The sequence below is a fragment of the Paractinoplanes bogorensis genome (assembly GCF_018829635.1).
Lineage (GTDB): Bacteria > Actinomycetota > Actinomycetes > Mycobacteriales > Micromonosporaceae > Actinoplanes > Actinoplanes bogorensis.
In genome coordinates this window covers 340,807-397,388 of the sequence record NZ_JAHKKG010000006.1, presented here as the reverse complement: position 1 = coordinate 397,388, position 56,582 = coordinate 340,807, and the positions used below count along the sequence as shown (strand labels likewise).

Below are 56,582 nucleotides of genomic sequence, written 5' to 3'. Positions count from 1 at the left end.
CGGTCAGCAGCGAGTCGGGGTGGAACCGCATGAAGAAGCAGGCCCGGCGGCTCCCCTGCCCGAACGCCACGACGAGCGCGGACCGGCCGCCGTCGTGCTGGTCGAGCAGCCGGTCGGTGGAGAGCAGCTTCAACGGCGAGCGGGCCTTCGCCACCCACGGTGGATCGGCGCCGTCCATGCGGCCCGCCGCCCGGACCGCGAGCGCCTCGAGCTCACCGTCGGTGGCCACCGCGAGCGCCAGCAGCCCGGCCCGGACGGCCGGGTCACCCGTCGCGACGATCGCGTCGAACGCCTGATCACGCGGCCGGCCCTGCAGATCGCCGATGGAGACGAACGGGGCGCTGAGCGAGGCCCCGACCGACGCCGCGGCGAGCGGATCGGCCAGGCCGGTGAGGCGGAACCCGTGATCGCGGAACAGCGAGCACAACTCGTCGCGCCGCTTGCGCACTGCTTCCTCGGCGCCGCCCGGGTAGGCCCGCAGAGACGGTGGCCCCGGTTTCGGTTCGCGGAGTGTCGAAAAGGGACCGGAGGTTTCGCGCCGCCCGAACACCATTCCACCGATGATGGCACTGAGCGACCACCGTCACTACCCCGGGTCACAAAACGGACGCGCCCTACTCCTTGCACTCCCACGTGACGCTCCCCGACACCGCGTCACCGCCGCCGCCGTGGGTGCCGTCCGCGTTCTGCACCGACAGGTCGGTGAACGTCCAGGTGCCGCCGCCCTTGCCGTCTGCGGTGATCTGGCTCGTGGTGTTGCTCTGCGTGAAGTAGAGCGTGCCCGCGAAGCTGATCCCGGGCGGGCTGCCGGTGTCGGTCAGAGTGGCTTTCTCGTACGTCCCGGCCCCGTGATAATTCTTGATCATCGCGCCGATGAACACCTGCCGGCCGCCGATGTTGTCGATCGGCATCTGCGGCAGGACGAGGTACTTGACGCCGTCCGTGTTCGACTCGCCGGCCCCGTACTCGTCGCACGACTCGTAGTCGACGCCGTTGTTGGTCGCCATCGGCGCGTTGCTCGTGCCCTTGGCCGTGACCGCACCGGAGACGTCGAGCGACACCGACAGATGCAGATCCTGCACCGTCATCCCCGTGTCACCGGACAGGTCCTGGGAAGAATCCGTGCTGCTGCATCCGGCCGTCAGGGCCATCAGACCGGCCAGAGCCGTACCCGCAATCATCCGCATTCGCATGCCGGCCAGTGTGGATTCGGCCGCTAAGCGAACGCTTAAGGCCGGTCGGTGGGCCTCAGTGCCGGAAGCCGTCGGCCCATGCGTCCAGCTCGAACCGGTGCAGCAGCCCCGGCGCGAAGATGGCGGCTATCGAGATGAGCGAGATCGCGACCATCGCCGTACGGAGGACGACCGTCTCGACCTTGCCGCCGACCTTGACGGCCATGCCGTTGGGGACGCCGATCATTCGCCACAGCCGGCGCCCGGTCGGGACCGGCCACATGATCGGGACGCCGGCCGACGTGATGATGTCGCCGAACAGGTGGACCACGCAGCCGACGGCCACCGCGAAGCCCAGCATCGGGTAGCCGCGGTCGCCGGGCAGGTTGGCCGCGGTGAACCAGGCGATCACGGCCGAGCACAGCGTGACGATGACCCAGCCCGCGCGTTCGGCCCACTTGTCGAACAGGCCGCGCAGCGCCAGGCCGGCCATGAAGAAGACGACCCCGACCACGGCCCATTTCCCGAAGTGGCCGCACAACGACGTGGTGCCCCAGCCGACCAGCGCGGCGAAGGGCAGGGTGTGGGTGAAGGTCCGGTGGCCGTTGGTCCGCCGGGGGTCCCGGCTGAGCCGGGTCGCCGTGTAGATGCCGAGCGACACCTTCTCGACGACCTCGGCCACGAACAGCGAGAACACCCCGAACGTGCGGGCCACGGTCGCGCCGCCCTGGTTGCGGGTCACCTTGCCGGACAGGTCGAGGTCGGGCAGCAGGGCCGCCCCGGCGCAGACGAGCGTGCCCACGGCCACGGCCAGGGGTGACTGCTCGTAACCGGCGAAGTGGTCCAGCGCCCAGGTGCCGGCCAACCAGGCAGTCGCCCCCGAGAGGGCGTGCGACGGACCCATCATGAAGTTGCTGACCCTCCCCGCGCTGAACCGGGCAACCCTGTCAGAGCGGGGAGGGGCGATCAACAACCCCGATGTCCACTGTGGAACTGCCGCGGGCCGCCCCAGCCCGGGCCGTTCCACGGCGCCACCCCGTGCCCGAGGCTGTACTCGTAGCGCCAGCGTTGGTAGCGAGCGTGCTTCATGAAGCCGATGACCAGGAAGGTGAGCGGGATCGCGGGCCAGAAGAACGTCGCCCCGGAGAGGATCCACAACCCGGTCAGGATCGAGGCGACCGAGATGATCACCCAGGCGTGCCGGCGCAGGGCCCGGCGTGTCGCGGTCTTCGCCTCGGGCGTGTTGGCGAGGGCGCTCAGGCCCCCGTGGGGCAGATCGGCGGTGAGCGGGCCGAGTTCGTCGCGGAACTTCGCCGCGTACGCCTTGGCCAACCGCTCCTCACCCTCGGTCATGTCCAGGCGGCCCTCGGTCATCGCCGCCCGCAGGATCTCGGCGACCTGCTCGCGCTCCTTGTCCGAGGTCCGCATCCGCTTGGTGTCGGACCATGTCTCTGTGGGTTGCACCGCAGCCTCCTAAAACGTCGTGCCACCAGAGTCGCGTTTCCGCCGGCCCGGGGCGTCGGCCCGCGGGAGCATCTTCCGGGCGGCCTTCGGAGGGGCAAAACCGTTTCCCCGTACGCCCGCAGGAGCAGAACACCCTTCCCGCGTACGCCCGCAGGAGTACACGCCACCGCCACCGCGCTCCGATGCCGCCGTGCCCGGGAGTGCCGTAGCGTCGTCGGCACCGGAGAAAACCGCAGGCGGAAGGGGCAGCGCGTGAGGCACATGCACGGGCCGACGCCCCCGTGGGCCCGGGAGAACCGCCACGGCCGGTTCAGCGGTCCGCCCGTACCGGGGACGTTCCGCGGGCGGCGTGATCCCGGGGTCGGCGCGGCGATCGGGGCCGCGCTGTTCCAGACGCTCGGCGCCAAGGGGCAGGCCGACGACGGGCACCTGCTGGTCACCATGCGTCCCGCGCTGTTCCTGCTGCTGCTCGTGGGGCCGGTCGCCCTGCTGTTCCGGCGGCGCTACCCGGTGGCCGTGTTCGCGATCGCGGCGGCGGCGTCGATGGGGTTCGCCGCGATGGCCGAGCCGCACTGGTTCTGGACGGTCGCGCCGATCATCGCGCTGTTCCATCTGGGTGCCACCGGGCGGCGTACGGCTGCGCTGGTGAGCGGCGGGGTCGCGTACGGGACCTATCTCTTGATCTTCTGGGTCTTCGCCGGTCCGATCGGGCTCGACCCGCGCGTGCAGCCGGGGGTGCGGCAGCTGCTGCTGCTCGCCGTCGCGTTCCTCGTGGCCGTGTTCCTGGGCGGCATCGCCAAGATCAAGGGCGAGCAGATGGCCCAGATGGTCAAGGTGCGGGCCGAACGCGAGCGCGCCGAGCAGGAGCAGCAGCGGCGGCAGGCGTCCGAGGAGCGGCTGCGGATCGCCCGCGAACTGCACGACGTGATCGGCCACCACCTGTCGCTGATCAACGTGCAGGCGGGCGTGGGCCTGCACCTGATGGACAGCCGCCCCGAGCAGGCCCGCGAGGCGTTGTCGGCGATCAAGACGGCCAGCTCGGAGGCGTTGCGCGAGGTGCGCTCGGTGCTGGGCGCGCTGCGCACCGAGGACGAGGCCGCCCCGCGCCAGCCGATGCTGGGCCTGAGCCGGCTCGGCGACCTGACCGCCGACGCCGGGCTGCCGGTCGACACCAAGATCACCGGCGACGAACGGACCCTGCCGGCCGAGGTCGACCGGGCCGCGTACCGGATCGTGCAGGAGGCGCTGACCAACGTGCGCCGCCACGCCGGGGCCGGGGCGACGGCGTCGATCGCGGTCGACTACCTGCCGACCGCGTTGCACCTGGCCGTCCGGAACACGTTCGTCGAGGTCGCAGCGCCGGTCGGGGCGGGCGGACCGGCCGGCACCGGCATAGCCGGGATGCGGGCGCGCGCGCAGAGTCTGGGCGGGTCGCTCGAGGCCGGGCCGGTCGAGGGCGGATTCTTGGTGTCGGTGCTGCTACCCACGGGAGACGACGAATGATCTCGGTGCTGCTGGCGGACGACCAGCTTCTCGTCCGGGCCGGGTTCCGCGCCCTGCTCAACGCCGAGCCCGACATCGAGGTGGTGGCCGAGGCGGCCGACGGGCTCGAGGCGGTGACCAAGGCGCAGGCCACGAAGCCGGACGTCGTGCTCATGGACATCCGGATGCCCGGCGTCGACGGCCTCGAGGCGACCCGCCGGATCGCCGCCGACCCGGCCCTGTCCGGCACCCGGGTGGTCATCCTGACGACCTTCGAGCTGGACGAGTACGTGTTCGAGGCACTGCGTACGGGAGCCTCGGGTTTCCTGGTCAAGGACACCGAGCCGGTCGAGCTGATCCGGGGCGTCCGGGCGGTGGCCGCGGGTGACGGCCTGCTGTCACCGAGCGTGACGCGCCGGGTGATCGGGGAGTTCGCGGGCGGCGGTACCGGACGCTCGGCCACCCCGCCGGCCACCCTCGACCAGCTGACCGACCGTGAGCGCGAGGTGCTGGTGCTGGTGGCCGAGGGCCTCTCCAACGACGAGATCGCGGCCCGCCTGGTGATCAGCCCGGCCACCGCCAAGACCCACGTCAGCCGCACCATGATCAAGCTGGCCGCCCGCGACCGGGCCCAGCTGGTCGTCTACGCGTACGAGGCCGGCCTGATCCGCCCGGGATGGCTTGCTTGATCAAAATCGGTAGCCTGCGCCTGTGAGGTTCCTTGCTGCCGTTCTCGGTGTGGTGCTGGTGAGTGGGTGCGCGGTCAACAAAGGCACCGCGCTCGCGTCGGACTTCGACGACGACTGGCGCGGCACCCCCGACGTGGCCGAGGTGCTGAGCAGCGGCGACAACGCGCTGCCGTTCGCCGGGACGGCCACCGGCGAACTCGTCGTGGCCGACGGCACCGGCGCCGGGCGGGTCACCCAGCTGGTCGGCGAGCTGCAGAAATACGTCACCCGCAACAAGCACGTGACCGGCCGGCTCACCGCCGACCGGATCACCTTCACCGTCGTCCCCACCGCCACGCTGAACACGGAGGCACTGGCCCTCTGGCAGTCGCTGGCCGCGGACGACCGGGTGCTCGAGGCCGACCTCGACCAGTCCGACGCCGGCGACCTGGTCCGGCGCCGGTTCACGGTCACGGCCGGTGACCCCGACACGGTGATGGACGTCTTCCACGACATGGTCGCCGACGGTGGCCGGCACGAGCCCCTGCGCGAGGTGCAGTCGCTGACCGTGATGACCGGCCCGCGCGTCCGCCCGTACCTGTACGTGCAGACCGACCAGAAGGGCAACGTCCCCGAGCCGCAGATCCTGGCCTACGAGGCGGTCCGCTCCGAGTTCGAGGTGCCGCACGCGTCGGTGCGGGCCGACGTCCAGGCCGGCTCGATCGTGCGCATCATGGTGGCCCCCGGGGACGTCGCCGCGGCCACCGAGGTCGCCCGCCGGGCCGCGCCGGGCCTGGGCACCTCGCTCCGGGTGTCGGATCACCCATAGGGTGACGCCGTGCGATTCAGCGAGTTGATCGTCCGCCTCGGTCGCCGGCGCTGGTTCGCCGCCTCCGGCCGCTTCCTGATGCCGCTCGACCGGCGTCTGATCCGGCTCACGAGGGGCCGCGTCTCGGTGATCGGCTGGCGCACCGCGCCGCCCACCCTCCTGCTGACCACCCGCGGCCGCAAGACCGGCCTGCCCCGCGAACGCCCGGTCCTCTACGCCCGCGACGGCGACGCCTACATCGTGATCGGCTCGAACTGGGGCCAGAACCACCACCCGAGCTGGTCGGTCAACCTGCTGGCCGACCCGTCGGCCACGGTCACGATCAACGGCGCCACCACGGCCGTACGGGCCACCCTGGTCGAGGGCACCGAACGCGACCGGTTGTGGCCACTGCTGCTGCGGGTGTGGCCGGCCTTCCACGACTACGACGCCCGAGCCGACCGCACCCTGCGAATCTTCCGCCTCGACACGGTCACCTGATACATCGGCCGCCTGGCCAATGCATGGAAACAGTCGATACGAGATCAACCAAGTCGTCGGGCCATTCATTGACACCGCGTCGCTTGGGAGCCCGTTCCGGCGATCGATCAATTTCCGCGAGCTTCCTTGTGCCGCTGTCGCGCTGTTACCTTGAGTTGTCGGTGCCGGCGAGCGAAGAGCGAGCAAGCCATGCAGCTTGTGCCCCAAGTTCCGCGTCACGACTGCCTGTTCTGCGAGGTGTATGCGACCGACGATCAAGCGTTGCCGTGGTACGACCGCGCGCTTATCCGGCAGAATCAGGTAGGCGTAGCTATGTGTGCAGTCGGCGCCTTCGTGCCGGGCTACCTCTTGATCTCGCCGGCTCAGCACGAAAGCTCAGTACAGGCGCTTGCGACTTCGGCGGCACCCGATTTCTTGATCTTCGTGGATCGCGTGGTGGCAGAGGTCGAACGCATGTATGGACCGAGCACACTGTTCGAGCATGGCTCCTGTCGAGCCGAGGAACGGCGCCGATCCGCGTGTATTACCCACTCCCACATCCATGTCGTGCCTGGTGCATACTCGTTTGACCTGTTGGGTCTTCCCGTCCGGCCGCTCGGAACGCTGGCCGATCTCGTGAAGGTACCTGCTGCCGAGAGAGCGGACGGCTATCTGATGTATCGCGAGCCGGGCGGCTTGGTGCAGTACTCCCCCGATGCTGCTGTCTCGCAGTACTTCCGTCGCCACATCGCTCGGATGCTCGGTCGCCCGGACGAGTGGGACTATGCGCTGTTTCCGCAATGGCAGAACGTCCGAGCGACCCAGGATGATTTTTGGCGAACGCCAGCCCAGCCACTGCCCCTGAACGAGCCCGCCTAGCAGATTGCAGTCGATTCAATGCGCCTGACTCAACGCGATCTTCCCGAGCAGTTGACCTTTTGGAACGAATGGCACCGACGACGTGGCGCCAGCGGCCAGGACGAATCACATCGCGAATTTCGCGACCTGTTCCTCGACCGCATGACTGCGGGGTCCGACGTTTTTGACATCGGCTGTGGTCAGGGGCACGATCTGCTGGCCATGCGGTCCGCCGGTCATCGTGTGGCGGGGCTCGACTTCTCGCCACTGGCTGTTCGGCGAGCTCGACGGAAGGTTTATGGCTGGAGCTTTTCGAGACGGCGCCGGACCCACCTCAGAGTCCATGACATCGCCGCTCGACTGCCCTTCGAGAGCGAATGTTTTGATGGCGTGTACTCGCATCTGGCACTGCATTACTTCCACGACGACGTCACCCGGCAGATCTTCGGTGAGATAGCGCGTGTCCTCCGTCGGGGCGGAATTCTTGCCTTCAGCGTGAAGTCGACCGACGACCCTTATTACGGCGATGGCGAACAGTTGGGCGAGCACATCTTCAGCCGAAAGGGCCACGTCCGGCACTTCTTCGACGACGGCTACATCAAGGACCTCCTGGATGGCTGGGACCTTCTGTCGACGTCCCACCAACGTGGTCACTACGCGTGTACCGAGCCGAGCGCGTTCATCCGGGCGGTGGCTCGTAAGGCCTCATGACGGAACGACGATGACCGTAGCGAGGTGATTGTGCACGGGATCGACGGACGCACCATCGATGCGCTCGTGGCACAGAGCCTCGATCTTCTCAGACGCACCTACCGCTCGGGTGAGGGCGATGGTGGCGGCTGGTATCACCGGCTCGACGCCCCCACGCCCGGACCGTCGGCCACGGCCGCGGGGCTGAGCAGTTTCCTCATCCACGGACGGTCCTTCGAACACGAGCAGGAATGTCTGCGCTTCTTGCGGAGCCGCCAGGTGCAGTCTGAGGATCCTCTGCTCGACGGCGGCTGGGCGGTCAACACGAGCGCTGGACAACCGGTGACGGAGGCCACCGCCCTGGTGGCCCGTCTCCTCGCGTGTTGCGGAACTCTGCTCTCTGCTGCCGGGCCGGATGCCCGCCGGGCGATGACCTGGCTGACCAACAATCAGAACGACGACGGTGGCTGGGGTGCGTTCCGAGGTCAGGAGTCAAGAGTCTGGGTGACGGCTATGGCCGTCCGCGCCCTGAGCGAGTTGGATCAGCGAGCACCGGCCATCGCCGGCGGTGTCCGATGGCTGGTCGGTGCCCGCGATCCCTCCTCCCATGCGTGGGGAGAACGGCCGCGACACCCCGCCACCGTGACACACACGTCATACGTGCTGGCGGCTTTGATCGACGCCGGTCCGGCGTCGGCCGATCGCGTCTCCTCAGACGTCATCACCGAGGGTTTCGTCTGGCTGACGAGTCATCTTGACCCGGCTCGAGTACATGACGACCACGCACGACTGGAGAGTTACAACGTGACCCGGGTCAGTGCGGGCGGGTCGGTCGTCATGTGGGAGAACACCATCTGGCACCACGGGTTGCCCTTCGCTCTGTCGGCGCTGGTCCGCCAACCCGGCACCGTGCGATTCGATCTCATCGCCGCCTCCGTGCATACGCTCGGCGAAAGTCAGTTGGAGGACGGACGTTGGCCAGGGGTGGACAGCTCGGCCACCTTCTCCGTATGGACCATTTGGCCCTTCCTTGAAGCGCTCGCCGATGTGAAGGCGCGGCTGCCGCTTCGCAGCGGACAGGTCCTGACGCCGTTGTCCCCGCAGGCTGCGGTGGTTCAGGGCGGCCGCGACCTGGAGATTGCGCCGCAGCGGCTGCTCAGCGTCGTCCGGTGGCGTGCCCGAAGAACATGGGCGACCCGGCATTGGGCAATGATGGCGATCGGATTGCTGCTCGCCTGCGGAACGGCCCTGGTGGCGACCGGGGTCTTCAAGGCTGAGGAAGTCGGATTCGGCCTGGTCGTGCCCATCATTCTGCTGGGCATCCAGGTGGCGGTCACGGGCCGGGAGTCAGTGAAGCAGTAGCCCGGCGACCGCCCGAATCGCTTCTTGGCGGCTGTTGACCAGAACGGTCGCGTGGTAGCGCAGCCAGGGGCGCTGCTCCAGCCCGGTGTCACCGACCCAGACAACCGAAGGTATACGCCAGAGGTGGGCGTAGGTCAGCTCGCAGGTGCAGCCGATGTAGTTGCGGTCCTTGATCGACATATCCATCAGGACTCCGTCGGATCGGCGCAGCAGCCCCAGGTCGGACTCCACCAGGCCCGCCGGGTCATCACTGGCCGGCTTCCCCTCGACCGCCTGCATCCACGTACTGACGGGATCGATCATTCGCATTCCGAACTCCCGAAGTTCGGACCCGATCATCTCCGCGCCGGCGATCAGGCCGGCTCGTTCCAGGCCGTCAACCGCACGGGCGAAGTAGACGAGGGGCGTCGCCATGCATGTACCTCGAATCTCTCCTCGGCCCGGGACGAACAGCTCCCAGGCGACCTCGGCGGCGTCACCTGAGACTGCCAGGAGTAAGCCTCGAGATCCCCTTTCGCGAGCTCGCCGACCGCCCAGGGCGCCGGCCCGCATCCTCCGGAAAGCTGGCCGGCGACACCAGGCGGACCCGGTCGCCCGCCAACGGCCACCAGCCATCGCAGCGCACCTGTGCCGGCCACTTCGCGATCAAATGACTCGTTAACCGGTTCGGTTGATGACGCCGGGCTCGCGAGGGCGCATCATGGTCCAGTTCCTGATCGAGAAAGTGTGAACGATGTTCCGAACTGTTGACGCCGAGGCCCCGTCCGTCGCGACTGCGAACGAGATCGCCGCCCTCCTGCGTGCCGAATACGTGGCCAGCGGAAACCGCGCGTACCTGCATGCCGCGACCATTGCCCTGAGCCGCTCCCCGCAGGCTCTCGTCATCGTGCCGGACACAGCGCCCGAACAGCTCTGACCCCCGGCTCCACGCCAGCCGTCCCGGGCAGCGGGGCGGCTCTTCGGCGTGCCCTTTTCCGCCCGCGGTTGCCCGTTCGCGCATTGACAACGATGTAAATCTCGATCGACCCTGAGGAATCCCCATCCCCCATCCCCAGGGACTCGTCATGAAGAACATCGTGAAACGCGGGGCGGCCATAGCTGCCGTTCTCGTGCTCGCCGGTGCGCTCACCGCCGCGCCCGCCGAGGCCGGGCCGACGTCACTGCGCGCGGCCGACCCGAGCGTGCTGCGGGTCGGCGGCACGTACATCTCGGTGCAGTCGACCGGCGCCGGCATCGCCGTCCGGCAGGCCTCGTCGCCCGACGGTCTGGCCGGCACGGCCCAGCGCCAGGTCTGGACCGACACCCGCAACCTGGGTGAGGTGTGGGCGCCCGAGATCACCACCGACGGCGGGCGCTACTGGATCTACTTCTCGGCCGGCCGCGGTTCCGCCCACCGCATGTACGCGATCAGCTCCGCCGCGCCCGACTCGGGATATACGGGTGAGACGCGGATGGCCCTGCCCGACGACAAGTGGGCCATCGACGGCGCCATGTTCGTCTTCAACGGTCAGCGCTGGTTCGTCTGGTCGGGCTGGGCCGGCGACACCAACGTCGAGCAGAACATCTACATCGCCCGGATGAGCAGCCCGACCACGACCACCGGCGGCCGGTACGTCATCTCGCAGCCGCGCGAGAGCTGGGAACGCGTCGTCGGCAACCCGTTCATCAACGAGGGCCCGGAGCCGATCCGCGACCCGAACGGGCAGCTGCACATCGTGTACTCGGCCAACGGCAGCTGGAGCGACCAGTACTGCCTGGCCGACCTGCGCCTGCGCGCCGGCGGCGATCCCACGTACGTGTGGGACTGGCACAAGAGCAACGGGTGCCTGTTCGGCTCGAACCGAGCGACCATGATGGCCGGCTGGGATCCCACGCTCTCCGCCAACGGGCCCGGCCACCACACGTTCGTGCTGCTCAACGGCGACATCGCGACGAGCCCGCCGGCCGGTCCGCGGTTCCCGATGATGTACCACGCGGTCGCCAAGGGCACGCCGTACTCGTGGGCGAACCGGCACTGGTACACCGGCACGTTCGTCTGGTGGGGCAACACCACCTACTCGCGGGCGAACGTGCCCGGCGCGAACACGAACACCGGGTTCAGTCTCAAGTTCTTCGAGTGAAAGGGCAGTGTTCGGCCGGCTCCATTGACAGTTGTTAACTTTCCGAAGAGATTCTGCACACTCCCCCAGAGCAGAATCGAGGAGCCGACTTGCGTAAGCGAACCGCATGGCTCAGCGCGGTGGCGGCCCTGGCCGTCGCCGCGCCCATCGCGGCGGTCACCTTCCCCGCCTCGGCGGCATCGCCCGCCATCCTCCCCGTCACCGTCACGAACAACACCGGACGCGGCGACGCGGTGCACCTCTATGTCATCGGCATCATGAACGGCCGCTGGGGCTCGGTGAACAGCGCCGGCGCGTTCAGCCCGTGGCCCGCGGGCGGCCTCCCGCCCGTTCCGGCGCCCGACGTGTCGATCCCCGGCCCGGGCAACGGCGGCAGCACGACGATCCGCATCCCCAAGGGACTGTCGGGCCGCGTCTACATGGCGATGCGCGACAAGATCAAGTTCTTCATCACGCCGGACGGCTTCGTCCAGCCCGCGCCCTGGGCGCCCGGTGACCCCAACTTCAACACCCTGTTCGACACCAGCGAGTTCACCTTCAACGACGCCGGCCTCTGGCTGAACAGCTCGCAGGTCGACTTCTTCGGCATCCCGCACGCGGTCACCGTGACCAACGGCGCCGGCCAGACGAAGCGTACGGGCGATGTCGTGAACGACGGCCGCAACAAGGTGATCAACGCGATCAAGGCCCAGCCCGGCTGGGAACGCTCGGTCATCACCCGCTCCGACGGCACGGTCCTGCGCGTGCTGGCGCCGGGCAAGGCCACCGACGCCGGACTGTTCTCGGCCAACTACCTGGACTCGTACATCAACTCGGCCTTCGCCTCCTACACCAGCCGCACGCTCACCGTGGTTCCGCGCTCGGCCGAGCCGAATCGGAAGTTCTTCGGCCGTACGGTCGGCAACACCATGCGCTTCACGGACAGTTCGGGGGCCGAGGTCGCGACGGTCGACAAGCCCACGACGTCGAACGTGTGGGGCTGTGACGGGGTGTTCAACGCGCCCAACGTCGCCCCGTTCATCCAGAGCGAGGTGCGGCGCACGATCTGCACCGCCCTCGTCCGGGGCACGCTCGGCACCTCGACGCAGGAGCCGGTGCTGGACGCTAACGCGTTCTACAAGAACAGCGCGGCCAACCACTACTCGCGGATCATCCACGCCAACATGGCCGACGGGAAGGCCTACGGTTTCGCGTACGACGACGTCGGCGGCTTCGAGTCGCTGGTCAACGACGGCGACCCGCAGCGGGCCAGCATCATCCTGAGCCCGTTCGGCGCGGGCGGCAACCCGCCCACCCAGCCGCCGGCGACCACTCCCCCGACGACGCGCCCGCCGACGACCGCCCCCACCACGCGGCCGCCGACGACGACCCAGCCGCCCGCCGGCACCACGTCGTGGGCGCCCAACACCCCGTACGCGGTGGGTCAGATCGTGACCTACAACGGCGTGCGCTACCAGTGCCGTCAGGCGCACACGTCGCTGACCGGGTGGGAGCCGCCGAACGTTCTGGCGCTCTGGCTCCCCATCTGACCGTTATCTGACGTATCGAAGGGCGGCGCCGCAGGTCGGCGCCGCCCTTCGGCGTCACACTTCCGTGTTTTCTGTGGATCTCCTTTGATCCGGAACGGCTCCCCCGTCCGTACCAGTGCACATCAGGAACGTGGGGGAACCACAGGACGAGGAGGTTGACGTGTCCGCCGTCGAGCGTGTGTCCCGCTGGCGTGGCCGGCTGGTCGGGGTGGCGGTGGCCGCCACCGCCCTGATCGTGATCCAGCCGCAGGCCGCCATGGCCGAGCCCGGGGTGCCGTTGCCCCCGAACCAACTGATCACCGACACCGGTAAGGGCAAGGTCGCCGAGGCCGACCGGGACTTCGCGGTGAAGGTGCGGCTGGCCGGTCTGTGGGAGATCCCGGCCGGCGAGATGGCGCAGGAACGGTCCGACGACCCGCGGATCAAGGCGATCGGCCGCAACATCGCCGACCAGCACATCGTGCTCGACAAGATGGTGCGCGAGGCCGCCACCAAGCTGAAGATCGAACTGCCGGACAAGCCCAACGAGGACCAGCAGGGCTGGCTGGCCGAGATGCGCGACGCCCAGGGCAAGGACTTCGACCAGATCTACATCGACCGGTTGCGCGCCGCCCACGGCAAGATCTTCCCGGCCATCGCGACGATCCGGACGAGCACCCGCAACGACACGATCCGCAAGCTGGCGCAGCGCGCCAACCAGTTCGTGATGACCCACCTGACGCTGCTCGAGAGCAGCAACCTGGTCGACTTCGCGGCGCTGCCCACCGCGCCCCCGCCGAACGCGGCGGCCCCGGCCGCCGGCGGCGGTAACGCGGCCCAGGCGTCGCTGGTCGCCGACGCCCAGAGCGAATCCGGATCGCCGATCAGCCTGCCGATCCTCGGCGTCATCGTGGTGGTGGTCGCCGGCATAGCCCTGTTCCTGAGCCGCAACCTGTGGAGCGACCCGCACCGCCGACGGCGGCGGCGCTACCGCTCCTACTACTGACAGCCGCAGCCGACAGGGTCGTTATCAGCTGCTGCGGGCCGGGGCCAGTCGCGTGGCGTCGGGCCAGGCCATGCGGTGTTTGCGCGGGGTGCCGTTGAGGTTGGCCGGGTCACCGCCGGGAGCCGAGGCCGTGGCCGTCTCGACCCGGACAGCCCCGAGCCGCACATAGAACTGCTGAGCGGCCGAGTTCTGCTCCAGCACCCATAGATAGATCCCGCCCGTGGTGAGCGCGGCCGCCCGTCCGAGCAGCCGGGTGCCCAGACCCGTGCGCTTCCGATCGCCGGCAACATGCAGGTTGTCGACAAGGCTGCCCCACGTCGGGTCATGGTCGAAGACGACGTGAACAAAGCCGACAAGGCGGTCACCCTGCTCGGCCAGGATGGTCGCGGACCCGGCGGGCCGCTCATCCGGCCGGGCCGGGGCGTCCGCGGGGCCTGACGACTCCGCGGCGAGCTGGGCCGGGACAGTTGCGGGGCCTGAGTCCGCGGCGAGCTGGGCCGGCACGGCCGGCGCCGCGCCGAGACAGGCGGACCAGTAGGCCAGCCGGTTGGCGCCGACATCAGCGTCAAGAAACGCGTCGGCGTAGGCACCCCGATAGTGGCGACGCCAACTGTCGGCATGCAGGCGCGCCACCCGTTCCACATCGGCCGCCGCAGCCGGCCGAAACGTCGTCAGTTCATGATCAGCGCTCATCATCGGAGCCCACCCTCCCAAGGGGGCGTCCCCCGACGACATTTTACGAGAATTGGCGACCACGGGTGGGGTGCCCTGTGGACAGCCCGGGAATGTGGACAGCGACGCTTCTTGCACAGCGCGGTGTCACCCGACAGTTCGCAGGTGGGCGCTGGTGCGCTTGAGGCAGCGTCGAATGTCCCGGGTTGCTGAGGACTCGGCTGGATTTGCAGTCGAGCTGGGCGCGGGTTGGTGAGTCGTGCTGGGCGATGGCTTGCAGGGCTTGTCGGCCTGGTCGACGCGGTGACAGTCGGCGCGTCCGCCGGCGGCGGGTAAGTGGTGTGGCGCCGCAAAGAACGGCGAAGGCGGCTTCGGATGTCGTCGTTGGGCGTTGGGCCGCGGTGGCGAGCTGTTCGAGCAAGGTCGGGTTGTCTTCTTGCCGGATCAGTCGCAGCTCGGGGCCGGCTTCGCGAATCTCGGTGGCCAGGCGCGGGCAGCGGGGGGCGCGTGGCCGGTTCTGCAGGCCGGTTCGGTCATGTCGGAGCCGGTTTCCACGCGGCCGCGCGGTGATCAGCAGGCCGGCCAGGTGGGTGCGTAACGGTTGTGAGGCGGTACAGGCCATCGCGTGGCTTGCTGATCCCGACCTGATACTTAACCGGCTACGTAGACCCAGGCGGCGCCGCCTGAGGCCAGGGGGACCTCGACCCGCCGGTAGTCGTCCACCTCGTACTCGTCGGCCCTGAGCAACTCGTCGTCGGTCAGGTCGAAGACTGAGCCCTCGACCGTGTCGGCGGGTGTGCCGGGCACCAGGACGGGGTGGTGGCTCTGGCCGCTCAACGCTACGACCTCGGCGTCGGTGATCTCGAGCATGTCGATGCGGTAGCCGACGATGCGGTCGTCGCGGGCGGGGAGCGTACGGCCGAAAGTGGCTCTTTGGACGGCCGGGTCGCGCAAGGTTCCGTACGAGAAAAGCAGTGGCATCAGAAACGCACGTCCTCGGGATCGCTGGTCGTCGGGAGTCCGGCCGCGAGCCACGCCTCGACTCCCCCGGCCAGGTCGGTGGCGTTGGTCAGGCCGACGGCGCGCAGACTCGCGGCGGCCAGGCTGGAGCTGTAACCCTGCCGGCAGGCCACCACGATCGTGCGGTCGTAGGCAGTGGCCTCGGGAATGCGGTGCGGGTACGCCGGGTCGAGGCGCCATTCCAGCACCGTACGGTCGATCACGATCGCGCCCGGCAACGAGCCCTGCTGCCGCCGCTGAATGTCGGTGCGGGTGTCGATCAGCAGGGCCCCGGCCGCGACGGCCGCCCGCGTCTCGTGCGGGTCGAGCCGTCGCACACCGTCGCGGGCCTGGGCCAGCAGAGCGTCGATACCCCTCACGAAATCTCGTAGGCCAGGTTGGGGCGCAGCCAGCGCTGCACCTCGTCGAGCGGCATGCCCCGGCGGCGGGCGTAGTCGGTGACCTGGTCTTTTCCGAGGCGGCCGACGGTGAAGTAGCGCGAGTCGGGGTGCGCGAAGATCAGGCCGCTGACGGCGGCGGCGGGGGTCATCGCGAACGACTCGGTCAGCCCGATGCCGATCTCGGCCGAGCCGAGCAACTCGAAGAGTTCCTTCTTCTCGCTGTGGTCGGGGCTGGCCGGGTAGCCGAGGGCGGGCCGGATGCCGCGGAACCGCTCGGCGTGCAGGTCGGCCAGCACCGGCTCCGAGCCGGGTTCGAACCACTCGCGCCGGGCCTGCAGGTGCAGGAACTCGGCGAACGCCTCGGCCAGACGGTCGGCCAGGGCCTTGACCATGATGGCGCGGTAGTCGTCGTTCTCGGCCTCGTACTTGGCCGCCAGTTCCTCGGCGCCGTGGATCGCCACCGCGAAGCCGCCGAGGTGGTCGCCCGAGCCGGCCGGGCCGATGTAGTCGGCCAGCGAGCGGTTGGCCCGGCCGGCCGGCTTCTCGGTCTGCTGGCGCAGCATCGGGAACGACACGCCGTTGTCGAGCAGGATGTCGTCGCCGTCGCTGTGCGCGGGCCAGAACGCGTACCGGCCGCGGGCCTCGAACGAGCCGTCGGCGATGATCTTGTCGAGCAGGACGGTGGCGTCGTCGAAGAGTTCGCGCGCGACCGGCTGATCGAGGATCGCCGGGTACTTGCCCTTGAGCTCCCAGGCCAGGAACAGGAACTGCCAGTCGATCATCTCGCGGAGCTCGGCGATCGTCGGCCGGACCTCCCGGACGCCGGTGAAGACCGGGGTGGGCAGGTCGGTGAAGTCGACCTGCTCGCGGTTGGCCCGGGCCTGGTCGAAGGTGAGCATCGGCTGGGCGTGCCGGTTGGCGTGCTGCTCCCGCAGGCGTTCCTGGTCGGCCCGGTTGGTGGTGTCGAGCCGCTCAGCCCGGTCCGGGTCGAGCAGATCGCTGACCACGCCGACCACCCGGGAGGCATCCAGAACATGCACAGTCGTTCCCTCGTACGCGGGAGCGATGCGCACCGCCGTGTGCTGCCGCGACGTGGTGGCCCCGCCGATCAGCAGGGGCAGCTTGAGCCCGCGGCGTTCCATCTCGGCGCCGACCGCGACCATCTCGTCGAGCGACGGGGTGATCAGCCCGGAGAGCCCGACGACGTCGGCGCCCTCGCTGATCGCGGTGTCCAGGATCTTGCCCGCCGGCACCATCACGCCGAGGTCGATCACCTCGTAGTTGTTGCAGCCGAGCACCACGCCGACGATGTTCTTGCCGATGTCGTGGACGTCGCCCTTGACCGTGGCCAGCACGACCTTGCCCTGGCCGCGGCTCGACTCGACGCGGCCCTCGAGGCGGGCCTGCTCCTTCTCGGCCTCCATGAACGGCTCGAGGTAGGCCACCGAGCGCTTCATGACGCGGGCGCTCTTCACCACCTGGGGCAGGAACATCTTGCCCGAGCCGAAGAGGTCGCCGACCACCTTCATGCCGTCCATGAGCGGGCCCTCGATCACTTCGAGCGGCCTTGTCTTCTCGAGACGAGCCTCCTCGGTGTCGGCCTCGATGTAGTCGACGATGCCGTGGATCAGCGCGTACGAGAGACGCTCGCCGACCGGGGTCTCGCGCCACGACAGGTCGACCTCGCGCTGTTTGCCCTTGCCGGTGACCGTCGACGCGAACGTCACGAGCCGGTCGGTCGCGTCCTCCCGGCGGTCGAACAGCACGTCCTCGACCAGTTCCAGCAGGTCGGCCGGGATGTCCTGGTAGACCGCGAGCTGGCCGGCGTTGACGATGCCCATGTCGAGGCCGGCCTGCACGGCGTAGAACAGGAAGGCCGAGTGCATCGCCTCGCGGACCACGTCGTTGCCGCGGAACGAGAACGACAGGTTGGAGATGCCGCCGCTCGTCCGGGCGCCGGGGCACCGCTCCTTGATCAGTGGCAGCGCCTCGAGGAACGCCTTGGCGTAGCCGTTGTGCTCGCTGATGCCGGTCGCCACGGCCAGCACGTTGGGGTCGAAGATGATGTCGTCGGGAGCGAACCCGGCCTCGTTGACCAGCAGGTCGTAGGCGCGTCCGCAGATCTCGACCTTGCGGTCGCGGGTGTCGGCCTGGCCCTGCTCGTCGAAGGCCATGACGACGACGCCGGCGCCGAAGTCGCGGATGCGGCGGGCGTGCTCGAGGAACGGCTCCTCGCCCTCCTTGAGGCTGATCGAGTTGACCACGCCTTTGCCCTGCACGCATTTGAGGCCGGCCTCGAGCACGCTCCACCTCGAGCTGTCGATCATGACCGGGATGCGGGCGACCTCGGGCTCGGTGGCGATCAGGTTGAGGAACGTGGTCATCGCCTGCTCGCTGTCGAGCAGGTCGGCGTCCATGTTCACGTCGAGCAGGTTGGCGCCGCCGCGCACCTGGTCGAGGGCGACGTCGACCGCACCCTGGAAGTCGCCGGCCTCGATGAGGCGGCGGAACTTGGCCGAGCCGGTGACGTTGGTCCGCTCGCCGATCATGACGAAGCCGGTGTCCGGGCCGATCTCGAACGGCTCGAGGCCGCTGAACCGGGTCGTCTCCTTCGGCGCGTTGATGGTGCGCGGTGTCTTACCCGCGGCACGCTGGGCGATTTGTCCGATGTGTGCGGGAGTGGTGCCACAGCAGCCGCCGACGATGTTGACCAGTCCAGCCTCGGCGAACTCCTCGAGCAGCGCCCCCGTCTGCTCCGGGGTCTCGTCGTAGCCGCCGAACGCGTTGGGCAGCCCGGCGTTGGGGTGCGCGGCCACATAGACATTGCTGAGGCGGGCCAGCTCGGCCACGTGCGGTCGGGCCTCGGTCGCGCCCAGCGCACAGTTGACGCCGACGATCATCGGCTCGGCCCGCTCGATGGACCGCCAGAAAGCCTCGACCGTCTGGCCGCTGAGCGTCCGGCCGGACAGGTCGACGATCGTCACCGAGATCCACAGCGGCAGCTCGGGCGCCACCTCGCGGGCGGCGGCGATGGCGGCCTTCGCGTTCAGCGTGTCGAAGATCGTCTCGACCAGCAGCAGGTCGACGCCACCTTCGACCAGGGCCGCGATCTGCTCGGCGTACGCGGCCTTGACCTGGTCGAACGTCACCGCACGATAGGCCGGGTCGTCGACCTTGGGCGACAGCGACAGCGTCACGTTGAGCGGCCCGATCGAGCCGGCCACGAACTTGCCGCCCGCCTCGTCGGCCGCCTGGCGAGCCAACTGGGCACCGCGGACATTCATTTCCCGTACGAGCGACTCGAGCCCGTAGTCGGCCTGCGCGATGCTCGTCGCGGTGAACGTGTTGGTCGTCGTGATGTCGGCGCCGGCCGCCAGATACTGCCGGTGGACGTCCAGGATCACGTCGGGCCGGGTGAGGATCAGCAGGTCGGGGTCGCCCGTCACGTCCTGCGGGTGGTCGGGGCCGATCAGGTCGCCGCGATAGTCCGCGGGGGTGAGCTTCGCACCCTGCAGCATCGTGCCCCACGCGCCGTCGAGCACCAGGACACGTTCGCTCAGCTGCTTCTTGAGCTCAGCGATCCGACTCGCGTTTCTTCCCACACCGACCACCTCCGGTACAACGGAGGCGCCCTTGGTCGGTTTCCCCGAGCGAGCGTGGCGGGCATCACCCCGTCGCAGCGCCTCTCGCTTCGGACCCATAAAGGTACCCGATCCTCATTTCGCTTCCCCGTACGCGCCAACTGCTGAGACGTCGAGCGGAAAGCGCACGGTCGTCTCGCCGAACAGCAGCCGCCCGGCCTGGGCCGCGCTCGCGTGCACGGCCGCGACGACCTGCTCGGCCTGCTCGACCGGGCAGTGGACGACGACCTCGTCATGGACGAAAAGGACCATTTCGGCCGGGCTGCCCTCGAGCGCCGTCCGCAGGGTGGCCAGCAGCACCAGGGCCCACTCGGCGGCGGTGGCCTGCACCACGAAGTTGCGGGTGAACCGGCCGCGTGCCCGGTTGGAGGCCCCGCCCAGCTCGGCGACCTCTTCCGGCGGGTCGAGCCCGGCCTCGCGCAGCGACGCCGCGGACGGCGGACAGGTGCGGCCCAGCCACGAACGCACCAGCCCGCCCGACTCACCGACGCGGGCCGCGTGCTCGACGAACTCGAACGCGACCGGGTAGCTCTTCCGCAGCACGGCCAGGGCCGGGATGGCGGCGCCGCCGGTCTGCCCGTACATCGCCCCGAGCAGCGCCAGCTTGGCCTTGGCCCGATCACCGTCGAACGAGTCGGCGGCGAGCGCGGCATAGAGGTCACCGGCGGCGGCCGCGGCGGCCAGGCGCTCGTCGCCCGAGACCGCGGCCAGCACCCGGGGCTCGAGCTGACCGGCGTCGGCGACCACGAACGTCCAGCCCGGGTCGGCCACCACGGCCCGGCGCACCGCCTTGGGCACCTGCAGCGCGCCACCGCCCCGGGTGGCCCAGCGGCCGCTGACGACACCGCCCGGCACGTATTCGGGCCGGAACCGCCCGTCGCTGACCCAGGCCTCGCACCACGACCAGCCGTGGGCCGTCCAGATGCGGTAGAGCTCCTTGTACTCGAGCAGCGGTCTGACGGCCGGATGGTCGACCTTTTTCAGCACCCAGGCCCGCGTGTTGGGTACGTCGACACCGGACCGGGCGAACGCACGAACCACCTCGGCCGGCGAGTCCGGGTGCAGCCCCCAGGTGCCGAAGGCCGCGTTGATCTCGGCCGACAACTCGGCCAGACGCCGCGGCGGCCCGACCGGCTGCGGCGGCCCGAGCAGCTCGCGCAGCAACTGATCGTGCAGGTCGGCCCGCCACGGCAGACCGGTGTGGCCCATCTCGGCCCCGACCAGAGCACCGGCCGACTCGGCGGCCACCAGCATCCGGAAGCGCCCCGGAAACTCCGTCTTACCGATCCGGACGAGCTGATCGGCATAGACCTCGCGAACGGCCTCGAGCGCGTCGAACCCACCGGCCGGCGGGCCGGAAAGAGTGTCGAAGAGTGAGCCCTGGGCATGCCCCGGCGGCTCGGCCGGCCGCGGCGGCGGATCAGCCGGGACGGGCAGGCCGTGCAGCCGGGCGCGCGCGGCGGGCAGTGCCCGGGGCGCACCCCAGCGCCCGTCATGCCCCAGCAGCAACGCCTCGGTCAGCTCGAGATCGTGGCAGCGGGCCACCCGCACCCCGGCCCGCAACAGCCCCGGATAGATCTCGGCGGTCGACGCCCACACCCAACGCGGACCGCCGGCGGCTTCTCGGTCAGTGATCGCTCGCGCCAGGTCGGCAACGTGCTGAACCGGCCCGGCGACCGTGCCGTCGGCGCGCAGCTCTTGCAGACGGCCCCCTCGACCGTCCGCGTCAACCGCCACCGCTGTCAGCACCCCCTCATTGTGGTCGTGGGGTACGACATTCCGGCTTCAAGATCCACGGAGCAGCCGCCGCCTCCCCCGCCCACCCAGGGACGCGGCTGAGAGTAGGCCGAACAGGCCATGCACGGCGCCACGTTGTCCACAGGCTGGTTCGAGCCACCGTCCGTCGTCCACAGGCTGGTTCGAGCCACCGTCCGTCGTCCACAGGGCGAAGGGTCCATGCGGCGGTCGCGGGGCCGGCATGCCGAAGAGTCGTGGCAGCGGCCCGGCCGCCGGGGAAGGATGGGGCGCATGACACTTACCGTGGGCGTTCTCGGGACCGGCATCATGGGCGCGGCTATGGCGCGCAACCTGCTCAAGGCGGGCCACACCGTGCGCGTCTGGAACCGCAGCCAGGACAAAGCCGCCCCGCTCGCCGCCGACGGGGCCGAAGTGGCTGCCACCCCGGCTGACGCGGTCAAGGACGCCGACGTGGTGCTGACCATGCTGTACGACGGCGGGGCCGTGCGGGAAGTGATGGCATCAGCAGCCGGGGCCGTGCCGAACGGCGCCATCTGGGTGCAGTCGACCACCGTGAGCCTGGAGGACGTCGACCGGCTCGCTGAGCAGGCCGAAGAGCGCGGCCTGGTGTTCTTCGACGCGCCCGTGCTCGGGACCCGGCAGCCGGCCGAGGCGGGGCAGCTCACCGTGCTCGCGGCCGGGCCCGCGGACAGCCGCGAGGCGGTCACGCCCGTGTTCGAGGCGGTCGGCGCCCGGACCGTCTGGCTCGACCAGCCGGGTGAGGCGACCCGGCTCAAGCTGGTCGCCAACAGCTGGGTGCTGGCGCTGACCCACGCCGGCGCCGAGACCCTGTCGCTGGCCGAGGCGCTCGGCGTCGACCCGGACAAGTTTCTGCAGCTCATCGAGGGCGGCCCGCTCGACAACGGCTATCTGCGGACCAAGCTCGGCCTGACCCGGGGCGACAAGCTGTCGCCGGCCAGCTTCGCCGTGAACACCGCCGAGAAGGACGCGCGCCTGATCGCCGAGGCCGGCCGGTCGCACGGCGTGCGGCTCGACCTGGTCGAGGCCGGTGCCGAGCGGTTCCGGCGGGCCACCGAGCAGGGCCACGGCGACAAGGACATGGCCGCGACGTACTACGCGAGCTTCGACAAGTAGACGAACCCTAACCATGCTGCGCCGCGAGCGGCCGTAGTCCATCAGCGTCCAGCACATACGCGGCGGCGACGGTGGGCTCGGCCGCCAGCGCGACGACGCTCGCGCCGAAGGCGTCCGGAGTCGGCGCGGACAGCCGGCTCCGGAACTCGTCGGACGTCGAGCCGGAGCTGACGGCGTACGCGGAAATCGCGGTCTCGCCGATCGAGGTGCCGGGCGTGATGCCGGGCAGAATCGTGGTCGTCGTGATCCCGGACGTAGCCGCATAGCCGGTGATCAGCCGGACGGTCGCCTTCGCCCCCGCGTAACCGCCGCTCAGCGGGGATCCGCGCAGCTCGGCCCCACTGCCGACGGCGATGATCCGGGACCCGGGAGCCAGCGGTGCCCGCAATGCCGCGCGCAGCCAGGTGAAGGCGATCCGCACGTCGGCGTTCCAGTTGACCGAGAACGACTCCCACGTCTGCTCGGTCAGCGGCCGCATCTCCGGCACCGCACCGGCCGCGATCACCAGCACGTCGGGCCGATGCGTGGCCAGCACCTTCTCGGCAAATGTCTCATCAGTGGCGTCGCCCCGCTCGTCCCCCGACTCCCGGGCCACGACGGTCACCCTCAGGCCGGCGTCCCGGCCGGCCCGGGCGATCCCCGCGCCGAGTCCCCGGCTGCCGCCGACCACGGTCATTGCTCTCATCGGTGCCTCCTCGGTTTACCCAGGGAGATCCGGCCCGCCGTCCCGGCTCACCGGCTGGGCGAAAAGTGGGAACAGTTCGGGTTGCAGGAAGATGTGGATCCGCCGGACCCGGCCGCCCACGACGTCGAGGACCTGCAGCGCGTGCGCCTCGGAGCCGAGATACATCGCGTACGTCGGTTGCCCGTTCGCCGGCGGCGTCACCTCGGTCACCACGAACCGGCCCGGTTCCACCAGCACGTGCGTACGGAGGAAGCCGACGACCCGGTCACGACCGGCGAACCAGGTGGCGTGCGGCGGCATCTCGAGCGTGACGTCCTCGCGCAGCACGTCGGTCAGCGCGGCGACGTCGGCCCGCTCGAACGCCTCGACATAGCGACGCAGACGTTCGCGTACGGCCGGGCTGCCGGGTTCGCTCAGCTCGTCCGGGTCGGGTGCGGCGCGGGCCAGCCGCGCCCGGGCCCGCAGCAGCGCGCCGTTGACCGCCACCGTGGTGGTGCCGAGCGCGGTGGCCACCTCGTGGGCGGGCAGGTCGGCGACGTCGCGCAGGAGCAGCACGGCCCGCTGCCGGGCGGGCAGGTGCTGCAGCGCGGCCACGAACGCCAGTCGCACCTGCTGGCGGCTCGCCGCCTCGTCGGCCGGGTCGACGGGCCACGGGCCGACCCAGCGAACCTCCGGCGCCGCGGGCCGCGCCCGGAGGTGCCAGTCCGGTTCGGGGCCGCTCAGGCCGGCCGGGAGCGACCGCCTCTCCCGCTGACGCAGGCAGACGTTGGTGGCTATCTGGTGCAGCCACGTCCGTACGGTGGAACGCCCCTCGAACCGCTCGTACCCCCGCCAGGCGCGCAGATACGTCTCCTGGGCCGCGTCCTCGGCGTCGGCCGCCGACCCCAGCATCCGGTAGCAGTGGGCCACGATCTCGCGGCGCAGCGGCCCGGTCGCCGCCGCGAACTCCACCGCCGGTTCGGTCACAATCTCCACACCCTGACAGATCCGCACACGGCGCGGATATCACCGGGTAGCATTGCCGCGCTTTCGATCGACAGCGGTGGGGACGAGGCGCTATGCGGTGGTTCCGACGTGGCGGCGGCGATGAGCCGGCCGACCCGGGGCAGGTTCGGGCGCTCGTCGACGATGTGCGGGGCCGTTACGGTGGGCACCTGCCCCAGCCGTTCCGCGAGCAGTCGAACGCGTGTTTCGCCCAGCTGCGGGCCGCGCCGGACGGGCTCGCGGCGGCGATCGCGATCGTGGGTGAGTTCGCCGACGACGCCTGTGCCGACGTCTACGCCCAGGCCGCCCAGCTGGGCCGGGCCGCCGACCGCCGCAACTACCGGCCGCTGTGGCGGGACGCGAGCCGGGAGCTGCGCTGGAACCTGTTCCAGCTGCCCCGCCGCCTGCACCCGTATATCCAGGTCAGTGCGGCCGTCGCCCTGATCGGCGCCGAGGCCAAGCGGGTCGTGCGTGAGACCGCCACCCGTCCGTTGCTGGCCCAGCTGTTCGAGATCCTCGACCTCACGGTGGTGGGCTGGGAGTTCGCCCGGGTGCGCCCCGACACCGACACCGCCGAGCTGGCCGTCCGCCTGATCGGGGCCGCACGCGACCTGCGCGCCGCGATGAGCGACGAGCCACCCCTTCCCGATCCCGTACGCGAACTGATGCGCACCAACCGCACCATCGAGATCTACGACCCGCAGGGCCCGCACGTCGTCGCCGGTCTCAACCCCGGTCAACAGATGCGCGAGGCCCTGCTGGCCTAGCCGCCGTCAGGAGTCGCTGCTGGAACGGGCCCAGAGGTTGATGCCGGACTCGGTGGCGTGCTTGTCGATCTCGGCCAGCTCGTCCGGCGTGAAACTGAGGTTGCCGAGCGCGGCCACGTTGTTCTCCAGCTGCTTGACGCTGCTGGCGCCGAGCACGACCGAGGTCATCCGCGGGTCGCGCAGGGCCCAGGCGATCGCCATCTGGGCCAGCGACTGGCCGCGGCGGCCGGCCAGGTCGTTCAGCGCCCGGATCTTGCCAAGGTTCTCGTCGGTCAGCCAGTCCGGGGTGAGCGACTTGTCCTCGGTCGCGCGGGAACCCTCGGGCACGCCGTTGAGGTAGCGGTCGGTGAGCATGCCCTGGGCCAGCGGCGAGAACGCGATGCACCCGGCGCCGACCCGGTCGAGCTCGTCGAGCAGGCCGCCCTCGATCCAGCGGTTCAGCATCGAGTAGGACGGCTGGCTGATCAGCAGCGGCGTGCCGAGATCGCGCAGGATGGCCGCGGCCTCGGCCGTCTTCTCCGGCGAGTACGACGAGATGCCCACGTAGAGGGCCTTGCCGGCGCGGACGGCGGCGTCGAGCGCGCCCATCGTCTCCTCGAGCGGCGTCTCCGGGTCGAAACGGTGCGAGTAGAAGACGTCGACGTAGTCGAGGCCCATCCGCTTCAGCGACTGGTCGAGCGACGCGGTCAGGTATTTCCGCGAGCCCCATTCGCCGTACGGGCCGGGCCACATGTCATAGCCGGCCTTGGTCGAGATGACCAGTTCGTCCCGGTAGGGCGCGAAGTCCTGGGCCAGCAGCTTGCCGAAGTTGAGCTCGGCCGAACCGAACGGCGGGCCGTAGTTGTTGGCCAGGTCGAAGTGCGTGATCCCGAGGTCGAAGGCGCGGCGCAGGATGGCCCGCTGGGTCTCCAGGGGCCGGTCGTCGCCGAAGTTGTGCCAGAGCCCGAGGGACACGACGGGCAGCTTGAGGCCCGAGCGACCGGTGCGGCGATATTCCATGGATGCGTAGCGGTCCGCCGCGGCGGCGTAGGTAGAAGACACGCCTACAGCCTCGTACGGGTTCGTTGCAGTGTCCAACAGACGTGGATCACTCGGGTCGGCAATGCGCTGATCGGTCAGCCGAGTCCGGCAGTTCAGCCGACATTCTCCGGGTAGCCACACCAATACGCTGCGCAGCGGGGGTCTTGGTGCTACCCGGAGGCGGCTCATGGCGGAGCGCTACATCGACGCGGCACGCAGCAACGCGGACGGCTCACTGGAGGCGACGTTCTTTCTGGCCGATCACTACGTGGTCTACGACTACGCGCACCACCGGGTCAACGACGGCGTGCACGCGGTCGCCGGCCTCGGCTTCGGGCGGCCGTTCTCGCCGGTCGGGCCCGGTCCGGGGCTGGACGCCGCGCTCAAGGGCCGCGGCCACCACAGCCGCAAGGGCTACCAGTTCCGCGGGGCGCGCTACGCCCGCGTCGACCTGACCACCGGCCTCGGCGACGCCGGCCTGGGCGAGCTGTCGGCGTGGTCGCTGCCCGGCGTGAACGGCCAGGGCGTGGACGCGGCGTTCAACGGCCGGGCCACCCGGGACGGCAAGGCCTACTTCTTCCGGGGCGACCAGTACGCCCGCTACGACTGGGCCGAGGAGAAACCGGACGGCGACTATCCTCGGCCGATCGCCGGCATCCCGGGCATGGCGGAGCCGTTCGACGCCGGGGTGGATGCGGCTGTCGACGGCGAGGGGGCGTACGGGGAAACGGGCTTTCTCTTCAAAGGCGGCGATTATCTGCGCGTCGCGTGGGATCGGCCGCGGGTCGACGGGCCCGCGCGGCGCATCCAGGACGACTGGCCCGGACTGGTCGAACTGCTGCTGGCGGGGCGGGCCAAGGCGCAGGCCCTGGTGTGGATCTCGGACGCGATGCGGCACCTGGCCGTGCCGTTCGACCCGCTGTTCGCGACCGCGCTGGCCACCCATTTCCACGTGGCCCCGACGGCCGGCGCGCACGAGAAGGCGACCGCGATCGACCTGGTGCAGCGGCAGTTCGGCCGGATCCGGACGGCGCTGAGCGAGAGCTCGATCCGGTTCCGGTTCCGCACCGGCGACGAGTCGATGCGGCTCGACCACTGCCCCGAGGTGCCGTTCGCCTATTTCTGGGACACCAAGCTCAACTTCACGCCGCGCTTCCCCGGTCTCGAGGCTCCGGAACGGGCGGCGGCGCTGCTGCGCGAGACCGTACGCGCGGTGGATCCGTCGGCCGCCATCGTCTCGGCGCACGTTCCCGACCTCTACGTCAGCGATCCCGAGGCCGACCGCCTGGGCCTTCCGAAGGTCCGCGACGATCCACGGTGGACTCTGCGCTACGACCAGCTCTCGACGTCGGCGGCACTGCACAACCCTTCCGCGTACGCTGCCTTCGCGCGCCACCTTTCACTCGGAAAGGAGAGCCGGCTGTCATGACGGTTCGCTGGGGGATCCTGTCCACGGCCGGGATCGGGCGGGTCGTCGCCGCCGCGAATCCCGGGTTGTTCACCGCGATCGCCGGTCGCGACGCCGCTCGGGCCGCGGCGTGGGCCGCCGAGCTGGGGGTGCCGCGCAGCTTCGGCAGCTACGACGAGCTGCTGGCCGACGACGAGGTGGACGCGGTCTACATTCCGCTGCCGGTGGCGATGCACACCGAGTGGACGATCCGGGCGTTGCGGGCGGGCAAGCACGTGCTGTGCGAGAAGCCGTTCGCGATGACCGCCGCCGACGCCGCCGCGTGTTTCGACGCCGCCGAGGCCGCCGGCAAGCTGTGCATCGAGGGTCTGATGTGGCGGCACCACCCGCACACGGCGCTGGCCCGGCGGCTGGTGGCGGAGGGCGTGATCGGGCGGCTGGCGTTGATCCGGACGGCGCTCACCGTGGATGTGCCGCCGGGCGACATACGGCGTACGGGAAAACTGGGTGGTGGGGCCCTGCTCGATCTCGGCTGCTACTGCGTGAGCGCGATCCGGCTGTTCGGCGGCGAGCCGGTGAGCTTCTCGGCGGCCCGGGTGATCGACACCGCGCCCGGGGCCGACGGCGGTGACCTGCGGATGGCCGCGACGATGGTGCTGCCGGACGATGTGCTGGCGCAGTTCGACGTGGCGCTCGATTTCCCGCGGCGCGACGAGCTCGAACTGATCGGTACCGGCGGCCGGATCACGATTCCCGATCCGTGGATCTGCTCGGAGGACTACCTCGAGGTCAACGGCGAAAGGCTTCCGGTTTCCCGTACGGATCCTTATCGGCTCGAGTTCGAGAACGCCTCGCGGTCCATCTCGGAGGGTGTCGCGCCTTCCATCGGGAGGGAGGACGCGGTCGCGCAGGCGGGCGTGTTGGAGGCTCTGCGGGCTTCTTGATTTCCACCCGTGGTCTGACGCGTTGTTCCCGGCGGCCCGGCACACTGGCCGGGTGAGATTTCGGGGGCGGTGGTTTCTCGTCGGTGTCGTCGTTCTGCTGGCGGCGGCGGTCGGCGGGGTGGCGTTCGCCTATCCGTCGGCGGCGGCGACCGCGTGTCCCGGCTGCTACGGACTGACCCGGGTGAGTGACGGCGTCTACAGCGAGCGCGGGCTGACCGATGCCCAGACGCGGCAGCTGCTTGACCTGGCGTCCGACGCGCGGCGGCGGGTCGAGGCGTTCTACGGCGGCCGCGAGTCCGATCCGCGGATCGTCGCGTGTTTCACCGAAGCCTGCTACGACCGCATCGGCGGCGGCGGAGAGAAGGGCATCGCCGTGCTCAACCGGGCCGTCATGCTGTCGCCGCGCGGGCTCGACGCCGTGATCGCGTCGCACGAGATGGCGCACGTCGAACTGCACCGGCGGCTCGACGGCGAGGTGCCGCAGTGGTTCGACGAGGGGCTGGCCGTCGTGGTCTCGGGCGACCCGCGCTATCTGGGTGCGCACTGCGCCACGCCGTACGAGGGCCCGCTGCCCGAGACGCTGCCGGCCTGGCTCGACGCGGCGGGCTCCGACGCGCAGGTCTACTCGCGGGCGGCGTGCCGGGTGCAGCGCTGGCTCGACGCCGGCGGCGGGCGCGACGCGGTGCTGAAGCTGATCGATCGGCTCAACGGCGGGGAGGCGTTCCCGGCGTTACCGTGAGGCATGACGACGCCCCCGTTCCGGGCCGACCACGTCGGCAGCCTGCTCCGGCCCGCCTCCCTGCTCGCGATGCGGGAACGCCGGGCCACCGGCGAGATCGACGCCGTCGAACTGCACGCCGCCGAAGACGCGGCCATCCGCGATGTCGTGCGCATGCAGCGTGACGCCGGGCTGCGGTCGGCCACCGACGGCGAGTTCCGCCGCACGTCCTGGCACATGGACTTCATCTACCGCCTGGGCGGCGTGCACCCGACCGACGAGAAGATCCAGGTGCACTTCCGCAACGCCGACGGCGAGATCGACTTCGAGTCGGCCGCGCTCGCCATCGACGCGCCGATCCGGCTGAACGAGACGATCTTCGGAGACGACTTCGCGTTCCTGAGCTCCGTCGTGGACCCGTCGGTGACGCCCAAGCTGACGATCCCGTCGCCGAGCATGGTCCACTACCGTGGCGGGCGGGCGGCCATCGATCCGGCTGTGTATTCGGACGAGGACACGTTCTGGGCCGACCTGAGTGCCGCGTACGCGGTGGAGATCGCGCGGCTCGGCGAACTGGGCTGCCGCTACCTGCAGCTCGACGACACCAGCCTGGCCTACCTGAACGACCCGGCCCAGCGCCGCCTGCTGACCGACCGCGGCGACGACGCCGAGCACCAGCATCTGCGCTACATCCGCCAGATCAACGCGGCGATCGCCGACCGGCCGTCCACGATGGCCGTGACGACCCACATGTGCCGGGGCAACTTCCGCTCCTCGTGGACGGCCGAGGGCGGCTACGACTTCGTGGCCGAGGCATTGTTCAGCGAACTGGCCGTCGACGGCTTCTTCCTGGAGTACGACGACGACCGTTCCGGCACGTTCGCGCCGCTGCGCTTCGTGCCGCCGGGCAAGATGGTCGTGCTGGGCCTGGTCACCACCAAGCGGGGCGCCCTGGAATCCAAGGACACCCTGAAGCGCCGCATCGACGAGGCGGCCCGGTACGTGCCGTTGGAACAGCTCTGCCTGTCCCCGCAGTGCGGCTTCTCCTCCACCGTCGAGGGCAACGTCCTGACCTACGACGAGCAGGTGGCCAAGCTGTCCCTGATCGTCGAGACGGCCGCCGAGGTGTGGGGCTAGAACAGCGTGCGGTCCCGCTCGGCGGGGCGGTCACGGATCTCGTACTCACCCGGGCCGACCGGGACCGAGCTCTGCCGCACCCGGTCTTCCCAGCCGAGGGGCCACCGCGTGCCGTCCGACCAGCGGATCCCCGTCAGCACCACGTCCTCGAGGTCGAGTGATTCGATGTCGGCGCCGCGGAAGTCGTCGATCTGCCGGCGCAGCCGCTGGACGTCGTCGGGCCGGGCATCCGCCAACTCGCCGATCGCCGGGACGCCGAGGATCCCGGCCACCTGGCGGGCGGCCTCGTGAGCCCGGTCGAGATATTCGTTGAGATCCGGCTCGTCCGCCGACCGCCAGGTCAGGCTCTGCGCCGCCTCCACCGCGGCGGACAGAATCCACGCCAGGTCCACCGATGCGGCCAGCACCCGGCCGAGAACCACCGTCGGTGTCCCGGCCCCACCCCGTTGCTGCGCCATCTCGGCCAGAGTCTTCATCCCGACGACCGCCGACGTGCGGAGGATGAGGAAGTCGGGGTGGTTCGCCTCCTCGTCGGACAGACCGGCGGCCACCAACTCGAAGACCCGGGACCGGACCGGCTGGGCGACGGACATCATGAAATCAAGCGCCGATTCCAGCGACTCCCGCAGTTCCGGCAACCCGGGATTCGCGGGCCCAGGTTTCTGACCCTCCACGGCCGCCCGAGCCCGCCTGATCCGACCCACCACCACAGCCAGGCTGTCCACGGAGAACTCGTCGAAATGCGCGGGCACCGCCGGCCAGTCGGCGACGAGCCGGGCGATCCGATTGCCGACCGCGTCGAGAGTCGCCGTGATCCGCCGCTGCTCCGAGGCCACCGAGGCCATGGCCTCCAGGACGACCGCCAGCCTGTGCAACGTGGGCCGGGCCCGCAGCCGCAGTCGGAGGTCGACATCGGCCAGGCGGTCCGGCAACTCGTTGACGGGCACCACGCCGGCGGTCTCGCGCGGGCGGGCCGAGGTGATGGCGGCCAGACCACCCTCCAGATCGAGCGAGCCGGCCACACCGGCGACGAACTCCTCGTGCCGGCGGGCGAGGGTGGCGTCGCGCAGCCCGGCCTCCAGGTCGAGGGCGTCGGCCACCGACTCGACGAACTCCTGGTGGCGCTCGGTGAGCCAACGGTCGGGATCGGTCATGACCGCTCCTCCAGATACTTCGCCACCGCACGCCGCGCCTTGTAGAGATTCGACCGTACGGCTTCCGGCGTCATCCGCAGTTCCACCGCGATCTCGGCCGGGGTGTGCCCGTCCAAGGTCCAGGCGAGCACCTGCCGCTGACGGAGTGGCAGCGCGTCGAGCACGCGCAGCAGGTCGAACTGCTGCTCCCAGACCGTGATGTCCGAGACGGTCATCCAGGTGCCGGGCACTTCGGCCACCAGATCCTCGTCGAGACTGGCCAGGCGGCGGCCCCACGCGCGGGAGGCGACCCGTTTGGTCCACGCCTTCGGGGAGGTGATCGTCGACCACCGCGTGTACGCCTTGATCATGGCGTCCTGGGCGAGGTCGGCCGCCTCCGCCATCGGCGCGCCCTGGTAGCGCAGAAAGACGACCAGCCTCGGCTTGTGGTCCCGGTAGAAGGCATCGAAGTCCGCACCGGGCTCGGCGGGCACGTCGTCCGGACGGGCCGGCGCGGTCCGCTGGGCCTCGTGGTCATCCATGCTCACGCCCCTTGGCCGGGGTCACGGTCAGCCTCGTCCGGCCGTCCTCGAACTCGCCGCCTCCCCGCCGCGACAGCCGGCCCGCGAGATCGACCAGCAGGCGGGCGCGTACCCGTTCGAGGCGCAGCCGCCAGCGTAGGCGAAGGCACAACCCCAGCGCCGCCGCCGCGTGGGCCAGCGCAAAAATCCACAGCTCAGCGTCCATACCTAACTGGAGGGTGCGGACCGGCCCAGCGTGAACCCACCTCTGTGACCGATCAGGTCAGCCAGGGTTTCAGCAGATCGTCGGTGGCCTCCCACAGCTCGCGCCGACGACCGTCGAGCACGCGCGACGGAATGGGCAGCGGCGCGCATCCGGGGCCGTAGAAGCCGGGTTCGCGATCCTCGACGGCCAGCGCCACCGGCGTCTCGGCGGCCCGGGCCGGGTCGGCGCCCACGCGCTGCTGGACCGCGTCGAGGACGCGGCGCAGAGGAGCGGGTACGCCGGGTGCGTCGCGGAAGACTCTCGTGGCCACGAGCCCGGGGAAGACGCAGCTCACGGCCATGTCGGGGTGACGGGCGGCCAACTCGACGGCGAACAGGTCGTTCGCGAACTGGGTCCGGCCCGCGATCCTCAGGCCACGACCGCCGGCTCGCAGGTTCAGGTCGGGCATCGGGCCCAGCGTGTCGCGGTATCGACCGGCGTTCGCGACCAGGATGACCCGGCGCGGCCGCAGGAGCCGTACGAGCAGGTAGCGGGACAGGTAGTTGAGCGCGAGCGCCCGTTCGAAGCCCTCGGCGGTGTGCGTGGCGCGCAGCGTGAACACGCCCGCGCAGCAGATGATCGCCCGGACGGACGAGATCTCGGCGGCCGCGCGGGCCGTCTCCTCCATCGAACTCAGGTCGGCCCGGATCATGCCGTGGCGGCCGATCGTCAGGGCCCGCTCCCCCAGTGCGGACGCCACCGCGCCGCCGATTCCGGTCGAGCCGGTTACCACGATGTCTCTCATGCTCTCGACGCTAGGAAGTGGCGGCGGGACACTCCATGTGTGTCCGTCCCGGAGAGCACACCGGACGTCCTGGGCCTCGTGCTGCGCGAGGTCAGTTTCACCAGTGCGGCCTATCGGTGGATCGAGATGGGCGCGCCGTTCCGCCTGGTCTTCGACCGCCCCGGCCTCCGTGGGGTGCACCTGATCGCGGCCGGTGCGTGCGAGTTGGTGCTGGCGGACGGATCAGTGACTCCGCTGACGGCCGGCGACACCGTGATCCTGCCCCGCGGCGACGACCACGAGTTGCGCTCCGGCCGGGCGGCAATCGCCACGTCCGGCTTCGAACTGGCGGCCCGCACCGCCGGGGTCCGGTTACGCGGCGGCGGCCCCACCAGCAGCGCCAGCAGCACCGACAGCGGCACGACGATCGTGTGCGGCGCCTTCATCGCGGGCGATCCCGATCACCCGGCGCTGCGCGGGATGCCGCGGGTGATCCACGTACCGGGGAAGGACGGCTCGCCGCCGGCCTGGCTGGCTCCCTATGTCGAGGTGCTGCGGCAGGAGGCGTTCGACGCCGGCCCGGGCAGCGATGTCGTGATGGCCCGCCTGTCCGACGCGCTGATCGCCCGCGCGCTCCGCGAGTCGGGCGGCCTGACCGACCATCCCGGATGGCTGGCGGGGCTGCGCGACCCGCACCTGGGCCCGGTCCTGGGTTCGATTCACGCCGAGCCGGCCCGGCCGTGGACGCTCGCCACGCTGGCCGCCGCGGCGGGGCTGTCCCGCACGGCGTTCGCCGCCCGCTTCGCGGCCGTGGTGGGCGAGCCGCCGATGCACTATCTGCGCTCGCTGCGCCTGCATCATGCCAAGCGCCTGCTCCGCGACGAGCGCCTGACCGTCGCCGCGGTCGCCGCCCGCGTCGGCTACGGCTCGGACGTCGCGTTCGCCGCCACGTTCCGCCGCGTCGTCGGAGTGCCCCCGGCTGAGTGGCGCCGCCGCCCACCCGAAACACCAGAACCCGGCCCCGCTTAAGGAGCACCCCACCATCAAGCGGCACCGCACGAGCAGCCGCCACCGTAGAAGCGGCGCCGCGCGGGGCTGGAAAGCCGCGGCTCCTCCGCGCCGGACGGTGGCGGGGAGGAGCCGGGGCCTGCTGCGGGAAGGGTCTGTCGGTGGCGGGGCGGAGTCGGGGCGTACGGCGAAAAGGGTCTTACTTGACGGCGCCTGCGGTGAGGCCCGCCTGGATCTGGCGCTGGAAGATGGCGTACACGACGATCATCGGCAGGATCGTGAGGACCAGCGCGGCGAACAGCGTCGACCATTCGGCCTGGTAGCCGGCCGACACGCTGATCTGCGCGATGCCCTGGGTCAGCAGCAGTTTCTGGTCGGCGCCGGGGCCGCTCATGATGACCACCGGCAGCAGGTACTGGTTCCACTGGCCGACGATGTTGAAGATGGTGATGCTGACCAGTCCGGAGCGCGCCATCGGCATCATGATCTGGAAGAACTTCCGGACGTGCGACGCGCCGTCGACCGTCGCGGCCTCCTCGATCTCGTACGGGAGAGATTTGAAGAAAGCGGCCAGGAAGAAGATCGTGAAGGGCAGCGAGTACGCGATGTAGACCAGGATCAGGCCGGTGTACGAGCCCAGCAGCCCCATGCTCTTGAGGATGTAGAACAGCGGCGCCAGGGCCATGAACGTCGGGAACGCCAGGCCCGAGACGAACAGGTAGTAGATCGCCCGGTTACCGGGGAACTTGTACCGGGCCAGCACGTAGGCCGCCATCGCGCCGAACAGCATCGTGCCGGCGGTGCTGATCACCACGACGAAGACGCTGTTGATGAAGTAGCGCCCGATGTGCGCGTCGCTCCAGGCGTTGGCGTACGTCTCGAACGAGAAACTGTTGGGCAGCGCGAACGGCTTGCCCAGGAAGATCTCGGTGTTGCTCTTGAACGACGCGAGCAGCACCCACAGCAGCGGGCCGGCCGTGATCAGGGCCCAGGCGACCAGGGCCACGTGCGAGAGGCCGGTGGCGATCTTGAGGTCGCGCTTCTCGTCGGGCGCGCGGCCGGCCGATCGGGCCGTGGTTCCGGGGGTCTTGGTGATGGTGGTCATCGTCTCGCCTCTCGCCGATCAGGCTTCGACGGATTCGCGCCGGGTGGCCGAGAGGGTCACCCAGGCGAACGAAAGGGTCACAAAGAAAAGCACCACGCCGAGCGCGGAGGCGTAGCCGGCCTGCGAGAACTCGAAGGCGTTGCGATAGATCATCAGGCTGAGCACCGAGGTCGCGCCGTCCGGGCCGCCGCGGTCCACGGTCATGATGTTGACCAGCGCGAACGCGTCGAAGGCGGCGATGCCGAGGTAGACGAAGGCGACCTGCACCGTGTTCCACAGCAGCGGGATGGTGATCCGGAAGAACAGGGTGACCCGGGTGGCGCCGTCGATCGCGGCCGCCTCGTAGACCTCCTGCGGGATGTTGCCCATGCCGGCCGAGAAGAGCACGACGTAGAAGCCGACCGCCTGCCACACCAGGACGACCAGGATGCAGGCCATCGCGTAGCGCTCGTCGGCCAGGAACAGCCAGGGCTGCCACGACTCCGGGAACAGGCCGTTGATCATGCCGCTCTTGTCCGGCCCGAACACCCGGCCGAAGATCACCGCGACGATGGCCAGGGCCAGCAGCTGCGGGAAGAAGAAGATGACCCGGTAGACCTTGGAGCCCCAGACGCCCCGGGTCACGCCGCCCTTGTGGCCGCCGCCCACGTTCAGCAGGAACGCGAAGACCAGGGCCAGGATGACCGTGATCAGCGGCAGGAGGATCAGCAGGAACGCGTTGTGCTTGATCGACTGCCAGAAGAGCGTGTCGTGGATCATCTTCTGGAAGTTGCCCAGGCCGACGAAGTTCGTGACCGGCCCGAGCCCCGACCATTCGTAGACCGACAGGTAGAAGGCCTGGATGTACGCCCAGACCACGAAGATCGCGTAGAGCGCCACCGGCACGACAAGGAAGCCGATGATGAAGGGATACTTGCCGTGCCGCATGGCGCCTACCGTCCTGCCTTACGAAATGATCAGCTGCGGGTGAACTTGGTGACGGAGCTGTCCTTGGCCACGGCCTGGGACGCCTTCTCCATCCGGTCGCAGAACTTCGCGGCGTCGTAGTCCTTGAACATCAGGTCGTTGGCGGCCGCACGCGACTCGTCATCGAGCTTCTTGTACCAGGTGTCGAACAGGTAGCCCATGAAGACGTCCTTGCCGGCCTTCGTGACCGCGTCGTTGGCGCTGGTCAGTCCGGGCGAGATGGTGACGCCGTCGGAGGCACCCGCCACCACGGTAAGCGACTTGGTGAGCTTCGTGAACTCCAGCGCCGCTTCCTTGCTGAGCATGGTGCGCAGGTATTCCTTGCCGCCCTGCGGGTTCTTGGCCTTGGCCGCGGCGAAGTAGATCTCGCCGGCCGCGGCGTTGATCGCGGCCGCCGGCAGCTTGTCGGCCGCGGTGACGCTCGGGTACGGCATGATCGCGTACTCGAAGCCGGACGGGGTGTCCTTGGCCTGCTCGTTCTCGAGCCAGGAGCCGCACGGGTAGATCGCGACCTTGTCCTGGTTCTGCTGGAGCTGGACCTCGGTGTGCCGCAGGCCGAGGAACGTCTTGTTGATGTAGTTCTTGCCGATCCCGGCCCACGCCTCGGCGGCCTGCTTGACGGCGTCGTTGGTCCAGGCGCCGGCCTTCAGGTTGTCGATGTCCTTGAGGACCTGTTCGGTGCCGATCTTGCCGGCGCTGGTCATGATCGCGCGGACCATGTAGTACGACGCGTTGGCGCCCGCGAAGCCGAACGGCGTGATGCCGGCCGCCTTGATCTTGTCGCACAGGGCGGTGAACTCGGCCCAGGTGGTCGGCGGGGTCCAGTTGTTCTTCTTGAACAGGGCCGCGTTGTACCAGAGACCGAACACCGTGTACGAGTAGTTGACCGCGAACGGCTTCCCGTCGTACGAACCCTGCTCGATCGCGCCCGGCACCAGGGTGTCGGCCACGGTCTTGCCCGCGATGTCGAGCGACGGCGCCGCGAACAGGTCGGTCAGGTCGGCCGCCTGGCCCGCCTTGACGATCGCGCCGAAGTCCATCAGCTTCGAGCCCGAGTTGTTGATCATGTCCGGCGGGTTGCCGGCGTTGATCCGGGGCTGGACGATGGTCGAGATCTCCTCGGCCTGCGAGTACGTGATCTTCGCGTCCGGCCACTTCTTGTTGAACAGCGGCGTGTCGACGTCGGTCGCGTACTTGGTGCCCAGACCGCCGTTGAAGATCACGATCTCGACGCCGGCCTTGGGGTCGATGCCGAGCGGGTTGTCCGCCGACTTCGTGCCGGTGGCCTGCTCCTGGGTGGTGTCGTCGGAGCTGCCGACGCACGCGCTGAGCATGCTCACGGCGGGGGTGGCCAGCAGACCGACGGCGGCCGCCCGGCGCAGCAGCGTACGGCGGTCCAACTCGGGCTTGGTGAATATGTCGGTCACAGCATCTCCTCAGTGCTTGCTGTTTGTTACTGGTGTTGAATCCGGATCATCCCTTGACCGCGCCGGCCGTGAGGCCCGTGGCGATATTCCGCTGAATGATCAGGAAGAAGATCACCACCGGGATCGAGGTGATGATCGCACCGGCCATGAGGGGCCCCCAGGCGGTACCGCGCGTTGTCTGGTTCTGCAGCAGCCAGGCCATCAGGTTCTGCTTGTCCGGGCTGTTCAGCGTGTTGATGATGATGAACTCGTTCCAGGCCTGGATGAACCCGTAGACGCTGGTGGCGACCAGGCCGGGACCGGTCAGCGGCAGGATGATGCGCCAGAACACCTGGGCCCGGGTGCAGCCGTCGATCATGGCGGCCTCGTCGAGCTCCCGGGGGATGCCCGAGATGAAGCCGCGAAGCGTCCAGACGGTGTAGGGCAGGATCAGCACGAGGTAGGTGATGCTCACACCGATCAAACTGTCGGTCAAGTTGAGCGTCGTGAAACCAAGGTTGACGTTCTGCAGCATCAGGAACAGCGGGATGAGCAGCGCCAGGAACGGCACCAGCTGCACCACCAGGACGACCAGGATGATCGCCTTGCGGCCGTAGAACGAGAACCGCGCGATCGCCAGGGCCCCGAGGAAGCCGACCACCAGGGCGCCGGCCACCGCGAAGAGGGTGATGACGACGCCGTTGAGCATGTCCTGGAGGAACAGCGGGGCCTTGAAGGCCGAGATGAAGTTGTCGAACGTGGGGTTGGACGGCCAGAACCCCGGTTCCAGGGCCAGCACCTCGTCGGCCGGCTTGAACGCGGTGTTCAGCACCCAGTAGACCGGGAAGAGCATGAGCACGCCGAAGACGATCCCGACGGTGTTGGCCACGATGGTGCCGGCCCGGCTGCGACCCACGGTCAGCGAGCCGTTGTCGTCCCGGCGCTTCTTGCGGGCCCGCATGGCCACCGGGCTGGTGATGTCGGCGGCCATCAGTCCACCTCTCCGATCCGGAACATCTGACGGATATAGAAGACCATCACGCCGAACATGAGCAGCACCGTGATGACCGCGATGGCCGAGCCGAGGCTGTACCGGGCCTGACCGAAGGCCTGCGTGTACGAGTAGGTGGCCAGCGTCTGGAACTGGGGCTCCGGGTGACCGTCACGCAGCACCCAGGCCTGCGTGAAGAGGCCGAAGTTCCAGATCACCGAGAGCGTGGTGACGATCATCAGCAGCGGCTTCAGGATCGGCAGGATGATGTTGCGCAGCGACTGCCACGGGGTGGCGCCGTCGACCGTGGCCGCCTCGAGCAGCTCCTTGGGCACCTGGGTCAGGCCGGCGTTGAGCGTGATGGCCAGGAACGGGATGCCCGCCCAGACCACCAGCGTGGTGATGACGCTCCAGCCCTGCCACGGGTTCACGAACCAGCTGTGGTTCTGGTAGTTCACCCCGGGCAGCAGGTCGATCAGGTAGTTCACGACGCCGAAGTCGGAGTCGGTCATCCAGCGGAAGATCTGCGCCGCGACGAGCTGGGGCAGGGCCCAGACGAACATCATCGCGATGATCATGAACAGCCGGACGCCGTGACTGACCCGGCGCATCAGCAGCGCGATGCCCAGTCCGCAGACCACCGAGATGAGTACGGAGACGACGGTGAAGGCGACCGTACGGCCGACCACTCCCCAGAAGACTCCGTCCGAGAGCACCCGGGTGTACTGGTCGAAGCCGACCCACGGGGGCGTGCGCCCGCTGATCAGCTCGCGCAGGCGCATGTTCTGGAAGGACAGGACGAGCATCCGGATCAGCGGGTAGCCCAGCAGTCCGGCGATGAAGAGCAGTGCGGGCAGCGCGAGCAGCCACGGGACCAGACCGCTGTTGCGCTTACGGCGCCGGGGGGCGGCGTGACCGGGGACCCGGTTCTGCTGCGGCCCACCGGGATCGCGGGGCCGTCGGGTCGCCGGGGAGTCGACGACGGACATCGGCTTTTCCCTCTCTGAAGGGGCGGGCAAGCTGCCCGCCCCGTCAGAGGCGGGCAGCTCGGCGGATGTCAGCTCTCGTTGAGCGTCGAGTTGATCTGGTCGTCGGCCCACTTGGCACCGTCGGCCACCGACTTCTTGCCGGTCAGGATGTCGGTCAGCATGGTCTGCAGGACCGCGCTCTTCTCGACGTCAGCCCACTTCTCGGCGTTCGGCGGGAACCAGCTGTTCTTCGCGGCGAGCGCGGCCGGCGCGATCGTCTTGTTGTCCGTGGCGGCCTGGTCGAGCAGCGAGGTCGCGTTGGGCAGGGCGTTGGCCTTGACCAGCCCGGCCATCGACTTGCTGTCGGTGAAGGCCTTGATCCACTGAGCGGCCAGCTCCTTCTGCTGGCTCTTCTCGGTGATGCCCAGGTTCGAGCCACCCAGGAACGACGGGACCTCGGGCATCGGCGCGGCGGCCAGCTTGCCCTTGACCTTGGTCGGAACCATCGGGGAGTCCGGGTTGTTGGGGTCCTTCTTGACCTCCTCGGCCGCACCCTGCTCCCAGGCGTTGCCGTAGAACATCGCCGCGGTGCCCTGGGCGAACGTGTTGGCCTGGTCGTTCTCGTTCTTGGTGGGGTCGGCCTTCGAGTACTTCTTGGCCATGTCGACCCAGCGCTGCAGACCCTCGATCGAGGAGGGCTGCGAGAGCTGGCCGACCCACTTGTCGCCCTCCTGCTTCGCGATGTCGCCACCGGTCGACTTGACCCAGCTCATCGCGGCGTACCAGTACTGGCCCGGCATGTAGACGGCACCGAACTTGGCGTTCGACTTCGACGCGGCCTGCAGCTTGTCGGCGTCGGAGAGGAACTCGTCGTAGGTCTTCGGGGCCTCGGCGATACCGGCCGCCTTGAACAGGTCGGTGCGGTAGATCAGCACGCGGGCACCGGCGTAGTAGGGCACGCAGTAGGTCTTGCCCTCGAAGTCACAGGCGCCCTTGAGGCCCTGCAGCCACGAGCTCGAGTTCTCGTAGTCGCCCGGGTTGACCGCGCCGAACGCGCCCGAGAAGACGTACTTGGGGAACTCGGTGTTGCCCAGCTCGACGACGTCCGGGACGTCGCTGCCGGCCAGGGTGGCGTCCAGCTTGGTGAGGTGGTTGGCCCACTGCTGGTACTCGACGTTGACCTGGGCGCCGGTCGCGTCGGTGAACCGCTTGCTCGCGTCGTCGACGACGGGCTTCCACGCGCTCTGCGCGTCGACCATCAGCCAGACCTTGAGGGTCTTGCCGGCGCCGTCGACCTTGCCGGAAGCCGAAGTGGTGGGGGCGTCGTCGTCGCTGTTGGAGCCGCAGGCCGCGGCGCCGAGCAGTGTCGCCGCGATGGCCGCGACTGCGGCGATCTTGCGCTTCACGCTTTCCTCCTGGGGAGATTATTTTCTGGGGATATTCAGGGTGCGGATGGAACTCTCAGGTGGTGCTGCCGTCCTTCGCCGCCTTGTGACCGGATACGGCCTGAGCGGTGCGCTGGAAGGCGGCGTGCGAACGTTCGTGGGTTCGCTGCGCGACGGCTACGTAGAGAAGGTCGAGCACGACCAGCTGCGGGTGACGGGCGCTGAGCGCGTCCGGCCGGAAGGTGGTCGCCTGGGTCGCGGTGACAAGGGTGATCTCGGCCAGCTCGGCCAGCGGCGAGCGCGGGAAGCTGGTCAGAGCGATCGTGGTGGCGCCCCGGCTGCTCGCCTCGGCGAGCAGCTCGATCGTCTCGCCGGTCTCCCCCGAGTGGGAGATACCGAGCGCGACGTCGCCGGGCCGGGAGAGCGCGGCGCTGGCCAGACCGTTGTGCACGTCGGTCCAGGCCCAGGCCGGCACCCCGATGCGGTGCAGGCTGAACTGCATCTCCTCGCCGACCAGCGCGGATCCGCTGGCGCCGAAGATGTTGACCCGGGGCGCGGCGGCGATCGCGACCGCGGCCCGCTCGACCTCGGCGAGGTCGAGGAGCTCGGCCGTGTCGTGCATGGCCTGGGTGTCGGCCGCCATGATCTGACCGAGCACCCGTTCCAGGGGGTCGCTCGGCTGGATCTCGCGGCCGATGTCGACGGTCCACCCGGCGGAACGCGCCCGCCCGGTCTCCGCCGCGATGCCGAGCCGCAGATCCGCGTACCCGTCGAAACCGAGCGCCCGGCAGAACCGGGTGACGGTGGCCGGCGAGGTGCCGCTGCGCTCGGCGAGCTCGACGATGGTGGCCCGCGAGGCCGCGGCCGGGTCGGTCAGCACCTGCTCGGCGACGCGCCGCAGAGCCCCCGTGAACTCCGGCAGCAGCGATCGCACGCGGGCCTGAACGCCGTGATTCTGCATGGTGCTGCCGTGGCTGTTCAGATCCGGAGTGGCCGAGGCGCCACGAACCAGGGGGTCGACGACCGCGGTCGCCGCGGCGCCGTCCATCTCCGGCTCGTTCATGGGCCACCCTTTCAGGAAGGAGTGTTTACTGTCGCGGTAAAAGTTCTTACTAACCGCCCCTCCGTGTCAAGGAGTTGGGCGAAGTTTTCAAACCGTTACCTGACCAGCGCCGATGAACGCGTGTTACGCGGCCACCCCTTGACGGCCATCGATCCGGAAATGTTCTTTACGACGTGACCGCCATCACGTGACCGGTTTTGCCCGACTTTGTCATGGCCCTTTCGACATCGCCGAGTGGCCCGATCAGACGATGCCGCGTGGGCCGAACGACCCATCTCTTGGCGTCTGTGAAACGTTGTTTTAACCCAAGAAACAAGATCAAAAGATTTCCCCGTACGCCTGGCCGGCTCCCCCGCCGGCCTTGGCAGCCCCCTGAGCTGCGCCGACGTGGGAGCCGATCTTCGGTTCGGCAGTCACCCGCGAAGCGCCCCCTCTGTCCGGAGGCGCACCTGGGGCACAAAACCGAAGCGGCGTGGACGATCATGTCGGCGTGTCACAGCCACTCGTGCCGGGCCTGCCCGCGCTCCGCGAACTGATGAGAACTCCGGCCGGCCGGCCGGTGCTCGGCTTCACCGCATCCGGAGACGAGGCCGTCGAGTGGTGGCAGCGTCTGCGCGACGCGCACCCCGGCACCGGGCTGTGGCCCGTCCTGATGGACGACGAGGCGCCCGAATATCTGGTCGACGCGTACGCGTACGAGGATCTGGACACCTCCCTGGCCCGCGTCCCGGCCCTGGACGGCGCCGCCCTGCTGGCCGGGAGCCAGGCCGCCAAGCTGAAGATCTACGGGCCCGAGTTGACCGCCGAGATCACGGCCGCGCTCCAGGGCGCGGGCGACTGGCCGGACGAGCCCGAACGACGCGGCTCCGGTTTCTTCGGCGACGAGCCGGCCCTGGTCGCCCTGGTGCCCGCGACCGACGGCTGGATGGTGCCGGCCGTGCTGCACTACGGCGGCTGGAACGACTTCCCGATCCCGGCCGAGCATGCGGCGATCCTGCGCTACTGGCACGAGCGCTTCGGCGCCGAGCTGGTCTCGCTGACCGGCACGACGGCCGAGTTCGCGGTGGCCCGGCCGCCCGCGACCCGGCTCGAGGCGGCCGCGTTCGCCTGGGAGTACATGGCGTACAACGACGGCGCTTACGACTTCTACTTCGCCGACACGCTGACCGAGCTGGCCGGCTCGCTGCAGGATGCCCCGGTGTGGCGGATGTGGTGGGACTAGGCAGTCGCCCGGATCGCCTCGACGAACGCCTCGGAACGGTGCTCGAAGTTGCGGTAACGCCCGTAGCTCGGCGCCCCCGGCGACAACAGCACCACGCCACCGGCCGGAGTCAGCTCGCGCGACAGCCGTACGGCCTCGGGAAGGTCTTCCGCATTGACGGTCTTGATCTTCTCGAGGCCGGTCAGCTCGGCCAGGATGCGGGGGCCGCTGTCCGGGATGCCGATCACGGTGAGTTCACGCGTGGCCAGGAAGTCTCGCAACACTGAGTAGTCGACGCCCCGATCGGTGCCACCGACAAGAACGGTCAAAGGCTTTCCCGCGTACGCGTCGATCGCGTGCATCGTCGCATAAGGGCTGGTCGACAGCGTGTCGTCGACGAACGTGAGCCCGGACGGATCGGCGATCTCGGTCAGCCGGTGCGGCAGCCCCTCGAACGACGCCACCGCTTCGGCCAGCTTCCGGGCCGAGCCCGGCACGTCGATGCCCAGCCCGTCGAGCACGGCCAGCGCCACGCAGAGGTTGCGCTCGTTGTGCGCGCCCTTGAGCCGCAGCGCCGACCGCGGGAACAGCGGCTCGTCGGAGCAGAAGACGGTCTCGTCCTCGACCCGGAACCGGGAGTCGCCGGCCGCGGCCGGGATCGGCGGGAAGCCGTTGGCGTCGGTCAGCCCGCGGATCTCGTCCCGCAGTCGCTCGTCGGTGCCGTTCACGACGATCATTTCCGGACTGTGGCGCAGCAGGTTGAGCTTGTCGCGGTAGTACTCGCGCTCGCCGCCGTGCGCGTCGAGATGCTCGGGGAACAGCGACGTCACGACGGCGACCCGCGGCGAGTCGGTCAGGTCGGCGCACTGGTAGCTCGACAGCTCAAGGACATAGAGGGGTGCATCGGGCAGATCGAGCAGCGGGACGCCGATGTTGCCGCCGAAGATGTTGGGCCGGTCGACCGCGGCCAGCAGGTGGCTGATCAGGCTCGACGTGGTGCTCTTGCCCTTGCTGCCGGTGACGCCGATGGTGCTGGACGCGTGCTCGGCCATCCACAGGGCGCTGCCGCCGGTCACCGTGACGCCGCGTTCGCGCAGCTCCTTCATCCACGGGTGCGTCTGCGGCACGCCCGGCGAGCGCACCACGACGTCGGCCGTGACCAGCGCCGGGAACGCGTGGTCACCCCCGGCCAGGGGGGCCAGCGCGGCCAGGTCGTCGTCCCAGGTCACCGAGAGGAAGTTCGCGCTGTCGTCCACGGCGATCAGCCGCGACGGACCGTACGGGGAAATGGCCTTGACCGCGGCCCGCCCCTCGCGGCCCGTGCCCCAGACCGCCACCGACCGGCCCTTCAGGTCTGCCAGGCGCACGTTCGTCTCCTCCTCGTCGAGTGGCACTAGTATTGCCCGTCGGCCATTACGTCAGGAGTTCCGGGTGCAGTTCGACGCCATGCGCTTCCCCTCGCGATCGTTCGACCCCGAGACCGGGGTGGCGACGTTCGACTACGTGCTGGACGGGCCTTCGCCGCTGCATTTCACCGAGACGATCACGCTGCCCGTTGCTCCCGGTCCCGTGCCGGCCGCGCTGTCCCCGGTGCTCGACCTGCTGCACGTTGTCGCCGGCGTCAGCTACTTCAAGGTCGGCGCGCCCGCGCGGGTGATCGCGCCCGGGCCGGTGGCGCCACCTGTCGCCTCCTTCTTCACCGCGGTCTACACGTCGGGCATGGCCGAATACGCCTATCGCAACCAGCTGCCGCACGTGCTCGACCTGGTCGTCGAGACGCCCGGCACGCTCGAGCCGGTCCCGCTGATCGACAACAGCCAGGGCCGCCCGCTGTCGGCCGTCGGCGGCGGTAAGGACTCGATCGTCACCCTGGAGATCCTGCGTGCGGCCGGGCTCGACCCGGTGCCGTTCTCGGTCAACCCCAACCCGGTGATCGTCAACGTGAACGCCGCCTCCGGCCTGCCCGCCCTGGCCGCGCGGCGCCAGCTCGACCCGCGGCTGTTCGAGCTGAACAAGGCGGGCGCCCTCAACGGCCACATCCCGGTCACCGCGATCAACTCGCTGATCGCGATCGCCACCGCCGTCTGGCACGGCCTCGGCCCGGTGGTGATGTCCAACGAGCGCTCGGCCTCCGACCCCAACCTGATCTGGAACGGTCACGAGGTCAACCACCAGTGGTCCAAGGGGGTCGCGGCCGAAGGCCTGCTGCGAGCCGCTGTGACCGCCCACGCCGGCCTGACCGAGCCGTACTTCTCGCTGCTGCGGTCGCTCTCCGAGCTGCACATCGCGCAACTGTTCGCCCGTCACACCCAGTACGACGACGTCGTGACCAGCTGTAACAAGGCATTCAAACTGCACGACCCGACGGCCCGCTGGTGCGGCGACTGCCCGAAGTGCCGCTTCGTCTACCTGGCAATGGCCCCCGCCATGCCGCGCGAGCGCCTCAACAAGATCTTCGGCCACGACCTGTTCGCCGACCTGGGTCAGCTGCCCGGTTTCCTCGAGCTGCTGGGCATCGACGCGCACAAGCCGTTCGAGTGCGTCGGCGAGGTCGAGGAGTCGGTGGTGGCGCTGTCCATGCTCGACGACGACGCGCCGGTGCTGGTCGCGCTCCGGTCGGCCGTGCCGGCGTCGGCGTGGGCCGCCGCGTCCCGAGACGACGTCCTGACCCCCGGCGGCCCGACGTACGTGCCCGCCACGTACGCCAAGATCCTGACCGACGCCCTCTGAGCCATGCCCGATCCTGTGCCCGGCGTCGGTGACACGGCGCCCGCGGACGTTGCCGGAGCAGCACGCACGGCCGACGCCGCGACCGGGGGCCCGGTCCAGGCCGGATCCGTCGTCGACGGTGGCCCCGACGGCGTTGTCTACGTCGGCCAGGCCGATCTGGATGCGCCCGGTGAGCAGGGCTGGCTGCTGGGCCACTTCCGCCCGCCGGGCGATCCGCGGAACAGTGCCGAGGTCGAGGTCAAATGGGGCCGCCACCCGAAGGGCGACCGCCGAGCCGAGTGGGTGACCGGCGAGCAGCGGACGGCCCTGCTGATCCTGATCAGCGGCCGCTTCCACGTCGAGCTACGAGACCGCACAGTCGTCCTGACCGAGCCCGGCGACTACGTCGTGTGGGGCCGCGGCGTCGACCACTCGTGGCTGGCCGAAGAGGAGTCGATCGTCCTGACCGTCCGCTGGCCGTCCGTCCCCGGCTACAAGGTCCCCTCACCCGGGCCGGCGGCATAGCCCGACCTACCCGGCCCCAGTGTTCGGCGCGACCGCGCTCCCACCCGGCCCGACCGCACTCCCGCCCGGCCCGACCGCACTCCCGCCCGGCCCGACCGCGCTCCCGCCCGGCCTGTCGATGAGCTTGACCACGTCCTCAGTGGTGCGCACGTCCCCGTACGTCCGGTAGATCGTGTACAGCGTGCTGTTGTGGTCCTCGTCGCGCCGGGCGGAATTGCCGTCGGCCACGAAGATCACCCGGTAGCCGAGGGTCGCGGCGTCGCGGGCGGACGCCTCCGAGCAGACGTTGGTCACGGTCCCGGTGATCACGACTGTGTCGACCCCACGGTCCCGCAGCAGCCCGGGCAGCGGCGAGAAACCCGGAAAGAACGCGCTGGTCGCTGTCTTCTCCACAAGGAGATCGTCGTCGTGGATCTCGAACTCGTGCCAGACGCGTTCCCGGAGCGGCCCCTCACCCCCGGTCCGGGCGAACACTCTCGCCTGCTCCACACCGAAGAACTCCTCGGCCACCGGGGTCGGCTCGGTCGTCCCGGGCAGGACCCACGCGACGGTGCCACCCCGGGCCCGCAGCGTGCCGGCCAGCAGCGAGATGTTCGGCACGATCCCGTACGTGTATTCGTTCTCCTCCACGAAGAACGGCACCATGTCCACAACGATCAGCGCGGTTCGTCCGGGCACCAGACTGACGTACGCGTGGCGCCGTCCCCGCCGGGACTCCTGCCGCTCGATCTCACGTTCCTCGATCCGCCAGGCGTGCACCTTCCGCTCCATCCGCGCAAGCTATCGCAGCGCAGCCGACCACGCGGGCCGCGACGCTGCCCCGAGCCGGCCCCAGTGGTTGCGCAGCCGGCCACGCGGGGCGCGATGCCGCCCCGGGCCGCCCCCGGCGGCTGCGCTGCCGACCACGCGGGGCGCGATGCCGCCCCGAGCCGGCCCCAGTGGCTGCGCAGCCGACCACGCGGGCCGGCCGCGATGCCGCCCCGGGCCGGCCCCGCCGGCCGCACAGCCGGCGGCTCGGGAGGGCAGGCCGCCGCCGCGATCACTCCGGGGCGTCGTGGTGGATCTGGGCGGGGGTGACGCCCAGTTGCTGCAACGCCAGGCTTGTGGCGGCCAGCATCAGCGGCGGGCCGGCCAGGAAGACCTCGGCCTCCGACCACTCGCCGTAGGCGGCGACCGCGTCGGTGACCAGGCCGCACGCGTACGGGCCGGGGTCGCCCTCGGAGACGACCGGCACCACAGTGGCCCGGCGGGCGGCCCGCGCGGTTGCGGCGATCTCGTCGATGTCGTAAAGCTCGTCCAGATTACGCACGCCCCAGAAGAGCACGGCCGTCCGCGGATCACCGGTGTCGGCCAGCTCCGTCAGCAGGGCCTTGAGCGGCGCCACCCCGGTGTCCCCGGCGATCATCAGCAGCGGCCGGGTGGTGTCGGGCGGCAACGTCATGGTGCCCTCGGCCCGGCTCAGGCGCACGTGGTCGCCGACCCGCGTCTCGTGCACCAGCGTGCCGCTCACGCCGGTGGTCGTCTTGGCCCGCACGTGCAACTCGATCAGGTCGTCCCGCCGCGGCGCCCCGGCCAGCGAATAGGGTCGCCAGATCGCCGGCTGCCCCGCCACCTGGACGCGTGCGAACTGCCCCGGCCGGAACGGCATCGGCAGCGACGGCCGCAACCGCACCACGGCCAGGTCGGGCCGGCGCAGCTCGTGCGAGACGACGGTCGCGTCCCACACCGGAGGCTCGTAGCCGGCCCGGGCGGCACCGTGCGCGATCCATTCGAAGGCGTGCTGCCACGTCGACCGCCAGGCCAGGTCGAAATCCTGCCGCCACTGCCCCGGCGCCATGCCCGCCCGCATCGCCTCGGCCAGCGCCGCCCCGACCAGCTGCAGCTGCGCCGGCTCGACCCCGCACGCGGCCAGCGCCGCCCCGAGCCGCCCGGTGCCCTCGACGAGCAGCGGCGGCCGGTCCAGATGATGCACGAGCCAGGTCAGCGCCCGCGCGAGCTGCGCCGTCTGCGTCTCGGCCCCACCCGGCACAGCGGCCAGCAACGAAGGATGCGCCTGCACCAGCGCCGCCCGCAGCCGCTCGGCCACGTCGTCGGTCCCGCCCGCGAAGGTCAGGCTGGTGCTCAACAGCCGCTGCGTCTGGAGCAACAACGCATCGTCGGCCGGATCCATCCCGTCCCCGGTCCCCCTCGTCCCGCGCGCCACCATCGGCGGCATGACGTGCGGCATATCGAACCCCGGCAGCCGCGGCGCCGGCCCTCCCGTCGGAGGCAAAGACCCACCCTCTTCCCGTACGCGGTGAGCCCCCGACCCGCCCGACGCCCACCCGGGGCGAGCGCCGCCTTCCCGTTCCGACCCGTCCGGCAGATGCACTTCGGCACCCGGCCGCACCGCCCGTTCCACCCGCCGAGCCGGAAGCCCGGCAAACTGGTTCCGGCTGGGCCGCCCGACCGCCTCGACGTCGGCAAAGCGCCCAGCTTCCTCCGGCGTCATCAGAGCCTTACCGGCCCCCGATCCACCATCATCATTCCCCCGGCGCCGACCCGCATCACGACCGCCCCCGGCACCCGGCCCGCGACCACCGGCCAGGTCACGCCCACTCGCGTCGCGACCACCCCCGGCATCCGACTCACGGCCACCAGCCAAGTCACGCCCACCCGCGTCGCGACCGCCCCCGGCATCCGGCTCACGGCCACCACCCAGGTCACGCCCACCCGCGTCGCGACCGGCCCACGCGCCCTCACGATCATCCACTTCGCGGCCACCGACCAGGTCGCGGCTCGGACCACGCTCGGACGGAGTCAGCGCCCCGCCGTGCCCCGAAGCATCCCGCTCGGCCGGCATGTTCCCACGGCGCCGCTCCCGCGCGAAGTACGATCCCGACGTCTCAGCGGGCTGACCCGCATCCCGGCCGACCTGTCGTTCCCGCGCGGAGTCCCCCACGCCTGCCGAACCGCCCCGCGCGAAATAGGACCCGGAGTTCTCAGCGGGCTGACCCACGTTCCGCCCGGCTGGTCGTTCCCGCGCGGAGTCCCCCACTCCCGCCGAACCGCCCCGCGCGAAAAAGGACCTGGAACCGGACGACGTCGGCTCGACTGGGCTCCGGCCGCCACGCTCCACCACCGAGTCCGGACCCGCCCACGGCTCGACGGCACGTTCACGCGCCGGCTCGACATCCGCGCGGCCGCGGCTCGTGGCCGGCCCGGCTTCGCCACGCTCCCCCAAGCCAGGACCAGGCGCCGTGGCCCGCGCCGCAGTGTCGTCAGCCGCCCGCTGATCCGCGGTGTGGGTCGCATCAGCCGCCCCGGCCGCATCAGCCCAGCGGACCGCATCAGCCGCCCCGGCCGCATCAGTCCAGCGGACCGCATTGGCTGAGCCGGCTGCATCAGTCCAGCCGGCCGCACCGGTAACGCGAGTCGCATCGGCAGAGCGCGCCACACCGGACGAGCCAGCCACATCGCCAACACCGGTCGAGCCGACCCCGCCGCCGACATCAGCCGCACCGCCGGTACTCGCGACATCGGACGAGCCAGCCACATCGCCAACGCCGGTCGAGCCGACCCCGCCGCCGGCATCAGCCGCACCGCCGGTACGCGCGGCATCGGACGAGCCGGCCGCGTCGCCGGCACCGGTTGCTTCGGTCGACCGGGCCGAGCGGGTCGGATCGATCAGGGGCGTCCACACCGGACGACGGAAGCTCGGTGGGCGCTCGGTCGGGTGCGCCGGGTCGATCGGCGGCAACCCGGCCGGCCGCAACAGCGGCCCGTGCTCGGGTGCCTCGGCCTCGAAACGATCGCCGCCGAACCCAGCACCTGAGGACTCACGCCGCCCAATCCCGCGCGACCGGCCCGGCACGGCCCGCCCCGGCCGCGAGTCGAACGTCGGCGGCCGTCCACTCACCGCAACATCGCCGCTCGGCAAACGCTCGCCCGGCAGTTCCACATCGGCCCCTGCGTCCGCCGCCGGCTCCGATTCCGCCCCCTGAGACCAGGCGTTCACCGACTGAGACTCCGGACCGGACAATCGAGATCGGGCACCCGCCGGCCCAGACCGCGAGCCGTCCGACTGCGGCCGCGAGCCGGACGGCTCCACGTGGGCACCGCCGAACTCAGCCTGCTCAGCGGCCGCGTCACCTCGCGGCGGCTCGCCCGGCCCCGGCTGAGTAGCGCCCGGCGCTCCACTCCGCTCCGAAGTCACGACCGGCCGCACCGAACTCCGCTGCCAGAACGATCTCCCGGGCGCCGCGCGCCCCTCGTTCGCACCGTCCGAGCGCCCGGCCTCACCACTCCCGACCCGGCCGGCACCACGGCCACCCACCCCGCGCCCCTCGTTCGCGCCGTCCGAGCGCCCGGCCTCCCCGCTCCCGGCCCGGTCGCCACCACGGCCGTCCGCCCCGCGGTCGCTCTGACCGTGATCGTCCCGGCCTTGGTCGGTCCGGCCCCGACCGAATGAACGTCGACCGCCCTCATCAACCCCAGAGCCACCCGTGCCCACTTCAGACCCGGAACGCCCACCCGCCTCGAACGACGCACCACGCCCGGCGCCCGCATCAGCCCCGGACCCCCCGTGAGGCGCAGATCGACCACCGGCCCCCTCGACGCCCCACGACCCATGAGTCTCGGCAGGACCACCAGCCGCGGACGGCCCGGCTCCCTCATCCGATGCCCACGTTCCCGGTGGACGCACCCCCGACGCCGGCGGAGCGGCGGCCCACCGCGGCCGCACCGTCCCCGACTCGTCGGCGTGCGGACCGGCCCCGGGCGGCAGAGCCTCGTGCGCCTCTCCGGGCGGCAGAGCCGGATGCTGCTCCCGCAGGGCCTCGACCGTGTCGGCGATGCCGGCCGCCACCGCGTCGGGGGCCGCCTGGCGCAGCCGGATCGCGCGCAGCAGGGCCAGCAGATGCTGGTCGGCCGCGGAATCCGAGCCCGATCCGGACGACACTGGAACACCCCCCGCTGCGCAGATGAGCCGGAACAGTTACAAAGTTACTGCCGTACCCCCGGCCGCCGTGGCCATGCGGCGTACCGCCTCGGCGAGAATCTCGGGACTCGTCGCGTAGTTGAGCCGCACGTGACCCGACCCGACCGCCCCGAACCTGGTGCCGGGCTCGAGCGCCACCTTCCCCTCGTACAGGAAAAGATCTCTGGGTTTTGTGTCCTGCCCCAGGGCGGACGCGTCGAGCCAGGCCAGGTAGGTCGCCTCGGGCGGACGCCAGGACAGCGTGGGCAGCGACTCGCCCAGCAGCGCCCCGAGCTGAGAGCGGCGGGCGCTCAGCGTGCCGAGCAGCGACTCGAGCCAGGAGTCGCCGTCGGTCCAGGCCGCGATCGACGCCAGCGCGCCCAGGTGACCGGTGCGCTCGCGGACCTCGGGCACCAGGGCGTCGACCACCCGGGTCATGGCCGGCGACGCCGTGACCAGGGCGGCGCATTTGAGGCCGGCCAGGTTGAACGCCTTGCTGGCGGACACCACGCCGATGGCGATCTCGGCCGCGCCCGGCACGGCCAGGAACGGTGTGAACGTGGCACCGGGCAGCACCAGCGCGGCGTGGATCTCGTCGCTGATCACCGGTACGCGGTAGAGCCGGGCCAGGCGGGCGAGCTCGGTCAGCTCGTCGGCCGTGTGCACGCGGCCGACCGGATTTTGCGGGTTGCACAGCACGTAGGCCGCGGGGTGGGTCGCGAACGCCGCCTCGAGCCCGGCCAGGTCGAGCCGGCCGTCGGTCAGCGGCACCTCGATCGCCCGGCCACGGGCCTCGGGCACCCAGTCGAAGAACGGCGGGTAGACCGGCGGGCTGATGACCACCGGGTCGCCGGGGCGGACCAGCTGCCGCAGGACCTCGACCACGCCCACCCCGACGTCGGTGACCGCGGTGACCCGGCCCGGATCGACATCCCAGCCCCACTGCCGCCCGGCGAACCCGGCGAACGCCTGGCCGACCTCGGGCCCGGGCGCGTAATAGCCCAGGTCACCCCGGCTGAGCGCCGCGCCCAGCACCTCGGTCACCGGTGGGGCGAGCTCGTAGTCCATCTCGGCCACGAACAGGGGCAGCACGTCATCGGCGAACGTGCGCCATTTGACGCTGCGCCGCTGTCGCAGTTCGGCCAGGGGTGGGACGACCAGTTCCGCGCTCATGCCGACATCCTGCTCCGGCCCCCCGACAATTTCTCGTCGTCCAGTTCGGGTGAATCCTGGCAATTCGCTGCGAAAACCGCGGAAGTCTGCGAGGCTGCTGCCAGGATCCCGACGGTGCCCCCGGGCCGCTCGGCTTGAGCCCACGCGAGGCGGAGCCATGAGCATCAGCCACCATCACACGGCCAGTGGCCGGCCGTTGCGGGTGTCCCCGGCGTGGGTGGGTGCCGCCGGAGAGACCAAAGATCAACACCTTCTTCCCGTACGGGAGGCAGTGTGGGTCTGGAGTGTCCGGCGCTACGCCCGTACGGCATTGTGGGCGTTGCCCGCCGCCGCCCTGCTCTACGGCTGGACCACGCTCGGCATCGACACCCCGCCCGGACCGCTGCTCGTGATGCTGGCCGCGAACTGGCTCTCGATCATCGCCATGATCGCCCTGGCCGGGTTGCTGGCCGGCACCCGTACCCGCCGCAGCGCGGTCGCCGGGCTGCTCCTCGGCCTGGCCGGCTTCGCTCTCACACTGCCGCTGGCCGCCCTGCCCGCGGGCACTGCCGCCGCCGGCTCCCCGTTGACCGCCGACCAGCTGAGCCTGGTCGAGGTGGTCGCCACCGCCGCCATCGGCGCGGGCTGGGTGCTGCTGGGCTGGGCCGTCTTCCGGTCCCGGCTGGTCAACCCGGCCGACGGCGTCCTGCTGATGCTGGCCGCGGCCGCCATCGGGGCCGGCGCCCACGCCCAGCGCCCGCTGCCCACTGTGGGGGCTCTGCTGCTGCTCGCCGCCGGCACCGGGCTGGCCTGGACCGGCGGCCGCCTCATCCCCAAGCATTGAGTGTTAGGCAGCGAGGCTCCTGCACTGGGACTTCAGCACTGAGACTCCGGCCCTGAGCCCCCGCCGGAAACTGTCGGACCGGAGTGGCATGCTCCTCGGCAGGCCCGGAAGACCCGGGAGTGAGGGGGAACGGTCATGGCCAAAGTGGTCGCCGACATCTCGGTGTCGCTCGACGGATTCGTGACGGGCCCCGATCCCGGCCCCGGTCAGGGCCTGGGTCGCGGCGGCGAGGCCCTGCACACCTGGGCGTTCCAGGGCGACGCGATCGACCGGCAGGTGCTCGAGGAGTCCACCGGGGCGACCGGAGCCGTCGTGCTGGGCCGCCGCCTGTTCGACATCGTCGACGCCCCCGACGGCTGGACCGAAGAGGTCGGCTACGGCGCCGGCCTGGCCGCCGAGCCGCCGTGCGTGGTCGTCACCCGCACCCCGCCGGCCCACGTGCGGCTGGCCGACCGGTTCACCTTCGTGGTCGACGGGCTGGGCAGCGCGGTCGACAAGGCGCGGGCCCTGGCCGACGGCCGTGACGTGGTCATCATGGGCGGCGGCGCGGTCGTCCGTGGCGCGATCGACGCCGGCCTGGTCGACGAACTCAAGATCCATCTGGCTCCGGTGCTGCTCGGCGGCGGCACGCCGCTGTTCGACGGGGCTGCTCCACGGTCGCTGCGCCAGATCCACGTCCGCGCCGGGCACGCCACCCACCTCACCTACCGGGTCGACTGAGCGTCGTGCCCGAGGTTCACCTGATCACCGATCCCGGCGACGACCGGCTCGGCGACTATCGCGCCCTGACCGACCTCGAACTGCGCACGAAGTGGGAGCCGCCCAACGGGCTGTTCATCGCCGAGGGCGAGCTGGTGCTGCGCCGGGCGCTGCGTGCCGGTTACCGGCCCCGGTCCTATCTGATCGACGAGAAACGCACCGATCAGATCGCCGACCTGCCCGGCGACACGCCGATCTACGCTGCCACCCCGGCCGTGCTCGAGGCGGCGACGGGTTTCCACGTGCACCGGGGCGTGCTGGCATCGTTCCACCGCGCTCCCCTGCGTACGGCCGCGGAAGTCATCGACGGCGCCCGGCGGGTGGCCGTGCTGGAAGACGTCAACAACCACACGAACATCGGGGCGGTGTTCCGGGGCGCGGCCGCGCTCGGCATCGACGCCGTGCTGCTGTCACCGACGTGCGCCGACCCGCTCTACCGGCGCAGCGTGCGGGTGAGCATGGGCGAGGTGTTCGCGGTGCCCTACGCGCGTCTGGAGCCCTGGCCCGACAGCCTGCAGCTGCTGCGCGACGCGGGCTTCACCGTGCTCGCCCTGACCCCCGACCCTGCCGCCGTGCCGCTGCAGAAGGTCACCGAGCGGGCGAAGACGGCCCTGCTGCTCGGCGCCGAAGGCCCCGGCCTGTCGAAGAACGCGCTCGCCGCCAGCGACATCCCTGTCAAGATCCCGATGCGCCGCAGCGTGGACTCGCTCAACGTCGCCGCGGCGGCCGCCGTCGCCTTCTGGGAGCTGGGCCGCGACGACCCCGAGATCTGACGCCCGGCGCCGGCGCGGCGGACGAAACGGCGCGGGCAGAGCGGCACGGCGCGAACGGCGCAAGCCAGCGCGGCGGCGCGGGCGCGAACGGCACGGACGGGGCGGCAAGGCGCGAACGGCGCAAGCCAGCGGCGCGGGCGCGAACGGCACGGACAGGGCGGCGGCGCAGGCACAAACGGCACGGACGAGGTGGCGGAACGGCGCGGGCAAGGCAGCGCGACCCGAACGGCGCAAACATGCGCGACGGCGCGGGCAAGGCAGCGCGACCCGAACGGCGCAAACATGCGCGACGGCGCGGGCGCGAACGGCTCGGGCGGGGCGGCGGGCGGCGCGGGCGCGACGGCACGAAATGGCCGGCCCCTCGAAGACGAGAGGCCGGCCGGTTTCGTTCTGCGCGGAGCGCTGGTGAATCAGGCGCGTTCGCGGTTGACGACGCCGTTGTAGTCGGCGCCGCCGAGTGCCGCTGACGGCGGGATCGGCTCGGGCGCGGGCAGCGCCGCGGTCTTGTCGGGGTCGCCGCTGACCTGTGCCTCGGCGGCGCGGACCTGGTCGTTGATCTTCTCGGCCTCGGCCGCGGCGGCCTGGGCGGCGGCGACCGCCTCCTCCTCGACGGCGGCCGAGTTGACCGACGCCTTGGGCACGTCGCCGGCCATGTTGGCCAGTCCGCCGAGCGCGCCGCCCATGCCCTCGAGGGCCTTGGTCAGCTCGGTCGGCACGATCCAGACCTTGTTGGCCGTGCCGTTGGCGATCTGCGGCAGGGCCTGCAGGTACTGGTAGGCCAGCACCTTCTGCGACGGGTTCGCGGTGTGGATCGCGTCGAACACCGTACGGATCGCCTTGGCCTGGCCTTCCGCCTGCAGGATGCGCGACTGCCGGTCACCGTCGGCGCGCAGCACCGCGGCCTGCTTCTCACCCTCGGCGGTGAGGATCTGGGCCTGCTTGTGACCCTCGGCGTTCAGGATCGTCGCGCGGCGCTCCCGCTCGGCGCGCATCTGCTTCTCCATCGAGTCGCGGATGCTCGGCGGCGGCTCGATCGCCTTGATCTCGACGCGGGTGACCTTGATGCCCCAGCGGCCGGTGGTCTCGTCGAGCACCGTCGACAGGTGGCGGTTGATCTCCTCGCGGCTGGTCAGCGCGCGCTCGAGGTCGAGCGAGCCGATGACGTTACGCAGGGTGGTGACCGTCAGCTGCTCGATGGCCTGCAGGAAGTTGGAGATCTCGTAGGTGGCCCGGACCGGGTCGACGACCTTGAAGTACAGGACCGTGTCGATCGACACGACCAGGTTGTCGGACGTGATCACCGGCTGGGGCGGGAACGAGACGACCTGCTCGCGCATGTCGACCTTGCTGCGTACCGAGTCGATGAACGGCACCAGAAGGTTCAGACCCGGGCTGAGCGTCCGCTTGTACTTGCCCAGGCGTTCGACCACGTCCATCCGCTGCTGCGGGACGATGCGGACGGACCGGAGCAGCGTGACGATGGCGAACACCACGATCACGATGATGAGGACGCCGATCACAGCTTCCATGGCAACCCTCTCTATGGGTTTGTGGGGCAGATATTGCTAGATGTCGAGATTGTCGTCGCGCCACACGATGGCGGTGGCGCCGTCGACCTTGAGAATGCGCACCTTCTCGCCGGGCAGATATTTTTCCTGCCCGTCGAACGACCGGGCCTGCCAGTGCTCGCCGTCGATCTTGATCATGCCGTGCGCCCCGTCGATCTCTTCGAGCACGGTGCCATGTTGACCCTCGATCGCCTCGACCCCGAACGGCGTGTCGCCCGATTCCAGGGCGGGCCGTGCGTGGCGCAGCACGATCGGGCGTAGCGCCGTCACCGACAGGCCGGAGACCAGCGCGAACACGATGACCTGGAGCAGCAGGGGCGCACCGAGGGCGGCCGCGCCGGCCGCGGCGAAGGCCCCGATACCGAAGAAAATGATCAAGAACGTCGCCGTGAAGGCCTCGGCGATCGCCAACGCGACGCCGAGCACGATCCACAGAACCGCTTCCACGTATCGATCGTGACATGCCCGCGCACGTCCGGCGACGCTGCGTGCGCCCTGGCCGAAAATGTCATGCAACTGCTATGGAGGTCGCGTAGCCATATCGGCTGCGGCACCGTTGTACCCACGAGTCGCATATCGAGAGGGTCCACCGTGTCGCTGCTGCCGGAGACCGGCCGACGGGTCGAACAGATCGCCGTCCGCGCGCAGGCCCAGGGGCGTACGCCGTCCCTGG

The 56,582-nt window shown here is 70.3% G+C and carries 56 protein-coding genes (2 of these 56 only partly in view); 25 read left to right on the top strand and 31 right to left on the bottom strand.

Annotation, left to right across the window (positions count from 1 at the left end):
* The 4 genes from KOI35_RS20975 to KOI35_RS20960 form a co-directional block, all read right to left on the bottom strand.
* Nucleotides 1-448, bottom strand: the 5' portion of a protein-coding gene (locus KOI35_RS20975) for a hypothetical protein (protein WP_215789190.1). It extends 338 nt beyond the left edge of the window; only the first 448 of its 786 coding nucleotides appear in the window; the start codon lies at nt 446-448; its stop codon lies beyond the left edge, outside the window.
* 166 nt (nt 449-614) lie between these two features.
* The gene (locus KOI35_RS20970) at nt 615-1,193 is read right to left on the bottom strand and encodes a hypothetical protein (RefSeq protein WP_215789189.1); all 579 of its coding nucleotides are present in this window, start codon (nt 1,191-1,193) and stop codon (nt 615-617) included.
* A gap of 55 nt (nt 1,194-1,248) precedes the next feature.
* Nucleotides 1,249-2,079 (bottom strand): metal-dependent hydrolase, encoded by an 831-nt coding sequence (locus KOI35_RS20965; protein ID WP_215789188.1) that lies wholly within the window; start codon nt 2,077-2,079, stop codon nt 1,249-1,251.
* Between the two features lie 59 nt (nt 2,080-2,138).
* Nucleotides 2,139-2,636, bottom strand: coding sequence for a DUF1707 SHOCT-like domain-containing protein (locus KOI35_RS20960; protein ID WP_308121095.1), 498 nt, complete (start codon nt 2,634-2,636; stop codon nt 2,139-2,141).
* A gap of 261 nt (nt 2,637-2,897) precedes the next feature.
* Between KOI35_RS20960 and KOI35_RS20955 the strand changes: the two genes are divergently transcribed.
* The 7 genes from KOI35_RS20955 (at nt 2,898) to KOI35_RS20925 (ending at nt 8,984) form a co-directional block, all read left to right on the top strand.
* Nucleotides 2,898-4,139, top strand: coding sequence for a sensor histidine kinase (locus KOI35_RS20955; protein WP_215789556.1), 1,242 nt, complete (start codon nt 2,898-2,900; stop codon nt 4,137-4,139).
* Nucleotides 4,136-4,807 carry a response regulator transcription factor gene (locus KOI35_RS20950; RefSeq protein ID WP_215789187.1) on the top strand — a complete coding sequence of 224 codons (672 nt, stop codon included), beginning with the start codon at nt 4,136-4,138 and terminating at the stop codon, nt 4,805-4,807. Before KOI35_RS20955 ends, KOI35_RS20950 begins: the two co-directional genes overlap by 4 nt.
* A 22-nt stretch (nt 4,808-4,829) precedes the next feature.
* Complete coding sequence (locus tag KOI35_RS20945; RefSeq protein WP_215789186.1) at nt 4,830-5,615, top strand: hypothetical protein; 786 nt, start codon at nt 4,830-4,832, stop codon at nt 5,613-5,615.
* Between the two features lie 9 nt (nt 5,616-5,624).
* Nucleotides 5,625-6,095 (top strand): nitroreductase family deazaflavin-dependent oxidoreductase, encoded by a 471-nt coding sequence (locus KOI35_RS20940; RefSeq protein WP_308121094.1) that lies wholly within the window; start codon nt 5,625-5,627, stop codon nt 6,093-6,095.
* Between the two features lie 189 nt (nt 6,096-6,284).
* Nucleotides 6,285-6,953 carry an HIT family protein gene (locus tag KOI35_RS20935; protein WP_215789185.1) on the top strand — a complete coding sequence of 223 codons (669 nt, stop codon included), beginning with the start codon at nt 6,285-6,287 and terminating at the stop codon, nt 6,951-6,953.
* Between the two features lie 18 nt (nt 6,954-6,971).
* Nucleotides 6,972-7,643 carry a class I SAM-dependent methyltransferase gene (locus tag KOI35_RS20930; protein ID WP_215789184.1) on the top strand — a complete coding sequence of 224 codons (672 nt, stop codon included), beginning with the start codon at nt 6,972-6,974 and terminating at the stop codon, nt 7,641-7,643.
* Between the two features lie 24 nt (nt 7,644-7,667).
* The gene (locus KOI35_RS20925; protein WP_215789183.1) at nt 7,668-8,984 is read left to right on the top strand and encodes a prenyltransferase/squalene oxidase repeat-containing protein; all 1,317 of its coding nucleotides are present in this window, start codon (nt 7,668-7,670) and stop codon (nt 8,982-8,984) included.
* Here the strand turns inward: KOI35_RS20925 and KOI35_RS20920 are convergent.
* A complete protein-coding gene (locus KOI35_RS20920; RefSeq protein WP_215789182.1) occupies nt 8,970-9,398 on the bottom strand; it encodes a hypothetical protein in 429 nt (142 codons plus the stop codon). The two genes, KOI35_RS20925 and KOI35_RS20920, sit on opposite strands and share 15 nt — an antisense overlap.
* Nucleotides 9,399-9,717: 319 nt before the next feature.
* On the opposite strand from KOI35_RS20920, the gene KOI35_RS20915 reads away from it, so the two are divergent.
* The 4 genes from KOI35_RS20915 (at nt 9,718) to KOI35_RS20900 (ending at nt 13,618) form a co-directional block, all read left to right on the top strand.
* On the top strand, nt 9,718-9,900 hold the full coding sequence (locus KOI35_RS20915) for a hypothetical protein (protein ID WP_215789181.1): 183 nt from the start codon (nt 9,718-9,720) through the stop codon (nt 9,898-9,900).
* A gap of 148 nt (nt 9,901-10,048) precedes the next feature.
* The gene (locus KOI35_RS20910; protein ID WP_215789180.1) at nt 10,049-11,104 is read left to right on the top strand and encodes a glycoside hydrolase family 43 protein; all 1,056 of its coding nucleotides are present in this window, start codon (nt 10,049-10,051) and stop codon (nt 11,102-11,104) included.
* An 89-nt stretch (nt 11,105-11,193) separates the two neighbouring features.
* Nucleotides 11,194-12,633: a beta-1,3-glucanase family protein gene (locus KOI35_RS20905; RefSeq protein WP_246613449.1), complete on the top strand. Its 1,440-nt coding sequence runs from the start codon at nt 11,194-11,196 to the stop codon at nt 12,631-12,633.
* Between the two features lie 160 nt (nt 12,634-12,793).
* Nucleotides 12,794-13,618: a DUF4142 domain-containing protein gene (locus KOI35_RS20900; RefSeq protein ID WP_308121093.1), complete on the top strand. Its 825-nt coding sequence runs from the start codon at nt 12,794-12,796 to the stop codon at nt 13,616-13,618.
* Between the two features lie 24 nt (nt 13,619-13,642).
* On the opposite strand, the gene KOI35_RS20895 is transcribed toward KOI35_RS20900, so the two are convergent.
* From KOI35_RS20895 to KOI35_RS20875, 5 genes are all read right to left on the bottom strand, one after another.
* Nucleotides 13,643-14,251, bottom strand: a complete 609-nt coding sequence (locus KOI35_RS20895) for a GNAT family N-acetyltransferase (RefSeq protein ID WP_308121092.1) — start codon at nt 14,249-14,251, stop codon at nt 13,643-13,645.
* A 690-nt stretch (nt 14,252-14,941) separates the two neighbouring features.
* Entirely contained in the window at nt 14,942-15,271 is a 330-nt protein-coding gene (locus KOI35_RS20890; protein WP_215789179.1) for a gamma-glutamylcyclotransferase family protein, read from the bottom strand.
* Nucleotides 15,271-15,669: a rhodanese-like domain-containing protein gene (locus tag KOI35_RS20885; RefSeq protein ID WP_308121091.1), complete on the bottom strand. Its 399-nt coding sequence runs from the start codon at nt 15,667-15,669 to the stop codon at nt 15,271-15,273. The genes KOI35_RS20890 and KOI35_RS20885 overlap by 1 nt, the downstream gene beginning before the upstream one ends.
* Nucleotides 15,666-19,250 carry a methionine synthase gene (gene metH, locus KOI35_RS20880; RefSeq protein ID WP_246613558.1) on the bottom strand — a complete coding sequence of 1,195 codons (3,585 nt, stop codon included), beginning with the start codon at nt 19,248-19,250 and terminating at the stop codon, nt 15,666-15,668. The genes KOI35_RS20885 and metH overlap by 4 nt, the downstream gene beginning before the upstream one ends.
* Before the next feature lie 156 nt (nt 19,251-19,406).
* Complete coding sequence (locus KOI35_RS20875) at nt 19,407-21,080, bottom strand: bifunctional 3'-5' exonuclease/DNA polymerase (protein WP_308121090.1); 1,674 nt, start codon at nt 21,078-21,080, stop codon at nt 19,407-19,409.
* Between the two features lie 108 nt (nt 21,081-21,188).
* Here KOI35_RS20875 and KOI35_RS20870 point away from each other — a divergent pair, with 108 nt between their 5' ends.
* Nucleotides 21,189-22,223, top strand: coding sequence for an NAD(P)-dependent oxidoreductase (locus KOI35_RS20870; protein WP_308121089.1), 1,035 nt, complete (start codon nt 21,189-21,191; stop codon nt 22,221-22,223).
* Nucleotides 22,224-22,230: 7 nt separating this feature from the next.
* Here the strand turns inward: KOI35_RS20870 and KOI35_RS20865 are convergent, their stop codons facing one another.
* Complete coding sequence (locus KOI35_RS20865) at nt 22,231-22,908, bottom strand: SDR family NAD(P)-dependent oxidoreductase (protein WP_215789176.1); 678 nt, start codon at nt 22,906-22,908, stop codon at nt 22,231-22,233.
* Between the two features lie 15 nt (nt 22,909-22,923).
* Nucleotides 22,924-23,874 carry an RNA polymerase subunit sigma-70 gene (locus tag KOI35_RS20860; protein WP_308121088.1) on the bottom strand — a complete coding sequence of 317 codons (951 nt, stop codon included), beginning with the start codon at nt 23,872-23,874 and terminating at the stop codon, nt 22,924-22,926.
* A 92-nt stretch (nt 23,875-23,966) separates the two neighbouring features.
* Between KOI35_RS20860 and KOI35_RS20855 the strand changes: the two genes are divergently transcribed.
* Nucleotides 23,967-24,659: a hypothetical protein gene (locus KOI35_RS20855; protein WP_215789175.1), complete on the top strand. Its 693-nt coding sequence runs from the start codon at nt 23,967-23,969 to the stop codon at nt 24,657-24,659.
* Nucleotides 24,660-24,665: 6 nt separating this feature from the next.
* On the opposite strand, the gene mgrA is transcribed toward KOI35_RS20855, so the two are convergent.
* Nucleotides 24,666-25,658 (bottom strand): L-glyceraldehyde 3-phosphate reductase, encoded by a 993-nt coding sequence (gene mgrA / locus KOI35_RS20850; RefSeq protein WP_246613555.1) that lies wholly within the window; start codon nt 25,656-25,658, stop codon nt 24,666-24,668.
* A gap of 208 nt (nt 25,659-25,866) precedes the next feature.
* On the opposite strand from mgrA, the gene KOI35_RS20845 reads away from it, so the two are divergent.
* The 4 genes from KOI35_RS20845 to KOI35_RS20830 are packed head-to-tail and all read left to right on the top strand — an operon-like array spanning nt 25,867 to nt 29,886.
* A complete protein-coding gene (locus tag KOI35_RS20845; protein ID WP_215789173.1) occupies nt 25,867-27,108 on the top strand; it encodes a hemopexin repeat-containing protein in 1,242 nt (413 codons plus the stop codon).
* Nucleotides 27,105-28,031 carry a Gfo/Idh/MocA family protein gene (locus tag KOI35_RS20840; RefSeq protein ID WP_215789172.1) on the top strand — a complete coding sequence of 309 codons (927 nt, stop codon included), beginning with the start codon at nt 27,105-27,107 and terminating at the stop codon, nt 28,029-28,031. Before KOI35_RS20845 ends, KOI35_RS20840 begins: the two co-directional genes overlap by 4 nt.
* A 52-nt stretch (nt 28,032-28,083) precedes the next feature.
* Nucleotides 28,084-28,770, top strand: coding sequence for a hypothetical protein (locus KOI35_RS20835; protein WP_215789171.1), 687 nt, complete (start codon nt 28,084-28,086; stop codon nt 28,768-28,770).
* Nucleotides 28,771-28,773: 3 nt separating this feature from the next.
* Nucleotides 28,774-29,886: a 5-methyltetrahydropteroyltriglutamate--homocysteine S-methyltransferase gene (locus KOI35_RS20830; RefSeq protein WP_215789170.1), complete on the top strand. Its 1,113-nt coding sequence runs from the start codon at nt 28,774-28,776 to the stop codon at nt 29,884-29,886.
* Here KOI35_RS20830 and KOI35_RS20825 read toward each other — a convergent pair.
* From KOI35_RS20825 to KOI35_RS20810, 4 genes are read right to left on the bottom strand one after another with little or no spacing between them, the layout of a single operon-like run.
* Nucleotides 29,883-31,040: a hypothetical protein gene (locus KOI35_RS20825; protein ID WP_215789169.1), complete on the bottom strand. Its 1,158-nt coding sequence runs from the start codon at nt 31,038-31,040 to the stop codon at nt 29,883-29,885. The two genes, KOI35_RS20830 and KOI35_RS20825, sit on opposite strands and share 4 nt — an antisense overlap.
* Nucleotides 31,037-31,561 (bottom strand): RNA polymerase sigma factor, encoded by a 525-nt coding sequence (locus KOI35_RS20820; RefSeq protein ID WP_215789168.1) that lies wholly within the window; start codon nt 31,559-31,561, stop codon nt 31,037-31,039. Before KOI35_RS20820 ends, KOI35_RS20825 begins: the two co-directional genes overlap by 4 nt.
* On the bottom strand, nt 31,554-31,766 hold the full coding sequence (locus tag KOI35_RS20815; RefSeq protein ID WP_215789167.1) for a hypothetical protein: 213 nt from the start codon (nt 31,764-31,766) through the stop codon (nt 31,554-31,556). The genes KOI35_RS20820 and KOI35_RS20815 overlap by 8 nt, the downstream gene beginning before the upstream one ends.
* A 52-nt stretch (nt 31,767-31,818) precedes the next feature.
* Nucleotides 31,819-32,550, bottom strand: coding sequence for a Rossmann-fold NAD(P)-binding domain-containing protein (locus KOI35_RS20810; protein WP_215789166.1), 732 nt, complete (start codon nt 32,548-32,550; stop codon nt 31,819-31,821).
* A 39-nt stretch (nt 32,551-32,589) separates the two neighbouring features.
* Between KOI35_RS20810 and KOI35_RS20805 the strand changes: the two genes are divergently transcribed.
* Nucleotides 32,590-33,558, top strand: coding sequence for an AraC family transcriptional regulator (locus KOI35_RS20805; RefSeq protein ID WP_215789165.1), 969 nt, complete (start codon nt 32,590-32,592; stop codon nt 33,556-33,558).
* Between the two features lie 178 nt (nt 33,559-33,736).
* On the opposite strand, the gene KOI35_RS20800 is transcribed toward KOI35_RS20805, so the two are convergent.
* From KOI35_RS20800 to KOI35_RS20770, 7 genes are all read right to left on the bottom strand, one after another.
* A complete protein-coding gene (locus tag KOI35_RS20800; protein WP_215789164.1) occupies nt 33,737-34,642 on the bottom strand; it encodes a carbohydrate ABC transporter permease in 906 nt (301 codons plus the stop codon).
* A gap of 18 nt (nt 34,643-34,660) precedes the next feature.
* Nucleotides 34,661-35,569, bottom strand: a complete 909-nt coding sequence (locus KOI35_RS20795) for a carbohydrate ABC transporter permease (protein WP_215789163.1) — start codon at nt 35,567-35,569, stop codon at nt 34,661-34,663.
* Nucleotides 35,570-35,598: 29 nt separating this feature from the next.
* Nucleotides 35,599-37,035 carry an N-acetylglucosamine/diacetylchitobiose ABC transporter substrate-binding protein gene (ngcE, locus tag KOI35_RS20790; protein ID WP_215789162.1) on the bottom strand — a complete coding sequence of 479 codons (1,437 nt, stop codon included), beginning with the start codon at nt 37,033-37,035 and terminating at the stop codon, nt 35,599-35,601.
* Nucleotides 37,036-37,081: 46 nt separating this feature from the next.
* Entirely contained in the window at nt 37,082-38,005 is a 924-nt protein-coding gene (locus tag KOI35_RS20785) for a carbohydrate ABC transporter permease (protein ID WP_215789161.1), read from the bottom strand.
* Nucleotides 38,005-38,994, bottom strand: coding sequence for a carbohydrate ABC transporter permease (locus tag KOI35_RS20780; protein ID WP_215789160.1), 990 nt, complete (start codon nt 38,992-38,994; stop codon nt 38,005-38,007). Before KOI35_RS20780 ends, KOI35_RS20785 begins: the two co-directional genes overlap by 1 nt.
* A 68-nt stretch (nt 38,995-39,062) precedes the next feature.
* A complete protein-coding gene (locus KOI35_RS20775) occupies nt 39,063-40,379 on the bottom strand; it encodes an extracellular solute-binding protein (RefSeq protein ID WP_215789159.1) in 1,317 nt (438 codons plus the stop codon).
* A 55-nt stretch (nt 40,380-40,434) separates the two neighbouring features.
* Nucleotides 40,435-41,421 (bottom strand): MurR/RpiR family transcriptional regulator, encoded by a 987-nt coding sequence (locus KOI35_RS20770; protein ID WP_215789158.1) that lies wholly within the window; start codon nt 41,419-41,421, stop codon nt 40,435-40,437.
* A 490-nt stretch (nt 41,422-41,911) separates the two neighbouring features.
* Between KOI35_RS20770 and KOI35_RS48430 the strand changes: the two genes are divergently transcribed.
* A complete protein-coding gene (locus KOI35_RS48430) occupies nt 41,912-42,643 on the top strand; it encodes a DUF4253 domain-containing protein (protein ID WP_215789157.1) in 732 nt (243 codons plus the stop codon).
* On the opposite strand, the gene murD is transcribed toward KOI35_RS48430, so the two are convergent.
* Nucleotides 42,640-43,989, bottom strand: a complete 1,350-nt coding sequence (murD, locus tag KOI35_RS20760) for a UDP-N-acetylmuramoyl-L-alanine--D-glutamate ligase (RefSeq protein WP_215789156.1) — start codon at nt 43,987-43,989, stop codon at nt 42,640-42,642. The genes KOI35_RS48430 and murD overlap by 4 nt on opposite strands.
* A 64-nt stretch (nt 43,990-44,053) precedes the next feature.
* Here murD and KOI35_RS20755 point away from each other — a divergent pair, with 64 nt between their 5' ends.
* Together KOI35_RS20755 and KOI35_RS20750 are read left to right on the top strand one after the other, a co-directional pair.
* The gene (locus KOI35_RS20755; RefSeq protein ID WP_498371307.1) at nt 44,054-45,352 is read left to right on the top strand and encodes a MurL-like N-terminal domain-containing; all 1,299 of its coding nucleotides are present in this window, start codon (nt 44,054-44,056) and stop codon (nt 45,350-45,352) included.
* Nucleotides 45,353-45,355: 3 nt separating this feature from the next.
* Nucleotides 45,356-45,856 carry a cupin domain-containing protein gene (locus KOI35_RS20750; RefSeq protein WP_308121086.1) on the top strand — a complete coding sequence of 167 codons (501 nt, stop codon included), beginning with the start codon at nt 45,356-45,358 and terminating at the stop codon, nt 45,854-45,856.
* Between the two features lie 6 nt (nt 45,857-45,862).
* Here the strand turns inward: KOI35_RS20750 and KOI35_RS20745 are convergent, their stop codons facing one another.
* From KOI35_RS20745 to KOI35_RS20730, 4 genes are all read right to left on the bottom strand, one after another.
* Nucleotides 45,863-46,627: a cysteine hydrolase family protein gene (locus tag KOI35_RS20745; RefSeq protein ID WP_215789155.1), complete on the bottom strand. Its 765-nt coding sequence runs from the start codon at nt 46,625-46,627 to the stop codon at nt 45,863-45,865.
* A gap of 268 nt (nt 46,628-46,895) precedes the next feature.
* Nucleotides 46,896-48,002 (bottom strand): FAD-binding oxidoreductase, encoded by a 1,107-nt coding sequence (locus tag KOI35_RS20740; RefSeq protein ID WP_246613446.1) that lies wholly within the window; start codon nt 48,000-48,002, stop codon nt 46,896-46,898.
* Between the two features lie 344 nt (nt 48,003-48,346).
* Complete coding sequence (locus KOI35_RS20735) at nt 48,347-48,643, bottom strand: hypothetical protein (RefSeq protein WP_215789153.1); 297 nt, start codon at nt 48,641-48,643, stop codon at nt 48,347-48,349.
* Nucleotides 48,644-50,831: 2,188 nt separating this feature from the next.
* On the bottom strand, nt 50,832-51,986 hold the full coding sequence (locus KOI35_RS20730; protein ID WP_215789152.1) for a MalY/PatB family protein: 1,155 nt from the start codon (nt 51,984-51,986) through the stop codon (nt 50,832-50,834).
* A gap of 157 nt (nt 51,987-52,143) precedes the next feature.
* Between KOI35_RS20730 and KOI35_RS20725 the strand changes: the two genes are divergently transcribed.
* From KOI35_RS20725 to KOI35_RS20715, 3 genes are all read left to right on the top strand, one after another.
* Nucleotides 52,144-52,809 (top strand): hypothetical protein, encoded by a 666-nt coding sequence (locus tag KOI35_RS20725; RefSeq protein ID WP_215789151.1) that lies wholly within the window; start codon nt 52,144-52,146, stop codon nt 52,807-52,809.
* 135 nt (nt 52,810-52,944) lie between these two features.
* On the top strand, nt 52,945-53,529 hold the full coding sequence (locus KOI35_RS20720) for a dihydrofolate reductase family protein (protein WP_215789150.1): 585 nt from the start codon (nt 52,945-52,947) through the stop codon (nt 53,527-53,529).
* A gap of 5 nt (nt 53,530-53,534) precedes the next feature.
* On the top strand, nt 53,535-54,341 hold the full coding sequence (locus tag KOI35_RS20715; protein WP_215789149.1) for a TrmH family RNA methyltransferase: 807 nt from the start codon (nt 53,535-53,537) through the stop codon (nt 54,339-54,341).
* Between the two features lie 410 nt (nt 54,342-54,751).
* Here the strand turns inward: KOI35_RS20715 and KOI35_RS20710 are convergent, their stop codons facing one another.
* Both KOI35_RS20710 and KOI35_RS20705 read right to left on the bottom strand, forming a co-directional pair.
* Nucleotides 54,752-55,870: an SPFH domain-containing protein gene (locus tag KOI35_RS20710; RefSeq protein WP_215789148.1), complete on the bottom strand. Its 1,119-nt coding sequence runs from the start codon at nt 55,868-55,870 to the stop codon at nt 54,752-54,754.
* A gap of 36 nt (nt 55,871-55,906) precedes the next feature.
* The gene (locus KOI35_RS20705; protein WP_215789147.1) at nt 55,907-56,356 is read right to left on the bottom strand and encodes an NfeD family protein; all 450 of its coding nucleotides are present in this window, start codon (nt 56,354-56,356) and stop codon (nt 55,907-55,909) included.
* 144 nt (nt 56,357-56,500) lie between these two features.
* On the opposite strand from KOI35_RS20705, the gene KOI35_RS20700 reads away from it, so the two are divergent.
* Nucleotides 56,501-56,582, top strand: partial view of a serine hydrolase domain-containing protein gene (locus tag KOI35_RS20700; RefSeq protein ID WP_215789146.1) — the 5' portion only. Its footprint extends 1,223 nt past the window's final position; only the first 82 of its 1,305 coding nucleotides appear in the window; it begins with the start codon at nt 56,501-56,503; its stop codon lies off the right edge, out of view.

Coding starts and splice junctions, on each gene's coding strand:
- KOI35_RS20970 (WP_215789189.1), bottom strand. CDS start 1,193: ATGCGAATGCGGATGATTGCGGGTACGGCTCTGGCCGGTCTGATGGCC.
- KOI35_RS20965 (WP_215789188.1), bottom strand. CDS start 2,079: ATGATGGGTCCGTCGCACGCCCTCTCGGGGGCGACTGCCTGGTTGGCC.
- KOI35_RS20955 (WP_215789556.1), top strand. CDS start 2,898: ATGCACGGGCCGACGCCCCCGTGGGCCCGGGAGAACCGCCACGGCCGG.
- KOI35_RS20950 (WP_215789187.1), top strand. CDS start 4,136: ATGATCTCGGTGCTGCTGGCGGACGACCAGCTTCTCGTCCGGGCCGGG.
- KOI35_RS20935 (WP_215789185.1), top strand. CDS start 6,285: ATGCAGCTTGTGCCCCAAGTTCCGCGTCACGACTGCCTGTTCTGCGAG.
- KOI35_RS20930 (WP_215789184.1), top strand. CDS start 6,972: ATGCGCCTGACTCAACGCGATCTTCCCGAGCAGTTGACCTTTTGGAAC.
- KOI35_RS20920 (WP_215789182.1), bottom strand. CDS start 9,398: ATGGCGACGCCCCTCGTCTACTTCGCCCGTGCGGTTGACGGCCTGGAA.
- KOI35_RS20915 (WP_215789181.1), top strand. CDS start 9,718: ATGTTCCGAACTGTTGACGCCGAGGCCCCGTCCGTCGCGACTGCGAAC.
- KOI35_RS20910 (WP_215789180.1), top strand. CDS start 10,049: ATGAAGAACATCGTGAAACGCGGGGCGGCCATAGCTGCCGTTCTCGTG.
- KOI35_RS20890 (WP_215789179.1), bottom strand. CDS start 15,271: ATGCCACTGCTTTTCTCGTACGGAACCTTGCGCGACCCGGCCGTCCAA.
- KOI35_RS20870 (WP_308121089.1), top strand. CDS start 21,189: ATGCACGGCGCCACGTTGTCCACAGGCTGGTTCGAGCCACCGTCCGTC.
- KOI35_RS20865 (WP_215789176.1), bottom strand. CDS start 22,908: ATGAGAGCAATGACCGTGGTCGGCGGCAGCCGGGGACTCGGCGCGGGG.
- KOI35_RS20855 (WP_215789175.1), top strand. CDS start 23,967: ATGCGGTGGTTCCGACGTGGCGGCGGCGATGAGCCGGCCGACCCGGGG.
- mgrA (WP_246613555.1), bottom strand. CDS start 25,658: ATGGAATATCGCCGCACCGGTCGCTCGGGCCTCAAGCTGCCCGTCGTG.
- KOI35_RS20845 (WP_215789173.1), top strand. CDS start 25,867: ATGGCGGAGCGCTACATCGACGCGGCACGCAGCAACGCGGACGGCTCA.
- KOI35_RS20840 (WP_215789172.1), top strand. CDS start 27,105: ATGACGGTTCGCTGGGGGATCCTGTCCACGGCCGGGATCGGGCGGGTC.
- KOI35_RS20830 (WP_215789170.1), top strand. CDS start 28,774: ATGACGACGCCCCCGTTCCGGGCCGACCACGTCGGCAGCCTGCTCCGG.
- KOI35_RS20825 (WP_215789169.1), bottom strand. CDS start 31,040: ATGACCGATCCCGACCGTTGGCTCACCGAGCGCCACCAGGAGTTCGTC.
- KOI35_RS20820 (WP_215789168.1), bottom strand. CDS start 31,561: ATGGATGACCACGAGGCCCAGCGGACCGCGCCGGCCCGTCCGGACGAC.
- KOI35_RS20815 (WP_215789167.1), bottom strand. CDS start 31,766: ATGGACGCTGAGCTGTGGATTTTTGCGCTGGCCCACGCGGCGGCGGCG.
- KOI35_RS20810 (WP_215789166.1), bottom strand. CDS start 32,550: ATGAGAGACATCGTGGTAACCGGCTCGACCGGAATCGGCGGCGCGGTG.
- KOI35_RS20800 (WP_215789164.1), bottom strand. CDS start 34,642: ATGACCACCATCACCAAGACCCCCGGAACCACGGCCCGATCGGCCGGC.
- KOI35_RS20795 (WP_215789163.1), bottom strand. CDS start 35,569: ATGCGGCACGGCAAGTATCCCTTCATCATCGGCTTCCTTGTCGTGCCG.
- KOI35_RS20785 (WP_215789161.1), bottom strand. CDS start 38,005: ATGGCCGCCGACATCACCAGCCCGGTGGCCATGCGGGCCCGCAAGAAG.
- KOI35_RS20780 (WP_215789160.1), bottom strand. CDS start 38,994: ATGTCCGTCGTCGACTCCCCGGCGACCCGACGGCCCCGCGATCCCGGT.
- KOI35_RS20770 (WP_215789158.1), bottom strand. CDS start 41,421: ATGAACGAGCCGGAGATGGACGGCGCCGCGGCGACCGCGGTCGTCGAC.
- KOI35_RS20750 (WP_308121086.1), top strand. CDS start 45,356: ATGCCCGATCCTGTGCCCGGCGTCGGTGACACGGCGCCCGCGGACGTT.
- KOI35_RS20745 (WP_215789155.1), bottom strand. CDS start 46,627: ATGGAGCGGAAGGTGCACGCCTGGCGGATCGAGGAACGTGAGATCGAG.
- KOI35_RS20730 (WP_215789152.1), bottom strand. CDS start 51,986: ATGAGCGCGGAACTGGTCGTCCCACCCCTGGCCGAACTGCGACAGCGG.
- KOI35_RS20725 (WP_215789151.1), top strand. CDS start 52,144: ATGAGCATCAGCCACCATCACACGGCCAGTGGCCGGCCGTTGCGGGTG.
- KOI35_RS20720 (WP_215789150.1), top strand. CDS start 52,945: ATGGCCAAAGTGGTCGCCGACATCTCGGTGTCGCTCGACGGATTCGTG.
- KOI35_RS20710 (WP_215789148.1), bottom strand. CDS start 55,870: ATGGAAGCTGTGATCGGCGTCCTCATCATCGTGATCGTGGTGTTCGCC.